This window comes from Arthrobacter sp. A2-55 (assembly GCF_025548615.1).
GTDB lineage: Bacteria > Actinomycetota > Actinomycetes > Actinomycetales > Micrococcaceae > Specibacter > Specibacter silviterrae.
Genome location: NZ_JAJLOZ010000021.1, coordinates 1 through 55,495 on the forward strand (window position 1 = coordinate 1; position 55,495 = coordinate 55,495).

Here is a 55,495-nt window from a genome sequence, read left to right on the forward strand (position 1 = left end):
TTACGCGGCTCGGATTCCACGTGCTGAGCCTTCCGGGCTACTTGCCGCTGAGCTTGCTGCGCAGGGACCCCACGGCCCCCCGGAGGACCGAGACTGTTTCCCGGGCCTTCTCCGCAGCCTTGTTGGGCGTGCTGGTGAAGTAGCCGGTCTGTTCCTCTACGACCCCGCCAAAGCCACGCTTGAAGCGGTACACGCCATGCTGTTCGGGGTTGTTGCTGAACTCGCCCTTGGTCCCGTAGAAGTTGTAGCGCCTGATGCCGCGTGCCATGGCTTCCTGGAGGGCATGCCAGTGGAGGGCGTAGCTGGCGTGGAAGTGTGAGTAGTGGTCGTAGGAGCCGCCGGCCAGGAACACCGTCTCCCCCGCGAACGTGATGAACACGGCGGCGGTCAGCACGGCATGGGGCCCGTCCTCACGCAGCTTGGGCAGGTCGGCAAGTTTCGCCTGGGAGCTGCCCCACGTTTGCTCGGCCGCGGCAAGCCGCTTGGCGTTCTTGGCATTGTCGGGCGCCGCTTCGAGGGCGGCCCGGGCCTTTTCCAGGGCAGCCGAGTCGGTTTTGACCTGTGCCGCCAGCTCGCCCTCATAGCGTTCGACGTCGAGCCGGGCCACCAGGAACTCGATGTGCTCGGGGCCGAAAACGTGGGCCAGGGAGCGGTAGTAGTCCTCGTCCCGGTAGTCAAAGCCGCGGCGCTCCCCCGTGTGGCGCATGACGGCGAAGAACTGGTCCAGTTCATCCTCTGCCAGCGCGCTGACCTCGATGGGGCTCTTGAGGACCTTCTTCACGGAGCGGGTGGCCTGCCCGTCAAAGCCGGCCAGCAGTTGCTCCGGCGTCGCAATTCCGGTCAGGTCCTTGGCGAAGTACCAGCGCAGGTAAAGCGGGTTGGCGTCCACCTCCGTGTTGTCCTGGTGCTCGAAGCCCAGTTCCGCCAGGGCCTGGACCACGTCGGCATCCGTGTAGCCGTCGTCAATGATATTGGCGTCCTGGTCGCGGTGGTTGGCCAACAGCTTCGGGTTGAAGGTGAAGCTGAGGACCTTGTGGGCCTTGAGGTCTTCCTCAAGCCGGGTGAAGAAAAAGGTGCGGAGGGGGGCGTCGCGGTAATCCAGGACAGGGCCCTGGAGGCATTCGACGTCGGCAAATCCGCCCAGGACGTTGCGCGAGCTCAGCAGCGCAGCCGCCACCACGGCGCCGTCGTGCTTGACACCCACCATGCGCATGGTCCAGCCATTGCCGTCGCGGCGGGCGCCCATCATCGAGGACTGCATGAAACTGCCCGTCGCCTGGGAGTCAACGAAGGTGTCAAATTCACCGGCGGTCAATTCTGAATATTCCATGTGGTTTTCCTCTTTGCTCCCTGGAAGTATCGCGTGTGCTGCCCGTAGCTGGCGGCCGTGCGGCCGGGCCCGGTAAATCTGTCTGGTGTGGAAGGCCTAGTAAAATCGCTGCCCGGTGCGCCGGACGTATGCCTGCCGTGCCAGCCGCTCACCGACGGTGGTCCAAATCCTGTATTTCACCGGAGAGAAGGCCAGGTCCCAGCACCCCACAAAGTCTGTCACGGTCTTCGTGAAGCTGGTCTTGAACAGTCCCAGCCCGTGGTGCGGGTGGGTGGGGTCCTTGAGCCGGTCCGACGGCGGCGTGCCGCAGAAGTCATACTGCACGGCGCCCAGGTCCTTCATGTCCAGGATGGCGGCCCACTGGATCAGGTGCGAATCGCCGTACTGAGAGCGCTTTTGCAGCGATCCGCCGTCCTTGTAGGTGGCCTTGGTCCCGTAGTTGATCACGAAGGCGCCAACCGAGGGGACGCCGTCCTCGTGTACAAAGTAAAACCTGCCCTGGCCGCGGCTGGCGAACTCGGTCCAGAACTGGCGAAAGTAGCCAAACTCACGTGCCTTGCCCGCATTTTTGGCCTCAAAGGTGCCCTCCATGAGGCCGTACATGCTGCGCATGGTCTCCTCCGAGGGCTCCATGGGCGTCACCTCCACGCCTTCTCGCTGGGCGCGCCGGACGGCGTTGCGGCCCCGCGAATGGAGCTTGCGCAGCAGTTCGTTCGGTTCGGGCGTGATGTCCAGCAGGGCCGTGTGGTCGTTGGGCTGCAGGTCCGGCGCCTTGGTAAATCCGGCATCCCTGAGCACGTCCAGGGCTTCTTCGGTCTTGACGATGTCCGGTTCAATTTTGACGGCGAACACGTTCAGCCGGGCCTGCCGCGAAAAAGTGCGCAGGGCCGCCATGACGGCCGGCAGCTCCGCAATGCCGGGAATGTCGGGGCCCTTGATCAGGTACCACAACCGGCCCAGGAGGGGGTAGGACTTTTCCAGGGCCAGGTTGTAGCTGGTGTACCCGGGCCCCTCAATTGCCAGGAACTGCGGAGTCCAGCCATGGTTTTTTTTGACGGCGGCAAACGCTTCGGACTGCAGGAGGTTGCCGCCATTGGGGTTTGCCGTGACCAGTGTGTCCCACTGGTCGATCTCGGCGGCGGTGGCAAATCGTGCGGTGAATTCGAGCAAGTGAGGCCTCAATTACGTCGTTGGTGTTCCCGCCGAACAGTCTACCGGCCCGGAATCTCACAGCCCACGCACAGCCCACCCCTATCGAACGCCCCGCCGGCCGCCAGAACATGGAAGCTGGACGGCCGCCGCTCGGGTGGCCATCAAAAGCAGGGAGCAGGACATGGGTGTGGTTTCCCGGAGCGTGGGCAACGCGTTCCGCAACAAGGTGCGCAGCGGCGCCGTCGTGGTCATTTTGGCGGTGGCAATAGGGCTGGCGCTGGCCATGCTGGTGGCCAACCAGGCGGTGGGCGCCAAGGTCGACTCACTCAAGGCGTCCGTGGGCAACAACCTCACGGTCAATCCGGCAGGCTCCCGCGGAGGGCTCGGCGGCGGCAACCCGCTGACCGCTGCTGACGCCACCAAGGCGGCCGCCGTCGCGCATGTAACAAGCGTCAACGGGACGTTGAGTGTGCGGCTGGCCAATTCGGCGGCAACGTCCACCACGACGGCGACGCCCGGGGCCGGGCAGGGCGCCGACCGCGGGGGCCCCGGCGGCGGTTTTGGCTCCAGCGGCACCACCAGCCTCAAGTCGGCTGTTGACCCCGGCGTCCTGGGCCAGCGCAACAACAGCAACAGCGGCGCCACCGGAGGCTCGACGGGCGGCAGCACCACCACGCGCCCCGCGTTCACCATCCCCATCCAGGCCACGGGCGTTTCAACCTCGACGACGGCCACGGGTGCGGCCATCAAGGTCACCAGCGGCGCGCAGCTGACGGACTTTGCGGCCAATTCAACCCAGGCCCTGGTCGGCACCACGCTGGCCACCAAGAATTCCCTGAAGGTTGGTTCCACCTTCACCGTCCAGAGCCGCACCATGACGGTGACGGGCATTTTCGACGCCGGGGACGCCTTCGACAACAACGGCATCTACCTGCCGCTGGCCGCCACGCAGACCCTGACCAGCCAGGCCGGCCAGCTCAGCAGCCTGAACGTGGTGGTGGACAACATTGAAAATGTCTCCGCCACACAGGCCGCCCTCACCGCCTCACTCGGGGCCACCAATGTGGACGTAACGGCCGGCTCCTCGGGCCTGCAATCAGCCATCAGCTCCCTCGGCAGCGTGCAAAGCATCTCCCTCATCGCCTTCATCGCCTCCCTCGTCACGGCCGGGCTCATAGTGCTGCTGATCATGATCATGGTGGTGCGTGAACGGCGTCGGGAAATTGGCGTGTTGAAGGCGATCGGAGCCGCCAACCGCACCATCGGCGTCCAGTTTGTCCTGGAGGCCATGGTCCTGGTGGTCATGGGCACCGTGGTGGGCGCCGTCGTGGCCGCATTTAGCAGCAACCCGATCGTCAGCGCCCTGGTGGCCGGAAACACCGGTTCCACGGCAGCGGCGGCCGGCCCCGTCCAGGGCGCCGGGTTCGGCGGCGGGTTCGGCGGCGGCGGGTTCACCCGGACCCGCGGCGCCTTCTCGGGTGCCAGCCAGCTCATCGGAACCATCAGCACATCCGTCGGCTGGCAGACCCTGGTGCTGGGCGCCGTCGGAATTCTGGTGATCGCCGCAATTGGCGCCCTGATCCCGTCCCTGCTGACAGCAAAAGTCCGCCCCATCGAAGTCCTGCGAGGAGAGTAAACCATGCTTAGTGTTACTGATGTTGTCAAGACGTTTAATTCCGGAGACCGGACCATCAAGCCCGTCAACGGTGTCAGCTTCACCCTGGAACAGGGCACTTTTGCCGCAATATTGGGCAAGAGCGGCAGCGGCAAGAGCACCCTGCTGTCGCTGCTGGGCGCGCTCGACAAGGCCAGCTCGGGGGATGTGGTGGTGGATGAGGTGAACATTTCCAAACTTCCGGACAGGAAGCTGACGGCCTACCGGCGCGACGACATCGGCTTCGTGTTCCAGCAGTACAACCTGATCCCGAACCTCTCGGCGCTGGAAAATGTCATGCTGCCCATGGAGTTCGCCGGGGTGCGGCACGGCGAGCGCAGCAAGCGTGCCGCGGAGCTGCTCAACCAGGTGGAATTGACCGAGGAGATGCACGGGCGGAAGGCGAACCGTCTCTCCGGCGGCATGCAGCAGCGCGTGGCCATTGCCCGCGCGCTGGCGAACAATCCGAAGCTGATCCTGGCAGACGAGCCCACCGGCAACCTGGACGACGAGACGGGCGAGCTCATCATTGCCCTGCTGCGCCAGCTGGCGCACGAAAAGAAGACCACCATCCTGGTAGTCACCCACGACCACGCCCTGGCCTCACAGACCGACAGGAAGTTCCGCCTGGCCCGCGGCAAGCTCACCGAAGACTAGCCGCCCCCCGCCCCCTCCGACCCTCGGTTGCAACCGGGGCACATCCAGCCAACCCTCGGTTGCAACCGGGGCACATCCAGCCAACCCTCGGTTGGCGGCTGAGGGAGCGATCCCCAAAACTCACCCGTTTGCAACCGAGCGTCGGGGAAATGACCCCCGATTGCAACCGAGCGTCAGAAGGGAGGGGAGGCTACTGGAGGGGGCGGAGCCAGGTGAACTGCGGCGTCTCCTTGGCAAGGAAGGCGGCCACGCCGATCCGCGGATCGGCGCTGGCCCCCATTTCGCGCTGCCAATGCGTGTTCCGTTCCGCCAGTTCGGCCTCCGGAACACCGGAGCTGAGGGCGTTGACCAGGTCCTTTTGCGACTGGATGGAAAACTGGGAGCGGCCGGCCAGCATCAGGGCGAACGCCTCGATGTCGTGCCAAAAGGTGCCGCCGGGCAGCACCTTCACCGCCAGGCCCAGGCGCAGTGCCTCGGCGGCGTCGACCATCTCGCCGCTGAACAACAGGTATTTCGCCACGGCGGGCCCCGCCAGCTCCACGAGCTTCCGGATTCCCGACAGCGGGTACACAATGCCGATCTTCGCCGGCGTGATGCCAAAGACTGCGTTTTCGGAGGCGAGCCGGATGTCGCACGCCCCGGCGATCTGCCAGCCGCCGCCCACGCAGTACCCGTCAATCGCGGCGATGGTGGGCTTGCGGAAGCGGGCCAGGGCGGTTTCGGCCACCGTGATGTCGCCGCCGTCGCGCTTTCCGGTGGCGGGGTCCCGCAGGATTTCCCGCACCGAGGCGATGTCCGCGCCGGCGGAAAAATGTTTACCTTCCCCGCGCACCACCACCACCTTGACAGTGTCGTCGGCCTCCAGCGCGTCCAGCTGCTCGGCAAATTGCGGCCACATGCCGGCGGTGATGGCGTTGCGCATGGCGGGATTGTCCATGATGAGCGTGGCGACGGGGCCGTTGTTCTCCACGCGCAGCCGGCCTACCCGCGGCGAGGATTCCCCGGGGGTCCCGGCCGGTGCGGCGCTCACGCCAACACGTCCGACGTCGGGCCGTCACCTTGGGCGGCCGGCCCGCCTGCCGCCGGGGTTGGGACGGGGGCCGGGTCCACAGCCGGGGCCGGCACAGCCAGCACTACGCCCGCCTCCACGAGCCCTGCAACCTGTTCAACAGTCAGCCCCAGCCGCGCCAAAACGGCAAGGGTGTCCTGGCCCAGTGCGGGAGGTGCATTGCGGATGGTCGGCGCCTGGCGGTTGACGGAGATGGGCCCGCGGACCAGCGGCAGGCCCGATCCGTCGGCGCGCCGGACTTCCTGCACCACGCCCAGCGCCTGGACCTGCGGATCGGCGAAGGCCTGGGCGTAGTTGTAGATGGGCCCGGCGGGGATCTTGGCGGCCCGCAGCTCGGCCAGCCAGTGCTCCGCCGTGCCGTTGGCGAGCAGTTTCTCCAGGACGTCCTTGAGCGCGTGGCGGTTGACGTTGCGCAGCTTGCCGGTGGCGTAGTCGGGGTGGCCCTCCAGTTCGGGGGCGCCCAGCAGCCGGCAGAGCACGCCCCACTGGGTCTGGTTGCCCACGGCGATGATGAGCGGAATGTCGCCCGTGCTGAACACGCCGTACGGGGACAGGACCGGGTGGTTGTTGCCCTGCGGCACCGGCACCTCCCCAGTGCTGAGGTACTTCTGGCCCTGGAACGCGGCCAGCGCCAGCCCGGTTTCCAGCAGCGAGGTGGAAACCTCCATGCCGGTGCCGGTGCGTTCACGTCCCACCAGGGCGGCGGCGATGCCCAGGGCCGTGTTGATGCCGGAGACCATGTCGATGATGGGCACGCCCACCCTCACCATGGTGTCGGCGTCGGCACCTGTGACGGACATCAGCCCCGTCATGCCCTGGGCCACCTGGTCCAGCCCGGGCGCCTGCGACAGTGGCCCAATGGCGCCGAAGCCGCTGACGGAGGCAATGATGATGCCTGGCTTGGCCGCCCGCAGGGCATCCGGGTCCAGGCCCATGGTGGACAGCACGCCCGGGCGGAAGTTTTCCACTACGACGTCGGCGCTGAGGGCAAGTGTCCACAGCAGCTCCCGGCCCTCCGGGCTGTAAAAGTCAATCGCAATGGATTCCTTGCCCCGGTTGGCGGAGTCGAAATACAGGCTGTGCTCGTGTTCAAAGGGCGGCCAGGAACGGCTGGAGTCCCCGCCCTTGATGCTTTCGGCCTTGATGATGTCCGCGCCCAGGTCGCCGAGCAGGGCCGTGCAGTACGGCCCTGCCAATGCACGGCTCAGGTCCAGGACGCGGATCCCCGCCAGCGGCAGCCCGCTGTCACCCATTGCTGCCCACTCCGCGCAGCTTTACGTTGATCTGCTTGGTCTGGGTGAAGCCGGCCAGCATGCCCTCCAGGGACACTTCCCGGCCGATCCCGCTCTGCTTGTAGCCGCCGTAGGACTGGCCCACCACCTGCCCGCCGCCCTGGTTGACCTGCACCCAGCCGGCGTCGATCCGGTGGGCCGTGTTCAGGGCGTTGTCCAAATTGTGGCTCCACACATAGGCCGCCAGTCCGTAGTTGGTGTCGTTGGCCATGCGGATCACGTCCTCGGTGTCCTTCCAGGGGATGGCCACCAGGACCGGGCCGAAGATCTCCTCGCGTGCCAGCCTGAACTCGTTGCGGACCCCGCTGAAGACGGTGGGCAGGTGGTAGTAGCCCTCCGTCAGCGGCCCGTCGCTGGGGGCACTGCCGCCCAGCACCGCCGTCATGCCCGGCGTGGCGCGCCCTTCGTCGAGGTAGCCGGTGATGGCCGAGTGCTGCTTGCGGTTGATGATGGCGCCCATGTCGGAGGCCTCGTCCAGCGGGTCACCGACCTTCAGCGCCCCAAGGCGGGCACTGAGGCGGCCCAGGACGTCGTCGTATATGTCCTCGTGGAGGAACAGGCGGGAGCCGGCCGTGCAGCTTTGGCCCTGACGGGTAAAGCGGGAGGCGAGGAGCAGGCCGTCCAGGAGTTCTTCGTCGTCCACGGCGTCGGGGAAAACGATGGAGGGGTTCTTCCCGCCCAGCTCCAGCGACATGTGGGCCAGCCGCGCGCCGGCCTCCCCGGCCACCTCGCGGCCCACTTCCGTGGAGCCGGTGAAGGAGACCTTGTCGACGCCGGGGTGGTTGGCCAGGGCGGTGCCGATCACGCCGCCGCGCCCGGTCAGGGCATTGACGACGCCGGCCGGCAGGTGCCGGTTGCACACTTCCGCCAGCTTGAGGATGGTGAGCGGGGCGTCGTCGGCCGCCTTCATGATGACGGTGTTCCCGGCGGCGAGCGCGGCGGGGATCTTGAACGCAGCGATCATCAGGGGCGAGTTCCAGGGCAGGATCGCGGCCACCACGCCAAGGGGTTCCAGGCGCGTGTACTGCAGCTGGTTCTCCCCGGCCGGCAGCGTGGTGCCCTTGACCTCCCCGGCGATGCCGGCGAAGTAGCGGAACATGGCCACCATGGTGGTGGACTCGGGGCGGGCCTGGGTGCGCAGCGCGTTGCCAGTGTCCAGCGCGGTGAGCCGGGCGAATTCCTCGCTGCGCTGCTCGAGTTCGTCGGCGATGGCCAGCAGAGCCTTGGCCCGGCCGGTAAAGTGCTGGGCACGCCAGGCCGGGTAGGCTGCGCGGGCGGCCGCCACGGCCCGGTCCACGTCCTCCACGGTGCCGGCGGGGACGCGGGCTATGACGGTTTCGCGGCGGGCGGGGTTGAAGACCTCGCGCCACTGCGCGCCGCTTGAGGGCTGCTCCTGGCCCCCGATCCACATGGGCCAGTCGCGGACGGCGGGTGCTGTCTGGGTGGTTGTTTCAGGCATGGCAATAACCTTCCTAGGAAAGGGCTGTGGCGGATGCGGGCACGGCCGGGGCTGCGAGGGAGCCGTCCACCAGGGACACAATCATGGTGCAGTCCTTGGCGCCCTGGCCGCCGTCGATCAGGCGCTGGAACAGCTGCTGGACGTGCTCGCCGATCTCAAGCGGCGTCTCGGTGCTCCGGGCGGCCGCAATGGCCAGGCCGATGTCCTTGTTGGCCAGTTCGGCGGTGAACGTGGGGGCAAAGCCGTTGTTGGAGGCGGCGGTGGGGACCACCCCTGCCAGCGGGTACCAGGTGCGCAGCGCCCAGCTGTCGCCGGAGGAGACGGAGGCAATGTCCCAAAAGACCTGCTTGTCCAGGCCCAGCCGGTCCGCCAGCACGGCGCCTTCGGACGTGGAGGCCAGGTTGATGAACAGCATCAGGTTGTTGCAGATCTTGGCGGCCTGGCCGGTGGTGGCGCCGCCCGTGGGGATGATGTTTGCGGACATGGGCTCGATGTACCCGGACGCCTCGGCCACGGCGCCTGACTCGCCGCCGATCATGAAGGTGAGGGTTCCGGCGGCCGCGCCGCTCATGCCTCCCGAGACCGGGGCGTCCACAAAGCGGAAGCCGGCGGCAGCAGCGGCGTCGTGCACGGCCTGGGCGGACTCAATGTCGATGGTGGAGGAGTCAATGAGGAGGGTTTCCTTGGCGGCATGGGCCAGGATGCCGGCCTCGCCAAAGTAGACGCTGCGGACGTGGTCACCCTTGGGAAGCATGGTAAATACGACGTCGGCGCCCTGGACTGCCTCCGCAATCGAGGCGGTGGCGGTGACCCCGTGGGCGACGGCGGCCTCGAGTGCGTGCGTGCTGAGGTCGAAGCCCCGAACGGCGTGGCCGGCCTTGACCATGTTGGCAGTCATGGGCCCGCCCATGTTGCCCAATCCAATCCACGCCACTGTTGCCATGATGAAGCCCCTTTGCTCACTGTTCCCATTATGCCCCGGCCCAATTTTTTACCGGATATGACAACCATCACACCCTGTTAGAGTGCAAACAAGACCAAAAATGGCAGACGCCATGTGCATGGATGCACTTTGCCGGCCGGCCGGGGATCCGGCCCGTACATATGGAGGGATGCTGGATGGACTTTAAGAGGTTTCCGAACCCGGATGACCTGTTGATCCTGCTGACAGTTGCCCGGCTGGGCCGCTTTACCGCCGTGGCGGATGCCCTGGAGATCACCCACACCACGGTGTCCCGGCGCATCCTGGCCCTGGACAAGCAGTTGGGCGGGCGCACGCTGGAGCGCACGCCGCAGGGGTGGGAGCTGACCGAGCTGGGCCGGGCCGCCGTCAGTGCCGCGGAAGGGATTGAGCAAAACCTCACCCTGCTCTCTTCAGGCCTGGGGCAGGGAAAGGACATTGTTTCCGGCGTGGTGCGGGTCAGCACGTCAGACGGCTTCGGCGCCCTGATTGCCACCCCGGCTCTGGTGCGGCTGCAGCTGGACCATCCGCTGCTGCGCGTGGAACTGCTCAGCGCCACGCGAAAATTGAGCCGGAACCGCTCGGGGGTTGACCTGGAGGTGGTGGCCGGCAGCGTCGATGCAGGCCGGGCGGAGGTCATCTTCCTGACCGATTACACGCTGCGGCTGTATGCGGGGAGGGGGTACGTGGAGGCGCACGGGCTGCCAGGCAGCGAGGCGGGGCTCAAGGACCACCGTTTCATCTCCTACGTCGAGTCCACGCTGCAGGTGGCCGAGCTGGCCCAGCGCCACCACCGCTCCACTTCCGCACCGGCCGAATTCCAGTCCACCAGCGTGTTTGCCCAGATTGAGGCCGTCCGGGCCAACGCCGGCATTGGCATGCTGCCGGCGTTCATGGCCGACGGGCAGGAGGGCTTTGTCCGGGTGCTGCCCGGGGAGGTGGAGCAGCGGGTGCAGTACTGGGCCGCCGCCCGCCCGGAATCGCTGCGGTCCCCGGCCGTGCAGGCCGTGGTGGCTGCCCTGCTCCGGGAGACCCGCCGCCAGCAGCACCGTCTCCTCCCCGCCTGACCATCCCTCGGTTGCAAACGGGGCCATTTTCCCCATCCCTCCCGCACCAACGGGGCCATTTTCCCCATCCCTCCCGCACCAACGGGGCCATTTTCCCCATCCCTCGGTTGCAAACGGGGCACGTTACGGAAACGCTCCCCCACCTGGTGAAGGAGCGTTTGCGAATATTGCCCCGATTGCAACCGAGCGTCGGAAAAAGAAGGCCCGATTGCAACCGAGCGTCGTTAGGCGGTCCAGCCGCCGTCCATCACGTAGGAGGCGCCGGTGACCATGGCGGCCTGGTCGGAGGCAAGCCAGGCCACCAGCCCGGCCACCTCGTCCGGTTCCACCAGGCGCTTGATGGCGCTGTTGGCCAGCATCACCTCGCCGAGCACCTGCGATTCGGGAATCCCGTGCGTCTTGGCCTGGTCGGCCACCTGCCCTTCAACGAGGGGCGTGCGGACGTAGCCGGGGTTGACGCAATTGCTCGTGACCCCGTGGGCGCCGCCCTCACGGGCCGTCACCTTGGACAGACCCTCCAGCCCGTGCTTGGCCGAAACGTACGCGGACTTGAATGATGACGCCCGCAGCCCGTGGATGGAGGACATGTTGATGATCCGTCCATGCCCCTGGGCGTACATATGCGGCAGGGCTGCCCGCACCAGCAGGAACGGCGCCTCCAACATGATGGTCAGGATGCGCCGGAACGCTGCCGGGTCGAAATCCTCGATGGGGCTGATGGTCTGGATGCCGGCGTTGTTGACCAGGATGTCCACGTCCAGGGTGAGCGATTCAAGGGCGGAGGTGTCCAGCAGGTCCAGCTCCCAGGACTCGCCGCCCACTTCGGCGGCGACGGCGGACGCCCCGGCCCCGTCCCGGTCCGCAACGATCACGTAGGCTCCGCGGGCCGCAAGCGCACGGGCGGTTGCGGACCCGAGCCCGCCGGCACCGCCGGTGACTAGCGCCCGCCTGCCGGACAGGCTGCCGGACAGGCTGCCGGACAGGCTGCCGGCCGGGACCCCGGCTGCCGGGAGAACGGCCCCCGTGACGCGCCCGACGACGGTTGCCCGCGCCTCGCCCGCCCCTGCCGGATCAACAGTTTCGTTCCTTGCCATGGCTAACCCACTTTCGTTGCTGACGTGCCTGCAGAGGTACGGGCGATCGCCAGCGTGCCGGCGGCATCGGCGTCGTCAATGTCCTGCAGGGAAACCCCCCTGGTTTCCTTCAGGAATAGCACAGCCACGGCCGTAACAACACAGGCACCCAGCAGGTAGATGGCCACGGGGACCGAGGAATGGTAGTGCTGCACCAGGGCGGTGGCGATGAAGGGGGCAATGGAACCGGCCACGATGGAGGTGACCTGGTAGCCCAGGGAAACGCCGGAGTAGCGCATGCGGGTGGGGAACATCTCGGCCATGATGGAGGGCTGGCCGGCGTACATGAGGGCGTGGAACACCAGCCCGATGGTGACGGAGGCCAGGATGAGGAAATCGTTCTTCGTGTCCATCATGGGGAAGGCGAAGAAGCCCCACGTGGCGCCGGTAATGGCCCCGAGCATGTAGGTGGGCTTGCGGCCGATCGCATCGGAGAGCCTGCCCACCGTGGGAACCACGAAGAAGTGGATGCCGTGCGCCACCAGGAGCAGCAACAGGATCCGCGAGGTGTCAATGTCAACGATGATCTTCAAGTATGTGATGGAGAAGGTGACCACCAGGTAGTACAGGATGTTCTCGGCGAAACGCAGGCCCATGGCGGTGAACACGCCCCGCGGGTAGCGGCGGAAGACCTCGAACACGCCGTAGCCGGCATTGGGGTTGTTTTCCATTTCTTCCTGCGCCTTGAGGAAGATGGGTGCGTCGTTGACCTTGGTGCGGATGTAGTAGCCGATGAGCACAATGACGGCGGAGAGCCAGAAGGCCACGCGCCAGCCCCAGCTCAGGAACGCCGACTCGCTCAGGGTGGAGGAAAGCACCAGCAGCACCGTGGTGGCCAGCAGGTTGCCCATGGGCACGGCGGACTGCGGCCAGGAGGACCAGAAGCCGCGGGACTTGTCCGGGCTGTGCTCGGCCACCAGCAGCACCGCGCCTCCCCATTCACCGCCGACGGCGAAGCCCTGGATGAAGCGCAGGGCCACCAGCAGTGCGGGGGCCCAGTAGCCCACCTGGTTGAAGCCCGGCAGGCAGCCCATGCCAAAGGTTGCCACGCCCACCATGATGATGCTCAGCTGCAGCAGCTTTTTTCGGCCGAACTTATCGCCAAAGTGGCCAAAGACGATCCCGCCGATGGGGCGGGCCACGAAGCCCACGGCGTAGGTCAGGAAACCGGCCATGATGCCGTCCAGGACGGAGCCGGCGTTGGGGAAGAACATCTTGCCGAACACCAGGCTGACGGCCGTGGCGTAGAGGAAGAACTCGTACCACTCCACCACTGTGCCGGCCATGGACGCCGCAACCACCTTGCGGAGCCCCGACTCCTTCACGGAGGGCCCGGCCCCAACATTTTGACTCATGATTTCTCCTTCGCACCGTGGCGCGCCGTCTTCGGTGCGCGCTGTCTTCGTTGACAATGGGCCCGCCCAAGCGCTGTGATACAAGGCACAATGGGCGGTTTTCCTGAGTATCGCAGTGCAAACCGGCCGGTAACAACAGCCATTAGCGCAGACGCCGTGCGCAGGAATGCACACTGCGCCGGGCCCGGTGCACGTTCAGGCTGAATGTTTCCTGTATTTTTCCTCCGGGGTACGATGGGGGCGCCGGCGTTGCACGACCCATTTGACGAACCGCAACAACAAACCCCGACCAAACTTCCAGAGCAAGGCTTCGCACATGCGCAAACTCCTCGGTTTCCTGACCAGCCTCCTGCTGGCGGCCGCCCTGCTCGGGACCGGCATTGCGCCGGCACTGGCCGCCACGACTCCTCCGCCGCCCGCCGATCCGTATCTGGCCAAGGTTTTGCAGCTGATGAACAGCTACCGGTGGCAGAACGGCGCGGGCCCCCTGGTGTGGAACGCCACCATTGCGAAGGGCTCCCAGGACTGGGCGGGGACCCTCAACAGCCGCATCAACGCCGGCACCTTCGACGTGGCCAAGGTGCACCGCACGGACGGCGGGCTCTCCATCCTGCCGGCGGGGGCGGACATGTACTCGGAGATCGTTGCCATCAACGTCTCGGCCCAGGCAACCGTGGACTGGTGGATGAACTCGCCTGCGCACCGGGCTGCCCTGCTGGACCCGCGCGCCACGGACGTCGGTGCCGGATACGTGGTCACCACCAAATCCGGCTGGAGCGGCATGACGGTGACAGTGGCCAACCTGGCGGGGTACGCCGCCTCGCGGCTCAACCAGCCGCAGCCGCCGCCGCAACCCGTGGCCAATCCGGGCGACATTGCCGCCGTGGACACCGCAGGCAACCTGTTCATCTACCCCTCAGCCAGGGGCGGGGACCTGTGGCAGCGCAAGTTTGTCTCCTCCGGCTGGACGGGCGTGCAGCAGCTGGCCATCACGGACCTGAACTCCGACGGCTTCCAGGACATCCTCACCGTGTGGAAATCGGGCGCGCTGACCATCAGCTACGGCCAGGCCAACGGGACCTTGAAGGCGCCGCAGGCCATTGGCAACGGCTGGGGCCCGTATGACATTGTTGCCGCCAAATGGCGCGCCTCGGACGCCTTTCCGGGCCTCGTCGCCAAGGACCGCGCCACCGGAAACCTCTTTTACTACCCGTTCAACGGCGCCGGCTTCACCCCGCGCCTGCAGATCGGCAACGGCTGGGGCCCGCTGACCATCATGGGCCTGGACTTCGACGGCGACGGCCGGATGGACCTGGCGGCCCGCAACGCCGCCGGCCAGCTGCTGCTCTACCGCGGCACCGGCACGGGCGGCTTCGTGGGCGAAACCCGGCGGGTCATCGGCACCGGCTGGGGCGGCATGACGCACCTGTCCGGCATCTACAACCATCTCGGCACCAACGCCTGGGGCATCCTGGCCCGCGACGGCGCCGGGAACCTGCTGCACTACCCCATCCTCACCGGCGGCTTCGGCGCCCGGTCCCAGATCGGCACCGGAGGCTGGGGCCCACTGACACTGGGGAGCTGATTCGCACGGACAAAGCCCCTACCGCGGCGCCACGAACTCCGCGAGCGCGGCCAGCTGGTCCTCCCGGCACTGCTCGTTGAGGTACATCATGTGCCCGGCCCGGTGGTAGTGGTGTGTGAAGCGGGCGCGGGCCTCGTCTGAAATGTTCAGGTGCGCCCACACGTATTCGGCCGCGAAGTGGGGCGTGGCGCCGTCGTGGTAGCCGTAGTCCACGTGCACGCGCAGGGCCGGGTTGTAGTTCAGCAGCCGTTCCAAATCCCCCGTCACATCCACCGGCGCGCCCTCAAAGGTCTTGTAGCTCCACGGCTGGACGCGGCCGGTCAGCACCTCGTAGGGGAGGTCGTTTTCGTAGCCCAGCTCGGCGCGCACATAGTGGTTGATGGCGGCGGCGTAGGGGCCGGTGATGGCGTTCATGGAGGGGTCGTCCCAGTTCACCGACGCCTGCCCGCGCAGGTGCCGCTGCGTGAACCGGCCGTCGATCCGCCCCACCGTGAGTCCCTCCGCGCGCAGCAGTTCGGCGGAAAACTCCGAATAGTCCCAGCGCAGATTTGACTGCCGGATGAAGTCCTCGCCCAGTGTTGTCAGCTCCGCCAATTTAAATACGACGCCGTCCAGCTCGCTTGCGCTGAGCCGCGTGCCTTGGGTGAGGGCCCAGCCATACTCGCGCCCGGCGAAGTCCTCCGCCTCGGCAACGACGTCCTCCAACTCGCGGCCAGGGTGGCGGCCGTGGAAGTGGGCGATGGCGGCGTAGGTGGGAAGGTGCAGTGCGTACGGGGTGTCGTTGCCGGGCTGGAAGTCCAGGGTGGAAAGGTTCAGCACGGTGGAGATCAGGCCCAGCCCGTTGACGGCCAGCCCGTAGGCGTCAAAGAGGCGCGCGGCAACGGCCACTGCCCGCAGCGTGCCGTAGGACTCCCCCACCAGGTACTTTGGGCTGAGCCAGCGGTTGTTGCGCGTGGTCCAGAGCCGGACCACCTCGGCCACAAGGTCGCGGTCCTCCACGAACGCGTGGAATTCGTCCGCCGTGCCGCCGTCCACCACGCGGGAAAAGCCGGTGTTGACGGGGTCGATCAGGACCAGGTCGGCGTGCTCCAGGATGGTGTTGGCGTTGTCCACCAGGCCAAACGGTGCCGGCGTCAGCGCGTCCACGTCGCCGCTGTCCACGCGGCGCGGGCCGAGCAGCCCCATGTGCAGCCACACACTGGAGGAGCCGGGGCCGCCGTTGAAGGCAAACACGACGGGACGCGAAGACGGCCCGGCCGCATCCGCCTCAGATTCCTGGTCCCTGACGTAGCTGACCATGAAAATCTCGGCCTTGGGCTTGAAGCCCTGCGCCTTGCCGTCTTCGGTGGCCTCCTGGCGCAGCACCAGCCGGCCGGCCGTGCTGGTGTAGCGCAGGCCGGATGCCAGTGCATGCTTCCGGGTGGTGAAGTCATCGGTGACGGCGGGAGTCGCGGGGGTGCCGGCGGACGGCGCCTGCACGCCGGTGGACCCGTCCGGAGCGGTGGTTGCTGCATTGTCGGTGTTTTCAGCCATGCAGCGAGCCTATCGCCCTGCGGCTAGGAGTAAATCCCGTTCAGCCAGGCACCCCATGCTGTTCCGGCGGCCTCGCCGTCGGCCCCGGGCGCGAAAAGGTGGACGGTCATGCCCACCACGGCGCCAAAGGCGTTGCGGCCGAAGAAGCGGTACATGGCGTCCTCGGTGCGCAGCCCCACGAAGTTCGGGTCCAGGTAGTCCACCACGGCGTCCACGGTGCCGACCCCCGCAATGGCGAGGCTGACATGTCCCCCGGCTCCGGCGACGTGAATCCCCAGGGCTGCCTTGACGGCTTCGAAGGCCTCGGGGGACGAGGAGGCGGCCGGCCCCTGGATGTCGGCAAACGCGGCCTGCTTCCCGGAAAAGTACTTCACGTACTGGCCCAGGGTGTGCTGGTAAAACGCCGTGTGCTTGGCGGCGCCGTCGTACTGGTTGTCCCAGTCCTCGAAGAAGACGCCGCTGTGGACGTAGCGCAGCCAGGACTTGCCGCCGGGGAGCTCGGAGATGTCGTATTCGAGGGTGTTGAAGAAGCCGCCCTCGCCCTCCAGGTGGTTGGCGAAGCGGTGCGGCGGCTCCCACACGGTGACGGTGCTGCCGTAGGGGCCCACGCCGCCCAGCTTGGGCTCCACCTCCATGGGCCACAGCCAGCCCGAGTTGCCCAGCGTTGCCGCGTCAAAAACCTGCTGCGGCGTGCCGTCAATCTCCGATTCGTGCACAATCTTGAATTCCTTGGCCATCATTGCTCCTTGGTGCGGCCGGGTGTTCCGGCAGTGATTGGGGGTGCTGCTTCCGGCGCCTTGACGCTGGGATGAAGTGCGACGACGATGCGGTGGTTCCGCCCGCCGCCCGCGTTTGCGCTGTGGTACTTTTCCACCAGCCCGGCCACGCTGGCCGAGAGTTCGGCTACAAAGGCTGCCCGGTCCGCCGCGCTGGCGAAGGTCAGTTCCCCGTCCAGGGCGAAGGTGGCCAGTCGCTTGTTGGCCCTGTCGGCCCCGGTGATCAGCGATCCAACATCGTTGACCAGGCGGGCGGCCACGGCCAGCATCCAGCGGGCGGAAACCCGGTTGGGTGCCAGCGCAGGATCAGGCGCGACGCCGGGCAGTGCGGCGGGTGAGATCACATAGGAGCGCGCCGTGGCGCCCATGATCCGTTCCGTCACATTGCCCTTGCGGCGCTCCTCGACCAATGCCACGAGCCCGTGGTGTTCAAGCATTTTCAGGTGGTAGTTCACTTTTTGGCGCGGCAGGCCGATCCGCGCGGCCACGGTGGCCGCGGAGGCCGGGGTTCGCAGTTCAGCCAGGAGCCGGGCCCGGATGGGGTCCAGCGAGGCCTCGGCCGCCTGCGCGTCCTCGATGACTGCCACTTCCAACATGACACCAGTGTCTCACCGAATAATTTATTTGTCCAGAATTATTTTGCGTTCCGCGGGCGACAGCCGTTACGGCCGGAGCAGGACCTTGATGGCACGCCGTTCATCCATGGCCCGATAGGCCTCGGGAGCCTGCTCCAGCGCCATGACGGAGTCAAAGACCAGGCCGGGATTGATGGTGCCGGCCAGCACGTCCTTGAGCAGTTCGGGGATGTAGGTCCTGGCCGAGGCCATGCCGCCGGCCACGTGGATGTTGGAGTCAAACAGGTAGCGCAGCGGGATTTCGGCCCCTCCCGTGGGGACGCCCACGAATCCCAGGCTGCCGCCGGGCCGGGTGCTGTGGAGGGCCTGTTCCATGGACTCCTTCGTGCCCACGCATTCCAGCACGGAGTCGGCCAGCACCCCGCCGAGCAGTTCGCGGACCTGGGCCACGCCAAGGTCCCCGCGTTCGGCCACCACGTCCGTGGCGCCTAACTGAACGGCGAGCGCAGCCCTGTCCTCATGGCGGGACATCGCGATGATCCGCGTGGCGCCCAGCCGCTTGGCTGCCAGCACGCCGCAGAGGCCCACGGCTCCGTCGCCCACCACCACCACGGACCGGCCTGGGCCCACGTTGGCGCTGACGGCGGCGTGGTGGCCGGTGGCCATGACGTCGGAGAGTGTCAGCAGGCTGGCCGTCAGGGCGTCGTCGGGTTCGGTGACGCCGGGCACCTTGACCAGGGTGGCCTCGGCCTGCGGCACGCGCACTGCCTGCCCCTGGGCGCCTTCGACGAAGAAGCCGTGCTCATCGGTGTCGCCCCAGCCGGCAATGTGCTCGCAGGCAACGGTCACGCCGTTTTGGCACGGGGGGCACTGGCCGCAGCTGTCCACGAACGGCGCAATGACAAAGTCGCCCACGGCCAGCCCGGTCACGTCCGCCCCTACACTTTCCACGACGCCAACGAATTCGTGGCCGATCGCCGAGGGTTCGCTGAGGGCCTTCACGCCGCGGTACGGCCACAGGTCCGAGCCGCACACGCAGGCGGCGGCCACCTTCACCACCGCATCGCCGGGCATCTTGATGGCGGGGTAGTCCCGGTCCTCGACCCTGATGTCGCCGGGTCCGTAAATCATTGTTGCGCGCATGGGATAGTCCTCAATCCTGATTTTGATCCACGTTGATTCTAGTGACCGCAGGCCGGCAGAACGCTGGCCGGCCCCATCCGAACCCCTCCCGCACGGCCTGCCGGGTCCCTCAAAAAAAAGTATTGCACGATCGCTACTTAACGCTACTATGTACTGGTAGCTAGTATCACCAAGTAGTGAAGGGAGGCGCCGAATGGGCAAGCAAATGACGGAGATGCTCAAGGGCACCTTGGAGGGCATCGTCCTGGCAATCCTGTCAGTGCGGCCTGCCTACGGGTATGAGATCACAGCGCGGCTGCGGGAACAGGGCTTCGCGGACATCGCCGAAGGAACCGTCTATGCACTGCTGGTGCGGATTGAGCGCAACGGCCTGGTCGGGGTGGAAAAGGTTCCCTCCGAGAAGGGGCCGCCACGCAAGGTGTATTCGCTCAACGTCCCGGGCCGCGAATATCTCGAGGAATTTTGGACCACATGGGGCTTCCTGGCGGACAGGCTGGGACAGCTCAAGGAGGAAGGAAAGTAGCCATGGCAACAAACTGGATTGAGCTGGTCGCCGGCTCGCTGGAGCAGAAGAAGCAGTACAGGCAGTACAAGGCGCGCATCAAGGCGCTGCCGCCAAACTACCGCACGGCCATTGAGGCCCTGGACCGCTACCTCATGTACTTCGGTGCCGTCACGAAGGGCGACACGCTGCTGTTGATGCTGGAGGACCTGCTGGTCCTTTTCGAGCAGAGCGCCGCGGACGGCACCACCGTCCGCGCCATTGTCGGGGCGGACCCCGTGGAGTTCGTGGACTCATTCCTGGCGAACTATTCGGAGGGGCAGTGGATCAACAAGGAGCGCAAGCGCCTGGTCGACTCCATCGACGCCATCGCGGACAGCGAACAGTAATTTCGCAGAAGGGAAGGACAGGCAGATGGAAACCACCAGCGGCCAGGCACCCGTGATTCATGTTGAGGGCCTGGAAAAGTCATTCAAGGATTTGCAAGTGCTGCGCGGCGTGGACTTTGACGTGGCGCAGGGAAGCGTTTTTGCCCTGCTCGGATCGAACGGGGCGGGCAAGACCACAGTGGTCAGGATCCTGGCCACGCTCCTGAAGGCCGACGCCGGTGCTGCCGCGGTCAACGGCTTCGACGTCGCCTCCCAGCCCGCCCAGGTGCGGGAGTCGTTCAGCCTCACCGGCCAGTTCGCGGCGGTGGATGAAATCCTCACCGGGCGGGAGAACCTGGTCCTGGTTGCCAAGCTGCGGCACGTCAAGGACCCCGGCGCCGTTGCGGATGCGCTGCTCGAGCGGTTCTCATTGGCCGATTCGGGCGCCCGGAAGGTCTCCGAGTACTCGGGCGGCATGCGCCGGCGGCTGGACATTTCGATGAGCCTTATCGGCAACCCGCCCGTGATCTTCCTCGACGAGCCGACCACCGGGCTTGACCCGCAGGCGCGCCTGGAGGTCTGGGCCGCCGTGCGCGAACTCGCGGCGCACGGCACCACGGTTTTGCTCACCACGCAAACCCTGGACGAGGCCGAACAGCTCGCGGACAGGATAGCCATCCTGCACGGGGGCCGGATCATCGTCAACGGCACCTTGGCCGAGCTCAAGGCGCTGCTCCCGCCGGCCAAAGTTGAATACGTTGAAAAGCAGCCGACCCTCGAGGATGTCTTCCTCGCCCTGGTCGGCGAGAAGGACTGAGGAGAATTCGATGAAAACCCACTTTTTCGGCGACACCGCCGTGCTGCTGGGACGCTCCCTGCGCCACATCAGCCGCAGCCTGGACACGATCATCACCACCACCATCATGCCGATCGCCTTCATGCTGCTCTTTGTCTACGTTTTTGGCGGGGCCATCAAGACCGGCTCCGGCAGCTACGTCAACTACCTGCTGCCGGGCATCCTTCTCATCACCATTGCCTCCGGCATCTCCTACACGGCGTTCCGGCTGTTCCTGGACATGAAGGGCGGCATCTTCGAGCGGTTCCAGTCCATGCCGATCGCCCGCTCCTCCGTGCTGTGGGCGCACGTGCTGACGTCCCTGGTTGCCAACCTGGTCTCTATCGTCGTCGTCGTGCTCGTGGCCCTGGTCATGGGATTCCGCAGCCCGGCAGGCCCGCTGGCATGGCTGGCAGTGGCCGGAATCCTGATGCTGTTCACGCTGGCGCTGACCTGGATAGCTGTGATCCCAGGGCTGTCGGCGACGTCGGCGGACGGCGCCAGCGCCTTCTCCTACCCGATCATCTTCCTGCCGTTCATCAGCTCGGCGTTCGTGCCCACCGCCACCATGCCGGGGCCGGTGCGCTGGTTTGCCGAAAACCAGCCGGTCACCTCCATCGTCAACTCCATCCGCGACCTTTTCGCGCAGCAGCCGGTGGGGAGCAACATCTGGGTGGCGCTGGTCTGGTGTGTCGGCATCCTGGTGGTGGCGTACTTCTTCGCCATGGCCGCCTACCGGAAGAAGATTGCCTGAGCCCCACACAAGGCAGGCGGCCCGTCCGGGGTTTCCGGCCGGGCCGCCAGGCCGCCCGTCCGGGCTACTGGCCGCCTTGCCGGCGCACCATTTCGGCAATCCACAGCGGCGCGAAAGGCGAGGTGCAGTTCGGCGGCGTCGGGTAGTCCCTGAGGACCCCCAGGCGTTCGCCGATGTCGACGGCACGGGCCCGCAGATCCGGGTTCCCTATGCCGATCTGGGCCAGGCAGGTGTTCATGGCCCACTGCAGCCGGTCCGGGGCATCCGCCATGTGCGCCTCGATGAGGTCCAGCAGCCCCGGGAGGTCCAGTCCGCCGGGTGTCTTGGCAATGCGGTCGCCGGTCAGCCCCCAGCCCGCACTCGCCACCACGGGGTCGGGGTCGGCGAACCAGGCCACGCGCAGTTCCTCGGTGTGCGGGCCCTTCTTCACCACGTAGTTGACAAACCAGTCGTTGACCTTGGGGACGCTGGATTGGCGCATCATGGTGTCCAGTTCCCCGGCTGTGAAGGCCTTGGGGCGGCTGATCAGCAGCGACAGGAGGCGGGCCACGGTGTCCCCCGTGTCCCAGAGTTCGCGTGCCAGCTCGGGCTGGGGCTTGAGCCGTTTTGCAATGGCCCGCAGCTTGCCCAGGTTCACCCCGTGGTCGTCCCCGTGTTTCTCATTCACGGCGCGTGCCCGCGGGTCCTCCAGTGCGGCCAGCTCGGCCATTACTTCGGCGGCCGTGGTTCCGGCCGCTGTCGTTGGGGGCATCATGCTCTCCTGTCCATCGGACCTGGCGCTGGCCTGTCCGGCCGGCGCGCTTTCAGCCTACCGGGAAGTTGCAGCCACACCCAGGGCCTGGTCCACGGGCGGCCGCCGGCTGACGCCGCCGTCGAGCTGTTCGGCGAATATCTCGCTGAAGCGGCCAGGCTCAGCCATGAGCTCTTCATAACGGCCCTGCTGGACCACCCGGCCGCCGTCGATCACGTAAATCCGGTCCATGCCCTTCAGCGTCCAGGCCCGGTGGGAGACCACGATGGTGATGCGGTTGTGGCGGGTCCTGGCGAGTTCCCGGAAGATGTCCTGTTCGGCCTCGGCGTCAATGGCCGACGTCGGCTCGTCCAGCACCCAGATGGCGGGGTCTCGCAGGTAGATGCGGGCCAGCGCCAGGCGCTGCCACTGCCCGCCGGAAACGCCCAGCCCGCCCCACTGTTCGCCCAGCTGGGTGTCCAGGCCGAGCGGGAACTTGCGGACCAGGTCCGCGGCGCGGGCGGATTCCAGCGCCGCCCACACCTCCTCGTCGGTGATCCCGGTGCGCGGGGTGCCCAGGCACACCACCTCCCGGATCGTCATCTCGTAGCGGCCAAACTCCTGGGTCAGCAGGCCGAAGTAGCCCAGCCAGACATCCTCGGACAGTTCCGCCTGCGTCTGCCCGTCAATCGAGACTGTCCCGCCGGAGAGTTCGGTCAGGCCCAGCAGCGCGTTCACGGTGGTGGTTTTTCCGGCGCCGTTCACGCCCACCAGCGCGATGATCTCGCCTCGGCGGGCCTCCACGCTGACATCCCGGAGCGTGTCAACGGCCGCCCCCGGGTAGCGGTGCTTCATGTTTGCCCCGGCCAGGCGTTCCGCCGTGGGGACAATGACCTGTTCGCCGCGCTTTTGCTTGCCGGAATCGGCGAAAAACACCCGGAGCCCCTCGCATTGCGGCGAGTTTTGCACGGAGGCGCCAATGGAGCCGGCGGCACCGCCCACTGACGCCATGGCAGCCATGACCCCGTACACGCCGGCCACGGCCGCGGGCCCATAGTGCATGTCCACCACCACGGCCCCCATGGCGCCGACCAGCAGCACGGTGGTGATGGCACCGATGGCCCAGTCCATGCCCAGCACGGCCTTGGACAGCTTGTCCCGCGCCGCGACCACGTCAGTCCACGTGCTCCGGACCATGTCCGCCACGCGTTCTCCCGTACCCAGCCCCGACAGTTCCGTGGCTGTCTTTTCCCGCACCAGCAGGTCGCGCAGGTAGCGTTCCCGGCCAAACAAGGTGCCCAGGCTCTCCCACATGCGGGTCTGGACGCCGCCCAGGATCTTGGCGGAAACCATGGTGGGGACCAACGCCAGCAAGACCAGGAGCCCGGCCAGCTTGCTGAATGCAAAGAGTGCGATGATGACGCCCACCACGGCCAGCGTCTGCTCCAAAACGCCTGCCACGAGGGATTCGAACTGGTAGCTGACCTGTTCGGAGATGGCCCGGTTGTGCTTCTCGATGGCCGTGGTGGTGGCCGGCTTCACCAGCTCCGAAGGGCGCATCCGGGCCACCCTGTGAGCGAGCCTGGTCTGCATGGCTGCGGCGGCCCGGGTCATGGCCATCAGGCGGATCGTGGCGCAGGCCACCCGCACGGGGCCGGTGAATCCGACAATGAGCACCACCCACAGCAGCGGGACAATGACGTCGCCCATCGCGTGGGCGCCCTTGAGGGAATTGACCAGCGCCGCAATCGCCAGCACCTGCATGGCGGGGATGGCTGACATGACCAGGGACAGGGCGATGGTGATCACGGTCCGGCGCGGCGAGGCCCGGAACGTCTGGCTGATGATGAATCCGGAACTGCGCAAATATGTCTTCATGATTCCTTAAGTTCCTGCCGGTTACAGCCCGGCGAAAAGTTCCAGCTGGTACACGGTTGCCGCGCCCGCCGCGGTCAGCCGGTAGTGGGTGGCCGGCCAGCCGGACACCTGGAACGGGCGGGTCTGGCGCTCCCAGAGGAACGATTCGCCGCTGCGGGTGTCCAGGACTGTCCAGTCATCGCCGTTCAGCGAGCCCTCCAGGACCCAGCCGGTGAGCTGCGGGCCGGCCGTCACGGTATACAGCGTCACGGCCGCGGGTGCCTGGAGCGCATAGGCCGCCCACCCGCCGTCGGGCATGGAAACGCCGTCCACGGAGGTGTTGTTGAACAGCAGTTCCGGCGCGTCCACGGACCCCGAAATGTCGCCGTCGGGCGCTGTGAGGTCCGACGCCGGGGCCCGGGTTGCGCCGGGGGCGTCCAGTGACGGCGGGGCTGCTTCGGCAGACGACCCCCAGGCGGCCGGTTCCGCGCCGAGCACGAAGTCCAGCGTGGCGCCGGCGGCAAGGGTTGCATGGTCGATGAAGGTGCTGTGCCACGGCTCGCCATTGATGGTGAGGGACTGGATGTACACGTTGTCGGGGCCGTGGTTGGCTGCCCGGACCGTGATGGTGTTGCCGGTGGCGAGCCGGACTGAGGCGTCGGCGTAGAGCGGCGCGGTGAGGATGAAACCGCCCGAGGCCAGGGACAGCGGGTAGAAGCCCAGCGCTGCAAAAACGTACCAGGCGGACATTTCGCCGTTGTCCTCGTCCCCGGGGTAGCCCTGGCCGATCTCGCTGCCGGTGAAGAGGCGGGCCACGCTTTCGCGGGTGATGGCCTGGGTCTTGTGCGGGGCGTCCGTGAACGCGTACATGAACGGGGCGTGGTGGGCCGGCTGGTTGGAGATGCCGAACATGCCCATGCGGATGTTGCGGGCCTCGGTCATCTCATGGATGACGTCCCAGTAGGAGCCCTTGAACTCGTGGCGGGCCGTTTCGGGCGTGGCGAAGTACTCGTCCAGCTTCGCCTCCAGGCCCTTCCGGCCGCCGTGGAGTGCGGCCAGGCCGGCACCGTCCTGCGGCACGCTGAAGGCCATGCCCCAGGCGTTGGTTTCCGTGTAGTCGTGCCCCCAGGTGCGGGGGTCGAAGGTGTCCGGGCCGTGGCTGAAGGCGCCCCCGCTGTTGCGGCCCTGGAAGAAGCCGGTGGCCGGGTCAAAGAGGTGCCGGTAGCCGCGGGCCCGGTTGCCAAAGTAGGCGGCGTTGGCTGCATACTCGGCGCGGCGGGGGTCCTCCGCGGAGGCGCGTTCCAGCAGCAGTTCGGAGAAGCGGGCCACGCCGTAGTCGCTGATGGCGTTTTCCAGCGACCAGGACATGGCCTCGTCCGTGGCGTCGCTGGGGATCCAGCCGGTGAAGATGCCCACGTCCAGCCCCTTGCGGCCCGTGGCGGAATCACCGGAGGGCACGGTGGCGTTGCGCAGCGCGGAATCGTAGGCGTCGGCCAGGTCAAAGCCGCCCACGCCGTTGAGCGCGGCATCGGCAAAGACCAGGTCGCTGCTGGTGCCCACCATGCAATCCGAGTAGCCGGGTGCCGACCAGCGGGGGGTCCAGCCGCCGTCGCGGTAGTGCTCCACGAAGCCGTCCAGCATGTTCCCTGCCCGGTCGGGGTCCAGCAGGCACAGTGCCGGCCATTCCGTGCGGTAGGTGTCCCAGAAGCCGTTGTTGACGAAGGTGGTGCCGGGGTTCAGCTGCGAGCCGGTCACCTCGGCGCCGTGGGCGTCCGCGGGCTTGAGGAAGCTGGCGTACTGCCATTTGGGCTCAGCCGTGGTGCCCGCGTTTTCGCTGGCCGAGTTCGGGTACAGGAACATCCGGTACAGGTTGGAGTACAGCGTGGTGAGCTGGTCCGCACTGGCGCCCTGCACGGTGACGGCGCCGAGCTTGGCGTCCCACAGTTCCCTGGCGCGGGCCGCAACCTGGTCCACGCCGTCGCCGTCGGGAATTTCCAGGGCCAGGCTGTGGCGGGCCTGGGCGATGCTGATGAAGGACGTGGCCGCCTTGACGTTCACGGTGCGGGATTCATCCAGTGCGAACCGCACCCACCCGGCGGGGCGTTCGGCGTCGAACATGCCGGATTCCAGGGCGGGGCGGTCTGCCACGGCGTAAAAGTACATGCGCAGGGCGGTGGAGTTTTCGCTGCCGTCCACGTAGCCGGACAGCACCGGCAGCCCGTTGGTTCCGGTGCTGATGGTCAGGGAGCCGTTGTTGTCGAGCTGGTCCAGCAGCAGGGTGGCGCCCGTTGCGCCGTCGTTGCCTGTGCCCTCCGGGTACTCGAAGCGGAGCGCCACGGAGTGGTCGGCGGGCGCAGCCGTGGCCACCAGGCCGTTGTCGAAGGTGACGCGGTAGCGGTGCGGCCCGGCCTCTTCGTTGCCGTGCCGGAAAGCCAGCGCGCGCGTGGCAGGGTCCAGCTCGGGGGTGCCCGTGCCGGGCATGAACTGCAGCACGGAGTAGTCGTTCATCCACGGGCTGGGCTGGTGGGAGATGCTCAGGGCCTGCAGGGCACTCACCCCGGGGGCCACGTCGTGCTGGTGGTAGGCGTAGACCCACTGGGTGGTGCGGGCGTCAGTGCAGGGGGTGATGAAGTTGAAGCCGAAGGGCACGGCCGCGGCCGGCAGCGTGTTGCCGCGCGACACCCCGCCGGAGGAATGCGTGCCGCGCGTGGTCAGCACGTGGTCACTGGGGCGCCCCTCCCCCGCCGGATCGGCAGCCACATAAAGCTCGACGCCGTCGATCCAGCCTTCCAGCGTGGCCTCCGGCACGCCACCGGGCAGGTGCACGGCTGCCTCGATGGCGGTGACCGTGCGGCCCGCCAGCGGGGTCAGGTCAATGGTGCGGATGTTCCACTGGTCGGGGATGAGCGTCTTGGCTTCGCCCTGGGCCTTCGCGCCCGCGCCGAAGCCGTATTGGTCCGCCAGCCCGGTCTCCGAGAGGCGGGTGCCGCCGTCCAGGACCAGGTCGACGGCGGCGGCACAGGCCCCGTAGCCGCCTGCCGGGTCGTCGTCGTTGCCGGCAAACGCCGGGTAGAGGAAGTACCTCAGGGTGCTGCCCGCCGCGATCCGGTGCGTTTCCTCCCGCAGCACGGCGCGAACCGTGCGCTCCGCACCCAAGGGGGCTCCGGCGTCGGCCGTGTCCTTGGGCTCGTTGGCGGAAACGGTGTAGCGCCACGGGGAGGCGGTGTTGAAGCCCTGCCCCGGGCGCGAGCTGGGCGTGTGGGAGGGTCCGCTGTGGGGCAGCAATTCCATGGCTGTTCCTTGGAGGTCAGGAAGGGGTGAGGTCTGTGGGGACGCGCGGCACCGGGAGCGGAATGCTGTGACGCACGGCATAACTATTCTATGCTTAAGCGCATAAGTTAAGTCCATCACCAGAGACGCCTTTTCGGGATTTTCCGGCAGGCACCACGTCGCAAAGGATTGCCATGACAGCTACGCCCCTCAACCCAGCCGCCCCCGGACGCGTGGTGGTCTACTACCAGACGAACCAGGTGGACGGGACCCTGGTGTCCCCCGTGGAACTGGCACGCCGCTGCCCGGAGCTGACGGCCATCATTGTGGGTGCCATCCATGTCAACGCCGAGCCCGGGGACATCACGCTCAATGACGACCCCGCCGACCACCCCGACAACCAGGCGATGTGGGCCGAGCTGGCCGCCGTGCAGGAGCAGGGCGTGGCCGTGATCGGGATGCTGGGCGGGGCCGCGATGGGCAGCTTCGAGCGGCTTGAACCCGCCACCTTCGGCACCTACTACCCGCCGCTGCGCGAACTCATCGGCAAGTACCGGCTGGACGGGATCGACCTGGACGTGGAAGAGGACATGTCGGTGGAGGGTGCACGCCACCTGGTCGACGCACTGCGGGCAGACTTCGGCCCGGATTTCATCATTACGCTGGCCCCCGTGGCCACGGCCCTGTCCGGTGGCGGAAACCTTTCCGGCTTCGACTACGAGGAACTCTGGGCCACCCACGGCGGCCAGATTGACTGGATGAACGCCCAGTTCTACTGCGGTTGGGGCGTGCTGGACAGCACGGCCGAATATGACGCCATCATCTCCCGCGGCGTTTTCCCGGCCGCCAAGGTGGTTGCGGGGACCAGCACCCACCCCATGCACGGCAAGGGGTTTGTGGAGCCTGCCGTGCTTAATAAGACGGTGGCATCGCTGGCAGACAAGTACCCGGATTTTGGCGGCATGTCGTCCTGGGAATACTTCAACTCGGAGCCCGGCGGCACCGCTGCACCGTGGGAGTGGGCGCAGGCCATGGGAGCCGCCATGGAGCAGGGCCGCACCCGCTGACTGGGCCGGACGGCTCGACTCTTGTCAGCTGCCGAAGGAGCCGCGCTGGGGGTTGCCCACGGATGGGGCCTGGCGCTCGATGCGGGGCTGGGCGGCCCACTTGACGCCGTTGGCGAGGACCTGGCGGATCTCGGCCTGGTTGTAGACGGGGTATTCCTGGTCGCCGGGGCTGAAGTAAAAGATCCGGCCCCTGCCGCGCGTGAAGGTGACACCGGAGCGGAACACCTCGCCGCCGTCGAACGAGCTGATGAACACCAAATCGTCCGGGGTGGGGATGTCAAAGAATTCCCCGTACATTTCCTGTTCCGGGATGACGATGGGCCCGGTGATGCCCTCGGCGATGGGGTGGGTCGGGTTGACGTTCCAGACCAGCTCCCGTTCCCCGTCATTGCGCCACTGCAGCGAGCAGGTGGTGCCCATCAGGCTGATGAAGATCTTGGAAAAATGCGCCGAGTGGAGCACCAGCAGCCCCATGCCGCCCAGGACATGGCGGCGCACGCGCTGCACCACCTCGTCGCTGACGTCGCCGTGCGCCAGGTGTCCCCACCACAGCAGCACGTCCGTGTCCGCGAGCACGTCCTCGCTGAGTCCGTGCTCCGGATCGGCAAGCACGGCTGTCCGGATGAGCGCGCCAGGGAAGTGCCCGGCCAGCCCTTCCGCGATGGCGCCGTGCATGCCGTTCGGGTAGTAGCCGGCAATGGCGGGCGGGTCCTGGCGGGCCTCGTGCACGCCTTCATTCCAGATGGTGATGCGCAGGCTTTGGGGGTTCATGGCTAAAGCTCCACTTCTCGTTGTTCGCGGGCGGAAAGGTAGCAGGCGTCGATGACCAGCGCCCGTGTCAGTGCCACGGAGCCGTCGTGCCGGCCCCAGTTTTCGGACCCCGAGCGGATGGCGGCCACGAAGTCCTCCACCACGGCCCTGTGGTTGCCGTCCTCGGGAACCTCCGCCACGTAGTCGGCGTTCATGCCATCCACGTCCGTGAAGACGTGCAGGCCGGCGTCGGAGATTGACTGCGACTGGGCAGCCCGCAATTCGGCGCCGCCGTCCGTCCCGTAGACCCGGAAGTCCATGAGGTCTGCCGGGTCCCGGTAGCTGGCCCAGCCCGCCTCCAGGACCAGCGTCACGCCGCCTTCGAGCCGGATGAAGGCGGAGGCAAAGTCCTCCACCTCAAACTTGTGCTCCGACGCTGCGGCCAGGTAGTTCACGTCGCCGCCGCGTCCCTGCGGGCCCAGTTCCGCGTAGGCCGATGCCGAAACGGAGATGACCTTGGGTTCACCCAGCAGGTGCAGTGCATAGTCCAGGACGTGGACGCCAATGTCCGCCAGCGGGCCGCCGCCGGAAAGTTCCGGGTTGGTGAACCAGCTGCCGAGCGTGGGGATGCCGCGCCGGCGCAACCAGGATGCCTTGGCGTAGTACGGCCGCCCCAGCCCGCCGCCGTCGATGATTTCCTTGAGCTTGCGCACGTCCCCGCGGCGCCTGTGGTTGAACACGACGTCAAGCACCCGCCCGGCCTGGCGCGCGGCCGCGACCATCGCGGCACCTTCGGCACCGTTGCGGGCCAGCGGCTTTTCGCTCAGGACATGAAGGCCACGCTCCAGCGCAGCCACGGCGATGGGCGCGTGAAGGAAGGTGGGGACGGCAATGCTGACGGCGTCGAGGCCCTCCAGTTCCAGCAGTTCCTGCCAGGTGGCAAAGGCGTGGGGCACCTGGAAGGTGTCGGCGAGTTCGGCCAGGACATCGGCCTCCATGCCGGCAAGCGCGACGACGTCCACCCCGTCCAGGGCGCTGAAGGCCGCCGGGTGCTGCTGGCCGGCCCAGCCAAGGCCGACGACGCCGACCTTCAGTGTCCGCTCCGCAAAGTCATCGGTTGTCATGAGGCGTTTCCGTTCTTGTTGTCATGGCCGTCGGGGCCCTCGCAATAGTCAAGCAGCAGTTCGCAGAACATGGAGTTGGCCCAGGAAAACCAGGGGCGGGTGAACTGTTCCGGGTTGTCGGGGTTGAAGCCTTCGTGCATGTTGCCGGTGCCGCCGGTGGTGTCCCGAAGGGTCTGCAGGATGTCCCACTTCTCCTCGCGCGTGGCGGCGGTCAACCCCTGGACGGCAAGCGCAATGGGCCAAATGTACCCCTCGGGGGTGTGCGGGCTGCCAATGCCCGCGGCATGGGACCCCGTGTAAAAGTAGGGATTGGCGTTGCTGAGGATGAACGCCCGGGTGGCCTGGTAGACGGGATCGGCCGTGTCCACCCCGCCCGTGAGCGGCAGGGACAGCAGGCTGGGCATGTTGGCGTCATCCATGAGCAGCGTGTTGCCCAGCCCGTCCACCTCATAGGCGTAAATGTCGCCAAACTCGGGGTGGTTGACCACGCCGTGCCGCGCAATGCCTGCCGCAATGTCCGCGCCAAGCGCCAGCGCCTCGGCTGCCAGTTCCGCGTCCTGATAGACGACGGCGGCAATCTCGCCGATGTGGCCAAGGGCCAGCTTCGCAAAATGGTTTCCGGGCACGTTGTAGCTGTACACACAGGCGTCGTCGCTGGGGCGGAACCCGGCCCATGTCATGCCAGTCACGGCCGTGGCCGGCCCCAGCCCGTCACGCGACAGGGTTTCGCTGGGCAGCTCCGTGTGGCGCACAAAGCGGTAGTCGGAGTTCTGCTCATGGTCCTGCTCCAGGCGCCACTGGCGCACGATGGACCGCATCGCCTCATGGACGGCATCCGTAAAGATGTCCGTCCGGCCCGTCCGCCGCCACAGCTGGTGGGCCAGCTGGACCGGAAATGCCAGCGAGTCAATCTCATACTTGCGTTCCCAGATCCAGGGGTTGTCGCAGGCGTCCGCCGGATCATAGGAGGCACCATTCGGTTCCTGGTTGAAGGCGTTGGCGTAGGGGTCCATGGCCACGCACTCAAATTGGCGCCTGACCAGGCCGGCGACGACGTCGGAAAGCTCGTCCCCGGAGTCGGGGCCGGCGCCCCCGCCAACGCCCGCACCCAACAACCTCAGAAACGGGAGCATCTGCGCCGAAGAATCCCGGAGCCACATGGCGGGAATGTCACCGGTGATCACAAAGGTGGTCCCGCCGGCTTCCCTCGTCAAGGTGGTGTCCAGGGTGTTGCGCATGGCGTGGACAAACATCCCGGCCAGGACGGGATCCCCCGTGACCTCGAGGATCCGGGCGGCACCGGCTGCGAAGGCGCCGTGCAGAAATTCAGCTTCCGGTCCGGCCGGCTGCTGTGTACTTGTGGACGGCAATCCGCCACCTCCGTGTAGTGTCATCCCCGGGAAGGGGTATCGAATAAAGATAGTGTAATACTGCAATACAGCCGAGCTTTGTTCGAACCGCGTACTTTTGCTTGATTCTGGCATGGATTAGTCCTAGACCAATGGCCCTACCAGGCGGTAGAGTGGTGTCCAATCATTGACTTCAAACAAAGTCGCCAGTCTTTCGCAGGAATCATTCAGGAGCAGCACCATGGTCGCCCACAACTCACCCGGCAAGGGGCACGCCCCGCAGCCCGCGGCCATGTCCGTCAGCGACTCGGCGATGGACATGCTGACCTTGGTCGCCAACGAAACCACCATCTCCCGCGCCCAGCTGGCCAGGTCCCTCAAGCTTGCCCCTTCCACGGTTTCCCTGCGTGTCAATGAGTTGATGGAAGCGGGCCTGGTGGTGGAAACCGGGGAGGGCTCCTCCACCGGCGGCCGGAAGCCGCGCAGCCTCCAACTCAACCACCGCGCCGGACACGTGCTGGTGGCCGACCTCGGCTCCCGCCACGTCCGGGTGGGCATGATGGACCTCGCCGGCACCTTGCTGGCCACCGAATCGGCCGCCGTCGACGTCGCCACCGGCCCGGAAGCCACCCTCACTGCCATCGCGGCCATGATGGACTCCCTGGCCGCCGGCAACTCCAGCGGGCTGCTGCGGGGTGTGGGCCTGGCCCTGCCCGGCCCCGTGGACTTCGCGGCGGGGTGGGTTGATTCCCCGGCGCGGATGCCCGGCTGGCACCGCTTCCCCATTCGCGACTGGATGTCCGCGCACTTCAACTCCCCGGTATTTTGTGACAACGACGCCAATGTGATGGCCCTGGCCGAACACGCCCTGCGGCAGAATTCCGAGGACCATCCCAAAAAGCCGGTCAACACCTTGTTCATCAAGGCCGGTGCGGCCATTGGCTGTGGATTGGTGGCCAATGGCGAGGTGTACCGCGGCTCCACCGGCACCGCCGGGGACATCACCCACGTGCGCGTCAAGGCGGCCGGTGAGAGGGCCTGCACCTGCGGCAATTTCGGCTGCCTGGAAACCATCGCCAGCGGCTCCGCTGTGGTGGCCGACTTGGTGGCCAAGGGAGTTGAGGTGTCGAACCTGACGGAGGTGGTGGCATTGGCCAATATGGCCGACGCCCTTGCCACCACCAGTGTCCGGACGGCGGGGCGCATGTTGGGGGAAATGCTTTGCAGCATTGTCAACTTCGCCAATCCCGACCATGTCATCCTCGGCGGCGCCCTGTCGCAGGTGGAACCGTATGTTGCAGCCATCCGCAGCCAGCTCTATGAAGGCTGCCACCCCCTGGCCACCAAAAACCTGACCATTGAAAAGTCCATTGCGGGCCCTCATGCCGGGATGATCGGCGTCGGGCTGCTCAGCCTGCGCGAACTGCTGCGCACGAACGTGCTGGTGCCCCAGCTCGATGAGCCGGGGCACCAGCCAGCTGCTACGCCTTCTCGAGGTTGATGGTGGTGATGGCCGCGTTGTTGTAGCCGCCAATGCTGGAGCGGTAGTTGACGGCTTCATCCTTCATGCTCGGGAAGCCCTTCCAGTTCTTGGTGGTCCACATTTCGCCGGAGCCGCCGCTCATGTAGGACAGGTACGGGGCACCCTCCGCGACAGCCTTTTGGATGATCTGCAGCTGCGTGGTGATCTCCGCGATGTTCTGCATCGGCAGGGCCTGCAGCGCTGCCAAGGCGTCATTGGCTTCCTTGGGCATCTTCCACAGGCCCTGGTTGCCGTAGCCCAGCTTTTGCGGTCCTGCCTCCAGGTTCTTCCAGCTGTAGCCCTGGAAGGCGTTGTACGGCGAACCATTCAGGTTGGCCGTCCACACCATCATTTCGTAGTCATGGATCTTGGCCTGGAACACGGTGTCCGGGGTGGGCATGTACTTCACGTCAATGCCCAGGTTCTTCTTCCACTGGTCAATGATCATGGGGGCTACCACAATGTCTGTTGCCTGGCCCAGGTTCACGAACAGGCGCACGGGATAGGACTTGCCATCCTTGGTCAGGTTGCCTCCCTCCACGGTCCAGCCGGCCGCCGCGAGGTCGGCCTTGGCCTTGTCCACGTTGGGCTCCAGCGGCTTGGCGTACTCGGGCAGCAGGTAGCTCTTGTACAGGTCCAGGTTCAGGCCCGTCACGGACGGCACGGTGTAGCCGATGCCCACGGCCTTCGTGGCCGCCGTCAGGTCCACCGAATCGCGGAACGCGCGGCGCACTGCGGCGTCCGTGAATGGCGGGAAGGTGCAGCCGAACAGCACGCCGCGGGAGGATCCGTCCGGGAAGTACTCGTAGTGGTTGTCCTTGCCCATGCCCAGGAACTGCGTCAGGACGCCCGCCCCGCCGCCGTCGGCCCAGTCCACCTTGCCGGAGGAAATGGAGGACTGGATGTTGCCCACGGTGCCGGTGGGAATGATGTGGACTTCCTTGACACCCTTCGCCTTGCCGCCCCAGTAGTCCTCGCGCAGGGTGATCTGGACCTGCTGCCCCGAGAAGCTCTTCAGGACGCCCGGGCCCGTGCCCACCGGCTTCTTGTCCACAAACTTGTCGTGGGCGCCCTGCTTTTCATAGATGTGCTTGGGGTACACGGGGTAGTACATGGACATATTGGTGTCCTGCTGGTAATTCGGGCTGTTGTAATTGACCTCCACCGTGTGCGCGTCCAGCGCCTTTACCGGCTCCTTGATGAAGCCGTCCGGGGCCGGGGCGCCAAACACAAAGTTGTAGGTGTAGGCAACGTCGTCGGCCGTGAACGGCTTGCCGTCGCTCCAGGTCACGCCCTTGCGCAGCGTGTACGTGGCCGTGGCACCGGCGTTGGAATACACCACTTTTTCCGCCAGCGCCGGTTCAAGCTTGCCGCCGTCGCGGGTGGAAACGCGGAACAGCGTCTCATAGAAGAAGCCGATGCCGGGTCCGCCGTCGCCGCCGCCGTTGGCGTTGAAGTTCTCCGGGAACTGATTCGACGCACCGGCGTCGGCGCCCAGCGTCAAAATCCCGTCACCGGCCTGCCCGCCGGCCACCGCGCCCTTGCAGCCGACCATGGTCAGCGCCGAGCCCGCAATGATCGCGCCCAGAAAATTCCTGCGTCCAAAATCCTTCATGTTCTTGCCTTTCAAGGGAATTTATTGAAGTTGGTAAAACGTGAAATGTCTTAGTGTGAAACCAGTTCGCCTGACGCGGCCGCCTGGGCCTCGTCCTCCACGAGCCAGCACGCGGACTGGCGCCCGCCGAGTTCCAGGAGCGCCGGCTCCTGGCTCAGGCACCGGTCCATGACGGCCGGGCAGCGGGCGGCGAACCGGCAGCCGCCATGCGTTTTGCTGTTGTCCATGCCGGTGCCGGCGGCAGCCTCGGAGGGGATGGCCACTCCGGAACCCTTGAACCGTGCGGGGTTGGGCGCAGCGGCCAGCAGCAGCTTGGTGTAGGGGTGCTTCGGGTTGGCGATGACATCTTCGGTGGGCCCGGACTCCACGATGACCCCGCCATACATGACCGAAATCCGGTCGGAGAGGTAGCGGGCGCTGGCGATGTCGTGGGTGATGTACATGACCGCCATGCCCTCCTCCTCACGCAGGTCCTTGAGCAGGTTCAGCACGTCAAGGCGGATGGAGGCGTCCAGCATGGAGGTGGGCTCGTCGGCCAGGATGACGCTGGGTGAGACGGCCAGCGAACGTGCAATGGCAATGCGCTGGCGCTGGCCGCCGGACAGGTCGGTGGGGTACCGGTCAATGTAGGCCTCGGCCGGTGACATGCTGACGCGTTCAAGGAGTTCCAGCGACTTTTGCCGCACGTCCTTGCGTCCCTTGGCCAGTCCGTGGATTTTCAGCACGCGGCCCAGGATGTAGCTGATCTTCTTCAGCGAATTCAGGGAGGCAAACGGGTCCTGAAAGATCAGCTGGACGTTGTTGAAGTATTCGCGCTCGTGGCGGGGGGAGACCTTGATCGGCTCGCCGCGGAAGAACACCTCGCCCCCGGTCTGCTTGTAGATCAGGGAGAAGACGCGGGCAATGGTGGTCTTGCCGGAGCCGGACTCCCCCACCAGCGCCATGATCTCGCCGGCGTAGAGCTTCAGGTCCACGCCGTCCAGGGCCTTGATGGTCTTGCGGTCCCCGCCCACGTGGACGTCGAAGTGCAAGGCGAGGTTGCGTGCTTCCAGGACTGGGACTTGTTCGGTGGTCTCAGGCATTGAGTGCCTCCTTTGCTGGTTCCGGAATTTCCTGCGTGAGCAGGTGGCAGGCTGCCCGGCCGCCGGAGATGTCCAGCAGGGCGGGGATTTCGCTTTCACAGCGGGCAATCTTTTGGGAGCAACGCGGCGCGAAGGCGCATCCCTGCGGCAGGTTCAGCAGGTTCGGCGGCGAGCCGGGAATGCCGGTGAGCTTGCGGACAGGTTCGGTCAGCGGGGGGAAGGCGTTGCGCAGCCCCTGCGTGTATGGATGCCGCGGCGCCTCATACATTTGCGCCGCCGTGCCCACCTCAACGATCTTGCCGCCATACATGATGGCAATCCGGTCGGAAATTTCCAGCAGCAGGGACAGGTCGTGCGTGACAAAGGCGATGGCGAAGCCCAGCTTTTCCTGCAGTTCCAGCACCTTGGCGAGGATCTGGCGCTGCATGACGACGTCGACGGCGGTGGTCGGTTCATCCATCAGCACCAGTTCCGGGTCGCAGGCCAGCGACAGGGCAATGAGGGCCCGCTGCTGCATCCCGCCGGAGAGCTCGTGCGGGAACGCGTTGATGCGGTGTGAGGGGATGCCCACCATCTGCAGGAGTTCCTCGGCACGGGCAGTCGCCGTCGCCTTCGTCAGGGAACTGTCATGGGCCAGGAGCACATCCAGGAACTGGGCCTTCAACCGGCTCACCGGGTTCAGGCACGCCATGGCACTCTGCATGACGATGGAGATGCCGCTCCAGCGGTAGTCCACCAGCTGCTCTTCGGAAAGCTGTGTCAGGTCAACCGGTTCCTTGCCCTTGGCGTGGAAAACCACCTGGCCGGCGCTGGTCACCGCTGGCGCCCGCTGCAGCCGGCCCAGGGCGGCCAGCAAGGTGGACTTGCCCGACGCCGACTCCCCCGCAATGCCGAGGATCTCACCGCGGTGCAGGGTGATGTTGATGTCATCGCAGGCCCGGATGTTCCCGGCTTCGGTGACATAGTCCACGCACAGGCCCCTGGCCTCCAGCAGGGGCGGGGAGGTGGCAATGCGGTGGGCAATTTCAGCCACTGTTTCCAGTTTCATGCCATCGCTCCGATCTTGGGCTGCCCGGCGGCATCCTGGCGCTTCTTCTGCTTGAGGAACTTGCGCATCAGGGTCATGCGCTTGGAGCTCAGCGTGGGGTTGGTGACTTCGTCAAGGCCGAAGTTGATCATCGTCGTGGCAAAGCCGATCAGGGCCAGGCATATCCCCGGAGGGCCAAACCACCACCACTGGCCGTTGAACAGGGCATTCTGGGTGGTGGCGTAGTTGATCATCAAGCCCCAGCTGGGCTCGGCGGCACTGCCAATGCCCAGGAAGGCCAGGGAGGCCTGCATGCCCACACCTGCCGCGATCAGTCGCAGGAACATGGGGGAAATGATGCCCGAAAGGTGCGGCAGGACTTCCACCAGGATCACGCGCAGGGGATGCTCGCCGATGGTGCGCAGGGCGGCTGTGAAGTCACGGCCGCGCAGGGACATGGCCTGGGCGCGGATGGCGCGGGCACCGCCGGTCCATTCCAGCCCGCCGATGATGATGGAGACCAGCAGGACGTTTGCGTTCTGCAGGAGCCCGGCGATCATGAAAAGGATCGCGAAGGACGGGATGTTCTGGACCACCAGGATGACGCCGTTGAGGAACCTGTCCACGGCCCCGCCGGAGAAGCCGGCGATGGTGCCGATGACCACGGACAGCGCCGTACCGATGACGGCGGAAATCAATCCAACCAGCATGGAGCTGCGGGCTCCGTACAGCAGCCAGGAGAGGGCATCCTGTCCGGAGCTGGTGGTGCCCATCCAGTGGCTGGCCGAGGGCGCCTGGCCCATGGCGTTGCCGTCAAACGTGTAGGGGGTCCAGCCCAGCACGTGCTCGCTGAACGGCTGCCCCACGGCGGCGGCAAACAGGAAGACTCCCATGATGACGAGGCCTATCTGGACCTTGCGCAGGGACATGAATCTGGCGAACATGGCTTATTTCTCCTTCGTCCGCGGATCGAGCAGCACGTATACGGAGTCAGCGATGAAGTTGAAGACCAGGCTGACCAGGATGATGAGCAGCATGACGCCCTGCATGACGGGGTAGTCGCGCGTGCCCTGGGCGGCGAAGAGCAGGCTGCCCACGCCGGGGTAGATGAAGACGCTTTCGGCCAGGATCACGGCCGTCAGCGACGCCCCGATGGACTGGGCCAGGCCGGTGAAGTTGGGCAGGAGTGCGTTGCGCGCGGCATAGTTGCGCAGCACCTTGTTGGGCTTGAGGCCCTTGGCCCGCGCCAGCTGGACGTAGTCCTCGTTGACCGTGGTGATCATCATGTTGCGCATGGTGAACATCCAGTTGGCGAAGCCCACCAACACCAGCGTGGCCATGGGCAGGATGGAATAGATGGCCACACTGGTCAGGAACGTGGGATCAAGCAGGTTGATGGCCAGGCTTTCGTTGTAGGCGCCTTGGGGCGGCAGCCAACCGTTCTTGTAGCTGATGAACCAGACCAGCAGCAGGCCCAGCCAGAAGGCCGGGATGGAACTGAAGAACATGGCGATCGGGGTGACGATCGAGTCGAGCCTGCGCCCGGGCTTCCAGCCCAGCTTCGCGCCGGCCCAGGTACCAATGATCCAGCCAATGATGGTGGAGAAGATCGCAAGGTACAGCGTCCACGGGAGGGCCCGGCCAATGAGGTCGGCCACCGGGACCGGGTAGTACTGGATGGACAGGCCCAAGTCCCCCTGGAGGGTCTGGACCAGGTAGTGCCAGAACGCCACCAACACGTTTTGGTTTGGATCGCCGTAGCGGGCGTAGATCTGTGCCAGCGCATAGGGGCTGGGCATGTTGCCCGTCTTGGCAACGATGCTTTGGATCATCTGGTCCGCGGGGTTGCCCGGCATGAAGCGGGGCAGCATGAAGTTGGCCACCAGGGAGATAAAAGCCACGATCAGGTACGTGACGAGCCGCTTGCCCAGGTACTTGAATCCTTGGACCCGAGCCTTGTAGGAGAACCTGGGCTGCTTCTTCACTTCCAGGTCCGGCTCAGGCCCCTTATCCAAGGGCGGATGATCTTGTACATCAATGGACATATTTACCTCCCAAGTTTTCGTGGATTGTGAGCTACGATACATCAAATTTCAAATAAACAACACATACTTCATTCGATTACTTGAAGTAATAGTGCATCCTTTTTTCGAATATCAAATAAAGCTTGCCTCCAACGCTGGCATCTGGAGCGAAAAAGTGGTTGCATTGATGATGCTAGCTTAAGCGCCTAAGTGATGTCTGCCACTAGCACATATGCTTCTTGTAGGAAGATCCCCCGGCAGTAGATCCCACGCCCCCGAAAGGTGAGCCCCCATGCATGACAACCACAGCCTGATCGAGAACCGGTTACAGCGAGTCCTGAAGGAACGGATTGTTCCGTCCATCTACACCCCGGTGGCCGGCCTTGAGATGACTGCATGGCATGTGGACGGCGGCATGGGCGAGCCCGTGGACCCCGCCGTCGCCCTGCCCGGCGGCGACACCGCCCCGAAGGCTGTGGCGGGAGTGGAATACGTGCCGTTTGCCCTGGGCGAGGAATGGGGCCCCGCCTGGGGCACCAGCTGGATCCACATCACAGGCACCGTGCCGGCGGAGGCTGCCGGCGCCAAGGTTGAAATGGTCATCGACCTGGGCTGGGACGGGCATTCCCCCGGCTTCCAGGCCGAGGGGCTGGCCTACAACCCCGACGGCAGCGTCATCAAGGCACTAAACCCGTTCAACTCCTGGCTGCCCGTCACGGACAAGGCCGCCGGCGGCGAGAAGATCGACTTTTACCTTGAGGCGGCCGCCAACCCGCTGATCCTTGACCACAACCCGTTTGTCCCCACCGAGCTCGGCGAGAAGTCCACGGCCGGCAACCAGCCGCGCTACAAGGTGGCCAGGGCCGACATCAACATTTTCAACAGCGAGGTGTGGGAGCTGGTCCAGGACCTGGAAGTCCTGCACCAGCTCCAAAACGAGCTGGACTTGGGGAACCCGCGCCGCTGGGACATCCTGTACGCCCTGGAGCACGCGCTCGACGCCGTTTCCCTCACCGACATTCCCGGCACGGCCGCCGCGGCCCGCCAAAAACTGGAAAAGGTGCTGGCCCAGCCCGCCAACGCCAGCGCCCACCAGCTGACCGCGATTGGCCACGCCCACATTGACTCGGCCTGGCTCTGGCCGGTGCGCGAGACTGTCCGCAAGGTGGCCCGGACCAGCTCCAACATGGTGAACCTGCTCGCCGAATACCCAGACATGCAATTCGCCATGTCCTCCGCCCAGCAGTATGAATGGATCAAGGAACAGCGCCCCGAGGTCTTTGCCAAGGTCAAGGCCGCCGTGGAAGAAGGCCGCTTCATCCCGGTGGGCGGCATGTGGGTGGAGTCGGACACCAACATGGTCGGCTCCGAGGCCATGGCCCGCCAGTTCACCTATGGCCAGCGCTTCTTCCGCGAGAATTTTGGCATCCAATGCGAGGAGGTCTGGCTGCCGGACTCCTTCGGCTACTCCGCCGCCCTCCCCCAGATCGTCAAGCAGGCCGGAGCCAAGTGGTTCCTGACGCAGAAGATCTCCTGGAACACCGTCAACAAGTTCCCCCACCACACTTTTAACTGGGAGGGCATCGACGGCACCCGCGTTTTCACCCACTTCCCGCCCGTTGACACCTACAACTCGGACCTTTCCGGAGGACAGCTGGCCCACGCCGTGCGCAACTTCCGGGACAAGGGCGCCTCCAACCATTCCCTGGCGCCCTTTGGCTGGGGCGACGGCGGCGGCGGACCCACCCGCGAAATGATCGCCCGCGCCCGCCGCACCAAGGACCTGGAAGGCTCCCCGCAGGTCACCATCCAGACCCCCAAGGAATTCTTCACGGCCGCCGAGGCGGAGTACTCCAACGCTCCGGTCTGGAAGGGTGAGCTCTACCTGGAACTGCACCGCGGCACCTACACCTCGCAGACGCTGACCAAGCAGGGAAACCGCCGCAACGAGCACCTGCTGCGCGAAGCGGAACTGTGGAGCGCCACGGCCGCCGCCCGGGGCCTGGTCGACTACCCCTACGAGGAACTGGACCGCATCTGGAAGCTGGTGCTCCTCCACCAGTTCCACGACATCCTGCCCGGCTCCTCCATCGCCTGGGTCCACCGCGAAGCCGCCGAGCGCCACGCCGAAATGACGGCGGACCTGAATGCGATCATCAGCCGCGCCCAGGAGGCACTGTCCGCGGTTGCGGCAGGCACGGAAAACCTCGTGTTCAACGGCTCGCCGTTCGCCCGCCACGGCATCGCCGCCTTCTCGGCCGGCGTCCCGGCAGCAGCCCAGGCCCCTGTGACGGTCACGCGCGACGGCGGCACAACCGTCGTCGACAATGGCCTGGTCACGGTGACCTTCGGCGCGGACGGCGTCATCACCTCCATGGTGGACGTGGCGGCGGGACGCGAAGTGGTCCCTGCCGGCCAGGGCGCCAACCTGCTCCAGCTGCATGCCGACTTCCCGAACATGTGGGACGCCTGGGACATCGACGAGTTCTACAAGAACACCGTCACCGACGTGCGCGAACTGGATTCTCTGGAGACGGCAACCGAGAACGACGGCACGGTGGTGGTCACCATCGCGCGCTCCTTCCGCAACTCCAAGGCGGTCCAGGAGGTACGGATCGCCCCGGACTCAAAGACCATCACGGTCCGCAACACCATCGACTGGCACGAACAGGAAACCCTGCTCAAGGCGGCGTTCCCCATCGACGTGCACGCCGATTCGGCCCGCTACGAAACCCAATACGGCCACATCACCCGCCCGACCCACGAGAACACCTCCTGGGACAGCGCCCGCTTCGAGGTCTGCGCACACCGCTGGGTCCACGTCAGCGAGCCGGGCTTCGGCGCGGCCGTGGTCAACGACTCCACGTACGGCCACGATGTTTCCCGCCACCTGGGCGATGACGGTTCCAGCTACACCACGGTGCGCCTGTCCCTGCTGCGCGGGCCGAAGTTCCCCGACCCGGAAACGGACCAGGGCAGGCACCAGCTCACGTACGCGTTCGTGGTCGGGGCTGACGTGTCCGACGCCGTTGCCGCCGGTTACGCGCTCAACCTTCCCGAGCGCGCCCTTACGGGGGCCCCGGTTGCACCGCTGGTCACCACCAGCTCCCCGGCAGCCCTGGTGGAGGCCGTGAAGATGGCTGACGACCGCAGCGGCGACGTGATCGTGCGCCTGTACGAGCCCCTCGGCGCCCGCGCCAAGGTCACGCTGAACACCTCCTTCCAGGTGCTCTCCGCCGAGGAAAACAACCTCCTCGAACAGCCGTACGGCGCGGGCACCCTCACCGTGACCGACGGCGCCGACGGCGGCAAGACCCTTTCCGTGGCGCTGCGCCCGTTCCAGATCACCACCCTCCGCCTGAAGAAAGGCACCCAGTGACCGGCTCCCCGCACACCTTCGACGCCGCCTTTAACCAGGTCCGGCAGCAGCCGCTGCGCTGGGGCGTCAACTACACCCCCAGCGACAGCTGGTTCCACTCCTGGCAGGACTTGAACATTGACTCGGTCAAGGCGGACCTGGAATCCATCGCCTCCATCGGCCTGGACCATGTGCGGATTTTCCCGCTGTGGCCGCTGCTGCAGCCCAACCGGTCCCTGATCCGCCCCGAGGGCATCGCCGACGTCGGCAAGGTGGTGGACGCGGCCGCGGAATTCGGCCTGGATGTTTCCGTTGACGGGCTGCAGGGGCACCTCTCCAGCTACGACTACCTGCCGTCCTGGGTCACCAGCTGGCACCGCCGCAACATCTTCACCGACCCCGACGTCATTGCCGCCGAAGCCGAACTGGTCACGGCCCTGGCCACCGAGGTCACCTCCCGGCCCAACGTGCTCGGAATGACGCTGGGCAACGAGACGAACCAGTTCGCGGTGGCCCGCCACCCGGAAAAGCATGTGACCACGCCTGCGCAGATGGGCGAATGGATCAACACGCTCATCTCCTCCGTGAAGAAGGTGTGGCCGGCCGGCATGCACCAGCACAGCTTTGACGACAACGTCTGGTTCATCGATTCGTCCCCCGTGACGCCGCGCCACGCGGCCTCCCTGGGCGACTCCACCACGGTGCACTCGTGGGTGTTCACGTCCGTGGCGCAGCTGTTCCCGGCCGGCCACCCCGCCCGGACGCTCTTTGCCGACTACCTGGTGCAGCTGGCCGACGCCTGGGCCGACAACCCCGGACGGCCCATCTGGCTGCAGGAAATCGGCGCACCGTACCCGGCCGTGCCCAAGGCTGAGGCAGCCGATTTCCTGGAGGCCAGCCTGCGCCCGTCCCTGGACACCCCGAACCTGTGGGGCGTCACCTGGTGGTGCTCGCATGACGTCAGCCGCAAGTTGGCCGACTTCCCGGAGCTGGAATACACCCTGGGCCTGCTCGACTCGGACCGCAAGGTCAAGCCCGCGGGGCGCCGCCTGGCCGAGCTGATAGCCGAGGAAAAGCTCAACCCGACACCGCTGCGCCAGCGCGGCACGGCCCTGTCCTTCGACCCGGGGGACGAGTCAACGGGAATCGGCCGGTCCGTGACGGACCCGTCCGGGGAGGTGTTTGCCGCCTGGCTGGAACTGGCGGCCCGCGGCGAAAAGCCCGCCCTGGTGCGTGAATCGAAACTGGCGGACACGGCCCACCTGGCCGGACGCGGCATCACCAACGTTGTCACTCCCGGGCAGCTGGGTGCCGAGGCGGCCGGCACAGGCGCTGCCCCGGTGGTCAGCGAAGCAAACATATGGAACGAAACGGTGGAAGCATGAGCAAACTGAACCTTATCCCCCTCCCGACGTCGGTAGTTGAGCACCACGGCTTCACGGCCGTCCCCGAGGCATTCAGCGTGTCCTCCTTTACGCCGCTGGGCACCTGGCTGAACCGGGCGCTGGAGGACTGGCTGGATGCCCGCATCCAGGCGGTCCCGGCCAATCAGTCCGGCGGTGAAGAGGGCTGGCTGCGCATCACCGAGGACGCTGCCCTGCAGGAGGGCGCATACACGCTGGCCGTCAACCCGACGGGAATCGCCATCGAGGCTGCAAGTTCCGCCGGCATCATCAATGCGGCCCAGACACTGCGCCAACTGGTGGGCACTCGGGGCTTCAGCACGGCACCCCGGCGGGGCACCGGCGTCGAACTTCCCAACGTCACCATCACCGATGAGCCGAATTTCTCCTTCCGCGGGGTGCATCTGGACGTGTCGCGGCACTTCATGCCGCTGGATGAACTGCTGCGATTCATCGACCTGGCCGCCGCGCACAAACTCAACGCGCTGCATCTGCACCTCACGGACGACCAGGGCTGGCGCATGGACATTCCGGCGTTCCCGCGGCTTCGGGACGTCTCCTCATGGCGCAGCGACACCATGGCCGTCTACACGGAGGACGGCCGGTTCATGACCGGGCGCCCGCACGGCGGCTGCTACTCCATCCAGGAACTGCGCGACGCCGTCGCCTATGCCCGCGAGCGCGGGGTGACCATCATTCCTGAAATTGACCTGCCCGGGCACTCGGTGGCTGCCATTGCCGCCTACCCGCAGCTGGGCGTCGACGCGCCGGACGTCCAGGTGTGGACCGGGTGGGGCGTGAACGACTGCATCCTGGACCCTTCGGACTACACGCTGGACTTCTTCCGCACCGTGCTGGACACCGTGATGGACGTCTTTGACGCCCCCATCATCCACATTGGCGGCGACGAGGTTCCCTACGAACGCTGGCACGCCTCCGACACAGTGCGGCAGCGCGCGGCGGAGCTGGGCCTGGAGTCCGTGGAACTGCTGCACGGCTGGTTCCTGGGCCAGCTCGCCGCGCATGTGGAGGCCCGGGGGCGCCGCGCCGGCGTGTGGCACGAGGCCGTCAGCCCCACCATGCCGCAGACGGCCGTGGTCAACGCCTGGGGCGGGCTGGACACCGTGGTGCACAGCCTGTCGGCAGGCTACGACACCACCATTTCCTGCTGCTCGCACCTGTACCTGGACTACCGCGAAAATGACGATCCCCGCGAGCCCAGCGGCTGCAGCCCCCTGCTGTCCACGGAAAAGCTGTACAACTTTGAGCCACTGGAACCGCGCGTGCTGGCGGCTGCCCAGGCCGGAGGTGCCGCGATCACAGGCATCCAGGCGCAGATCTGGACGGAGTACCTGGACACCCGCGAGATCCGCGACTACAACACCTACCCGCGCCTGAGCGCCTTCGCCGAGCTGGCCTGGAGCCGGGACCGCGACTATGCGGACTTTGCGGAGCGGCTCGAGGACGGGCACCTGGACCGGCTGGCGGCTGCAGGGGTGGACTTCCGGCCGCTGGCCGGCCCGCACGCCTGGCAGGAACGCCCGGACATCGCGGCCAAGGCCGGGCGCTGAGGGCGGGGCGCAGCCAGTTATGAGGATGCAGACCGTACCCGCCGTGCAGCAGTGGAAGGACCGCGACGGCCGGGGGCCGGGCGTGCCGGGACCCTGGGTTCCCGCGTCCCGGCCGCGTGTGGTGGTGGCGGCACGGGATGCGCCCTTGTTGGGGGAACTGGCTGCGCTGCTGTCCGGGGAACTTGCCGGGGAACGTGCCCGGGAACGTGCAGGGGAAGTTGCCCGGGAACGTGCAGGGGAAGCCGGCCCGGCCGCCCCTGCACGCTTCCAGGCCCCCGCCGGCCCCGCCCAGCCCGGCGACATCGAGCTGCGCCTCGAGCCGCTGGTCGATGCGGGCCTCACCGCCGGGCAGCTGGCCGAGGCCTACCGGCTGACGGCCGGCCCGGTCCTGACTATCACGGCCCCCGCCGTGGCGGGCCTGTACTACGGCACCCGGACGCTGCTGCAGCTGTTGCGCAGCGGGACTGCGCCCACCGGCACCATCACCGACTGGCCCGCGTTCGAACAGCGCGGCGTCATGGTTGATGTCGGCCGCAAATACTTCTCCCCGGAATGGCTCAAGCGTCTCATTGAAAACATGGGCTGGCTGAAGCTGAACCACCTCCACCTGCACCTGAACGACAACGTCGGGGTTGGCCTGGAATGCGCCAGCCACCCGGAAATTGTCAGCGAAAAGCACCTCTCCTACGCGGACCTGGACGGCATCCTGGCCGTCGCGGCCACCCACCACGTCACGGTGGTGCCCGAGTTCGACACCCCGTCCCATGCGGCCGCCATCCTGGCCCGGCGCCCCGAACTGGCCATCACGGACCGCCACGGGACCGTTGAAAAAGACAAGCTCAATGTCGCCAACGCGGCGGCCCGGACGCTGGCGGCCGACGTCGTGCTGGAATGGGCGGACCGCTTCCCCGGACCGTACTTCCACCTGGGCGGCGACGAATTCTTTGCCGCCCCCTGGGAGCCGGCCGGGCACCAGGACCCGCTGCGCTACCCCGGCCTGGCCGCGTGGGCACGGGCGGAAACCGGCAACCCGGGCAGCACGGCAGTGGACGGGTACACGCTCTACCTCAACCAGCTCAGCGCCCTGCTCCGGTCCACGGGGAAACGGGCCCGGGTCTGGAACGACCACGTGCACCCCGGCGCCCGCGGTGTCCCGTTGGACCCGGATGTGGACCTGGAATGCTGGATCCGCTGGAATGCCGGGTTCCCTGGCGCCAGGGACTTCCACCGCGCCGGCCACCGCCTTGTGAACCGCAACGGCGACCACTTGTACTTTGTGCTGTCCTCCGACTCCGTCCCGCCCACCACGGGCAGGAAGTCCGCCGAGGGCGTGTACGAGTTGTGGCGCCCCCGCTTATTCATGGGGGCGGCCGGCGGCCTGCTCGACGACGAGCTGGACGCGTCGGTGCCCGTTGCCGGGGCGGTCATGTCGATCTGGTGCGACTACCCTGACGCCCTGACGGAGGCGGAAGTGGCGGATCAAACCCTTGACTGGTTCCGGTCCCTGTCCCAGCAGCTCTGGGGATCGCCGAAGCCCTGTGGCACATTTGCCGAATTCAGCACGCTGTTCCCAGCCGTCGGAACCGCCCCGCGCTAGCCCGCTGGTCGAGCAGCGAGCCCGGTGGTCGAGCAGCGAGCCCGGCGAGCGCGTCGAGACCTGGATTGGCGCCCGCCGCTGGTCGAGCAGCGAGCTCCGGTAGTCGAGCAGCGAGCCCTGCGAGCGCGTCGAGACCCGGGGTCCGCACCCGGTGGTCGAGCAGCGAGCCCTGCGAGCGCGTCGAGACCCGGGGTCCGCACCCGGTGGTCGAGCAGCGAGCCCTGCGAGCGCGTCGAGACCCGGGGTCCGCACCCGGTAGTCGAGCAGCGAGCTCTGCGAGCGCGTCAGACCAAAGAATTCGACAAGCTCAATCACCGCCCGCCCCCGCATTCTCCTCAGAAAAAACCGCAGACCTGATGACAGGGTGGAAATCCGGGAACGCCACATTGCCCGCAAAAAGTGATAGAGCGTCAGGCGAAAAGCGGTAAAAGGTGGTGGAGCGTTGCCGGAAAAACCGTAAAAGGTGATGGAGCGTCAGAGGGGGCGTTGGGGGCCGATCAACGGCCGGCCCCTTCCACGGTGGAGTCGCGCACCACCAGTTGCGGCGTTGGCATTTGCACATCCTCCGGCGTGGTCCCGGCCATGAGTTCCAGCAGGCTCCGGGCGGCCTCCGCCCCCATCACCGTGGGGTCCCGGCGCAGCGCGGTCAGCTGCGGGCGGATGGCGGTCCAGATGATGTTGTCCTCCCACGCCACCACGGCCATGTCCTGTGGCACGTCCAGGCGGTGCGCATTGAAGGTGGCCAGCCCTGCCAGCGCCAGGACCTCGTTGTCGTAGATGATGGCCGTGGGCCGCTCGGGCAGGGCCAGGATCTCCTCCGTGGCCTCCAGGCCGGAATGCTCGGAGTAGTCCGTGAGGTAGCTGCCGTGGGCCCTGATGCCAAGCTTTTTTGCGGCCGCTGCGAAGGCTTCCACGCGGCGGCGGGTGTGCAGGAGGTCATTGATGCCCGCCACGTGGGCGATGTCGGTGTGGCCCTGTCCGGCCAGGTGCTGCACCAGCACGGTCATGGCGGCTGCATCGTCCACGCCCACAAAGGGCAGTCCAAAGCCCGGCGTGCCGCCAATGGCCACAGCGGGCAGCCCCAACCCTTTCAGCTGTTGGGGACGGGTGTCGGTGGTGCGCGGGTCAACCACAAAGACCCCGTCCACGCGGCGTTCGGACCACCAGCGCTGGTAGGTTTCCTGCTCCTGCTCCAGCGTTTCCACGATCTGCAGCACCAGCGCCTGGGATTCGGCATTGATGACGGATTCTATTCCGGCGATGAGCCGGAGGAAGAAGGAATCGTTGCCCAGGCCGTCCCTGCCGCGGGCCAAGACGAGCCCCACGGCCCCGGCCCGCGCGCCGGACAGGGCGGCGGCGGCCACATTGCGGCGCCAGCCCAGCTTCTCCGCAGCCTCATGGACGCGTGTGACGGTGGCCGGTGAGACGCCGCCCTTGCCATTGAGGGCAAAGGAAACAGCCGCCTCGGACAGCCCGGTAACCTGGGCGATCTGGCGCATGGTGGGCCGGGACATGGATTCCTTTGTGAGCTGGATGGCCGGACGCCGAAAATGACGACGATTAGCTACCCATTTTATCCGATGCCGCCCTCCGGCTCGGCGCCCGGCTCCGCGGTGCCCTCCGGCTCGGCGCCGCCCTCCGGGGCCGCCGTGGGTGCCGTGTAGCCTTCCGGGAGCCGGGGCACGGCGGCCCCGGGGTCGCCCATGTACACGCAAGCGGACGCCAGACGTGCACCAGCGCCGCTGAAGTCAACCCGCAGCCGGCCCCCGGAGGTGGGCTCCACCTGGTGGATGCGGCGGATGCCCACGGTCCGGCCCGCCGCCACCTCCCGTCCGTCCACGGACACGGCATGTCGGGTGATGTGCTGCCCGCCGGCCAGCTCCTCCACCAATTCAACGTGCGTGAATTCCACCCGCTCGGGCAGCGTCAACGTGGCCCCGCCGCCGTCGTGCTCCACCACTGCCTCGACGCGCCCCGAGAGCCTCCGGTCCAGCTCGGCCCGCCAGGCGTCCACGGTGCGCCGGTCTGCCTCAGGGATCAGCCCGCGCCGGTCCGGAGCCAGGTTCAGCAGCAGGTTCGCCCCCATCCCCACCGAGCGGTAGAAGATGGCGAGCAGGTGCTCCACGGACTTCGCCTCGTCCCCGGCATTCCAGAACCAGCCGCGGCGGATCGAAACATCGCACTCCGGCGGCAGGTAGGCGGGCGAACCCAGCCCGGTGGCCGCGTCCGTGTACTGGTCATTGTCCGTGTGTGCCACAACATACTGGACCGGGTCGCCGGCCAGCCCGTCCTCATTGCCCACCCAGCGGATGGTCGGGTGCCCCATGTTGAAGATCATGGCCTCCGGCTGGTGCTGGCGGACGACGGCGGCAATCCGGTCCCAGTCGTAGCTGCGGCCATCGGAGCCCGCCCCGTCAAACCAAAGTTCCATGAGCGGGCCATAGCCGGTGCACAATTCCGTCAGCTGGCGGAGGTAAAAGTCGTCGTATTCCTCCGGGTCGCCGTAGCACGCCGCGTTGCGGTCCCACGGGGAAAGGTAGAGGCCAAAGCCCATCCCGGCACGGGCACACGCGCGCGAAACCTCAAGGACCATGTCACCCCGCCCGTCCCGCCACGGGGAAGCAGCCACGGAATACCCCGTGGTTTCCGTGGGCCAGAGGCAAAAACCGTCATGGTGCTTCGCCGTCAGAACCAGGTACCGGGCTCCCGCAGCCTGTGCGGCTGCCACCCAGTTGTCGGCGTCGAAGCCGGACGGGTCAAAGCTGGCCCCCGGCAGCGTCCCGTCACTCCACTCCAACCCCGAAAAGGTGTTGACACCAAAATGAACGAACACCCCCAGCCCCAACTCCTGCCAGCGAAGCTGCGCCGCGGTCGGCACCATCGAAGCCATGGTCGGGCCCTTTCAGTTGGTCCCAGGGCGGCGGCCTGCCCGCCGCCCTGACAGTCATCGAGCGTGAATTGCCCGCCGCGCCTGCTCCACCAGGTCAAGGCTGGTGGCGTCAAGTTCCTGGGCGCCGCCGCCGGGTCCGGCCGGGTGCTGGTCCACGAACGGTTCACGGGCCGAAAGGTGCACGGCGTCCACGCCCGCCGCCACCAGTGCGCCAATGTCCTGGATGCGAACGCCGCCGCCGGCCATGATCTGCACGCCGTCCGGCCCGTTGGAGGCCATGGCGGCCAGCACGGCGAGCCCGTCAATGCTGCGCACCGCACCGCCGGAGGTCAGCACGCGGCCCACCCCGCGGCCGGCCAGCCTGTCGAGCTGCCCCAGCGGGTCGGCGCAGGCGTCCAGCGCCCGGTGAAACGTCACGGGCAGCCCGTCCGCGGCCTCAACCCACCGTTCCAGCGCGGCCAGGTCGATGGTCCGCCCGGGCGTCAACGCCCCCACCACCACGCCGTGGACGCCGGCGGCCTTCAGCAGCCGGATTTCCCGGCACATGGTGTCCACCTCCTCGGCGCTGTACACGTAGCCTCCCCCGCGCGATCGCACCAGGGCATGCACAAATCCCGCCCGGCCGGCCGATTCCAGCACGGCCTCCATGGTCCCCTGCGAGGGCGTCAACCCGCCCATGCGCAGCGCCGTGCACAGTTCCACCCGCGCGGCTCCCCCGGCTGCCGCGGCCCGTGCCCCGGCAGCGTCCTGCACGGCAATCTCCAGCTCGGCTGTGGCCTGCACCGCAGGGCCATGCACCGCAGGGCCATGCACGACGGCGGCGCCCGGGCCTGGTGCGCCCGTCACCGGCGGTGCACCACGGCGGCCAGGGCAGGGGTGGCGCCGTCGTCGGTGAACGGGAAAACGCCCCCGGCCAGGTGGGAGTGGCCCAGGCGCAGCAGGTCCTGGTCCACGCCGCCAGGCGTCAGGGCCAGCTTCCAGCCGGCAGCCGCTGCGAAGAGTTCCGGCTCCAGGTAGCCAATCTTCACCACGATCACCTCGAATTCTGCCGGGTCCAGGCCCAGCTGGCTGAAGTCGCTGATGTGGTGGAACGGTTTGCGCCGCTCGGTCAGGATGGCGAACACATTGCCCACCTGGATCACCGCCTGCGTGCCCGCCGTGGGGTCGCCTTCCGTTATAGAGTAAACAGTGCCGCGCAGCCTGACGGGTCCGTGCGCGTTGTTGTCAACCCGGGCTCCGGCCTCAAGATCCACGGCTCCCCCGACTCCCGCCGCCACGGCCTGCGCCACGGCTCCGGCGTCGAAAATGGAGGCATGCACCAGGCGGACATCGGCCGCGGCCAGGGCCTTGCTGTCCAGCAGCCGGGCCAGCGTCCAGGTGACGTCGCCGGCTCCGCCCGCCGTCGGGTTGTCACCGGTGTCGGAGAGGAAGTACGGGCGCGGCGCCCCGGGGGCGATGGCGGCTTCGATGCCCTCGTCGAGGGTCGCTGTCTCAGCCACAAACGAGAAGTCGCGGCGGGCGTCCCAGAACAGCCGGGCCAGCCGTTCCGACTCGCGCCGGACCACGTTCCCGTCGTCGCCCGTGACCACCACGTAGGCCTGGCAGCGGGGCTCGTCGGCCCAGGCGTAGCCGATCCAGATCGACGCGTCGAGGACGCCGTCGAGCCCGGCAACGGCCGGGATTTCCTCATACAGGCCCTTGGCCGGCTCAATCCGGGTGCTGGTCTTTTCCCCGGGCAGCAGCACGGGCACCGGCACCCACGCCTTCAAGGGGCGGCGCAGCTGCACGTCCGCGCCGGTGGCGGCCCGCAGCCGGGCCAGCAGGTTGAAGACGGCGCGCTCCTTCGTGTTCATGGCGTCCTCGTGGGGTGCCATGCGGTAGCAGGTGATCAGGTCAACGTTTTCCAGCAGCTCGAAGGAGACGTTGCCGTGCAGGTCCATGGAGGCGGATACCAGGGCTGCATCGCCCAGGGCCTCCCGGGCGTGACGTGCCAGGTCCCCCTCGGCGTCCTGCATGCCCACCACGCTCATGGCGCCGTGGATGTCGAAGAACAGGGCGTCCAGGGGACCGGCGTTGCGGATTTGTGCCACGATCTCGTCGCGGAATGCCCCATACAGTGCCGGGTCCACGGCGCCCCCGGGAAGGGACCGGGCATGCATGAGCGGCACCCACTCCGCGGCGTTGCGCAGTTCCTGCCCCTCGTCGAGGAAGGGGTAGTAGGCCAGCAGCTCCGCGCCGCGCCGCACAGTGAATGCCTCCGCGCCGCTAATGTGCGGGGAAAACGTGCTGGACTCTATGGAAATGCCCGCGATGCCGATGCGCGGCCGGGCCAGGCCGCCGGCAACCAAGGGCGGCAGTGGCGGGCACCAGACTTCCGACTGGTCCGGGCGGTGGATGGTGGGGTGCTCAGTCATGATGCTCCTCGCAGGGATCCGGTGGTGCGTTCAAGGGTGTCAAAATTCTCCAGCGGGCGGTGCCCGGCGTGGTCCGCGGCATACGCTGCCGCCCCGATGATGCCGGCGTCAGGACCCAGCTGGGCCGGCGCCACGCAAGGCGTGGAATCACGTCCGTGTTCGGCCAGCAGCTGTGCCAGTCGCGCCCGGACGGGTTCCGTCAGGGCTGCACCCGCTGCACTGACTCCCCCGCCAACCAGGATGAGGCCCGGGTCCAGGAGCATCGCCACCTGGCTCAGGCCGAAGCCGAGCCAGTGGGCGATTTCGGCAAAGTCTTCCTCCGTGCGGGCCTCGTCTTCCAGGACGCTGCCGCTGGCGTACCTGTCCAGGCAGCCGCGGGAGCCGCAGCCGCAGGGACGCCCGCCCGGGTCCACCACCATGTGGCCGATTTCCCCGGCCCAGCCGTGGGCGCCCGAAACCAGCTTGCCGTTGACAAGCAGGCCCCCGCCAATCCCCGTCCCCACAGTCACCATGGCCACGTCCTGCACCGCGCGGGCCGCACCGAAGCGGTGCTCGGCCCACAATGCGGCGTTGGCGTCGTTGATGACCAGGGCGCTGACGGGCAGGCGCGCCTCGATCAGCTCGGCCAGGCGGGTGTTTTCCAGCTCCAGGTTGGCCGCGTAGGACACTGTCCGGTGGTCCAGGGAGACATAGCCGGGGACGGCGATTCCCACCACAGCCCTGTCGTCGCCGGGCCAGGCCCCGGCACTGACGGGCGAAAAATGGCGGGCATCGCGTGACAGCCGGCCGACCAGCCCGGCCGCAGTGTCTGCAATGGCCACTTCGCCGGTGGGCGTGGGCAGCTGGACGCGGTCCAGGACCGTGCCGTCCGCAGCTATCAGCCCGGCCGCGATCTTGGTGCCGCCAATGTCCACGCCAATCCAGGGCGCCATCATGCGCGTGCCTGCCCGTCGGCCGGATGCGGAATGCACAGCACGGCAACGGGCGAAGCGGCCAGGGCACCAGGCACCACGACGGCGCGGTCACTGCCGCCGTGGCCGCCGTCGTTCTTGGAAAGGCCCAGCCACACGCCGCCGGTGACAACCAGTGGCGCCGGGGGAAGCTCGGCTCCCGGGGTGGTGACCGAAAGGTAGGTGGCGTCCGGGCCCACCGTCACGGCGAAATGGTCGCGCTGTTCGGGGGTCAGGGTGCCGGTCCAGGGCCGGGTGCCGTAGATGGCTGCGCCGTTGGTGGCGAGCCAATCGCCGAGGCCCAGCAGCCGTTGGCGGTAGGCATCCGGGACGGTGCCGTCCGCGGACAGGCCGATGTTGAGGAGGAAGTTGCCGTTGCGCGAGACCACCGAGACCAGGTGGCGCACCAGCTCGGCCACGCTGAGCAGCTCGGAATCGCTTTCGTTTTGGTTGACGCCAAAGGACCGTCCCAGGCCGCGGCAGCTTTCCCAGTGCCGGCCGTCCAGCCCGCCAATGTCGCTGTATTCGCGGGTCAGGTAGCCGTGGGAGGGCACGCCCCAGCGGTCGTTGACGATGCCGTCAGGCACGGCCGCCCGGTAGGCTTCGAAGAGGGCCGCGACGCCGAAGTCGGCACCGGACTTGCCGGCGTCGGGCCATTCAATGTCATTCCACAGCAGGTCCGGGGCAAAGCGGTCCACCAGCTCCCTGGCCTGCTGGTGGGAGTAGCGGGCAAAGTCTTCGTCATTGCGGCGCAGGCGGAAAATGTCGGGATCGGAAGCGATGGCCGGGAAATCGCTGACATGCCAGTCCAGGGCGCCGGAGAAGTAGGTGCCAAACTTCAGCCCAGCGTTGCGGGAGGCGGTGGCAAATTCCTGGATCAAGTCGCGCCCGGGGCCCCGCACGGCACTGTTGAAGGGCGTGGTGTCGGTGTCCCACAGGCAGAAGCCGTCGTGGTGCTTGGCGGTGGGGACCACGTATTTGGCACCGGCCTGGCGGAACAGCTCGATGCATGCGGCGGCGTCGAAGTGCTCCGCCTGCCAGGCGTCGGCGAGGTCCTCGTAGCTGGTGCCCGGGCCGAAGGTGGCACGCTGGTAGGCCTGGGCGCTGCTGCCCTCAAGGCGGACGGTGTTGGCGTACCACTCGGCGTACTGGTGGTCGCGGTAGGCGTCCTCCACCGCCGTCGGGCCGCTGCCCACCTCCGCCCAGGCCGGCACGGAGTACAGGCCCCAGTGCACAAAGATGCCGAATTTAGCCTCCGCCAGCCACTGCGGAAATTCCCATTCCGGGTAGCTGGGGGCGTCGGCGCCCAAGTCGGGACCGGTGCGGTCCTCAAAGTTAATCACTGCTGCCAACCCTTCATGGCTGCACAAGCAGCCGGCGACTTGCCGAACTAATTAATTCGGTAGCGAATTAATGGCATAATGTTATGCTAATCACGTACTTCGACCTGAGTCAACAGGGGACCACAATTACAACTTCGCGGATTCGCCCACACCAGGGGGCCACGGGCGACGCCGTCAGCAGGGCTGAAATCCTTGGGCTGCTTGGCCAGGCCGGTCCGCTCAGCCGGGGGGAAATCGCCAGGCGGCTTGGCCTGGGGCCGGCCACCGTCACCGCCCAGGTTCGCAGGCTCATGAATGACGGTTACGTGCGCGAGCTGCCAGCCGGCGCCCGGACCGGCGCCGGCCGCCCCCGCGTGCCGGTGGAACTGATTGCCGACTCCGCGACGGTGATCGGCATGAGCGTCACCCCCACCAGCGTCATGCTGGTTTCAATGCGCATTGACGGCACCGTTGCGGACTCCCGTGCTGCAGCCTTCAATCCTTCCGCCGATCCGCTGGGCCAACTCACGGCCATGGTGGTGGCGGAACAGGCCGCCATGGAACATCCGGAGCGCGTGGTGGCGGTGGGCATTTCCGTTTCGGGCGCAGTGGACCAGGCGCTGTCCACGGTGCGGATCTCGGCCACGCTGAACTGGCGCGACTTCAGCCTGGGCGCGCAGCTGCAGCAAGCCGTTGGACTGCCGGTTTTTGTCGCCAATGACTTGTTTGCCCTAACCACCCGCGAGGTCAGTTTTGGGCTGGGCCGCAACAAGGACGACTTCCTGCTCTTGGGGCTGGACTACGGCGTTGGGCTGGGAATCGTCAACCGGCGCAGGGTGTTCAGCGGATCGGACGGCTCGTCAACGGAGTTCGGGCACATGTCAGTCGATCCCGGCGGACCGCTGTGCGTGTGCGGCAACCATGGCTGCCTGCAGGTTTACGCCGGCCTGAATGAGGTCCTGGACGCGGCTCCCGCAGCCGCGGGGCGGCTTAGCTTGGCGCCGCTTGGCGCGGGGCGGCTTAGCTTGGCGGGGCTGTTGCGTGCCGCGGACGACGGCGACCCCGCCGTGGTGGACTTCGTGGCCGGGGTTGGCCAGCGTCTGGGCCGCTCCGTGGGCGGGGCGGTAAACCTCCTGGGCACCGCCACCATCATTGTGACCGGGCAAACCACGGCGCTGTGGGAGCACCTGGACGGCGGTTTCCGCCGTGGCCTGGATGAAACGGTGCTCAAGTTCCTGCATCCTGTCGATGTCACCGTGAAGGCCTGGACCGAATCCGAGGACGCCGTTGGCGCGGCAGGGCTGGCGCTGCATAACGCCATCAGCCTCAATGTGCCGCCGCGGGCCGGGGGCTGAGCGGGGCACCGGGCTCCA

At 66.9% G+C, this 55,495-nt stretch carries 44 protein-coding genes; 15 read left to right on the forward strand and 29 right to left on the reverse strand.

Annotated elements, in window-relative coordinates:
• Positions 1-37: 37 nt before the first annotated feature.
• Complete coding sequence (locus LPN03_RS07715; protein WP_262453801.1) at positions 38-1,330, reverse strand: aminoacyltransferase; 1,293 nt, start codon at positions 1,328-1,330, stop codon at positions 38-40.
• Positions 1,331-1,426: 96 nt separating this feature from the next.
• Positions 1,427-2,500 (reverse strand): lipid II:glycine glycyltransferase FemX, encoded by a 1,074-nt coding sequence (locus LPN03_RS07720; RefSeq protein ID WP_165182270.1) that lies wholly within the window; start codon positions 2,498-2,500, stop codon positions 1,427-1,429.
• Between the two features lie 163 nt (positions 2,501-2,663).
• Here LPN03_RS07720 and LPN03_RS07725 point away from each other — a divergent pair, with 163 nt between their 5' ends.
• Positions 2,664-4,118, forward strand: a complete 1,455-nt coding sequence (locus LPN03_RS07725; RefSeq protein ID WP_262453802.1) for an ABC transporter permease — start codon at positions 2,664-2,666, stop codon at positions 4,116-4,118.
• A 3-nt stretch (positions 4,119-4,121) separates the two neighbouring features.
• Complete coding sequence (locus tag LPN03_RS07730; RefSeq protein ID WP_165182268.1) at positions 4,122-4,793, forward strand: ABC transporter ATP-binding protein; 672 nt, start codon at positions 4,122-4,124, stop codon at positions 4,791-4,793.
• 190 nt (positions 4,794-4,983) lie between these two features.
• Here LPN03_RS07730 and LPN03_RS07735 read toward each other — a convergent pair whose 3' ends face one another.
• The 4 genes from LPN03_RS07735 to mmsB are packed head-to-tail and all read right to left on the reverse strand — an operon-like array spanning position 4,984 to position 9,556.
• Positions 4,984-5,823, reverse strand: coding sequence for an enoyl-CoA hydratase/isomerase family protein (locus tag LPN03_RS07735; RefSeq protein ID WP_262453803.1), 840 nt, complete (start codon positions 5,821-5,823; stop codon positions 4,984-4,986).
• On the reverse strand, positions 5,820-7,115 hold the full coding sequence (locus LPN03_RS07740; RefSeq protein ID WP_262453804.1) for a CaiB/BaiF CoA transferase family protein: 1,296 nt from the start codon (positions 7,113-7,115) through the stop codon (positions 5,820-5,822). Before LPN03_RS07740 ends, LPN03_RS07735 begins: the two co-directional genes overlap by 4 nt.
• Positions 7,108-8,613, reverse strand: a complete 1,506-nt coding sequence (locus tag LPN03_RS07745) for an aldehyde dehydrogenase family protein (protein ID WP_262453805.1) — start codon at positions 8,611-8,613, stop codon at positions 7,108-7,110. Before LPN03_RS07745 ends, LPN03_RS07740 begins: the two co-directional genes overlap by 8 nt.
• A gap of 13 nt (positions 8,614-8,626) precedes the next feature.
• Positions 8,627-9,556 (reverse strand): 3-hydroxyisobutyrate dehydrogenase, encoded by a 930-nt coding sequence (gene mmsB, locus LPN03_RS07750; RefSeq protein WP_165182265.1) that lies wholly within the window; start codon positions 9,554-9,556, stop codon positions 8,627-8,629.
• Positions 9,557-9,732: 176 nt separating this feature from the next.
• On the opposite strand from mmsB, the gene LPN03_RS07755 reads away from it, so the two are divergent.
• Positions 9,733-10,641, forward strand: a complete 909-nt coding sequence (locus LPN03_RS07755) for a LysR family transcriptional regulator (protein WP_165182264.1) — start codon at positions 9,733-9,735, stop codon at positions 10,639-10,641.
• A 224-nt stretch (positions 10,642-10,865) separates the two neighbouring features.
• On the opposite strand, the gene LPN03_RS07760 is transcribed toward LPN03_RS07755, so the two are convergent.
• Together LPN03_RS07760 and LPN03_RS07765 are read right to left on the reverse strand one after the other, a co-directional pair.
• Positions 10,866-11,612 carry a 3-hydroxybutyrate dehydrogenase gene (locus LPN03_RS07760; protein ID WP_262453830.1) on the reverse strand — a complete coding sequence of 249 codons (747 nt, stop codon included), beginning with the start codon at positions 11,610-11,612 and terminating at the stop codon, positions 10,866-10,868.
• A gap of 125 nt (positions 11,613-11,737) precedes the next feature.
• On the reverse strand, positions 11,738-13,129 hold the full coding sequence (locus LPN03_RS07765; RefSeq protein WP_262453806.1) for an MFS transporter: 1,392 nt from the start codon (positions 13,127-13,129) through the stop codon (positions 11,738-11,740).
• A gap of 316 nt (positions 13,130-13,445) precedes the next feature.
• On the opposite strand from LPN03_RS07765, the gene LPN03_RS07770 reads away from it, so the two are divergent.
• Positions 13,446-14,714, forward strand: coding sequence for a CAP domain-containing protein (locus tag LPN03_RS07770; protein ID WP_262453807.1), 1,269 nt, complete (start codon positions 13,446-13,448; stop codon positions 14,712-14,714).
• An 18-nt stretch (positions 14,715-14,732) separates the two neighbouring features.
• Here LPN03_RS07770 and LPN03_RS07775 read toward each other — a convergent pair whose 3' ends face one another.
• From LPN03_RS07775 to LPN03_RS07790, 4 genes are all read right to left on the reverse strand, one after another.
• Positions 14,733-16,247 (reverse strand): S10 family peptidase, encoded by a 1,515-nt coding sequence (locus LPN03_RS07775; RefSeq protein WP_262453808.1) that lies wholly within the window; start codon positions 16,245-16,247, stop codon positions 14,733-14,735.
• A 23-nt stretch (positions 16,248-16,270) separates the two neighbouring features.
• Positions 16,271-16,987, reverse strand: coding sequence for an SRPBCC domain-containing protein (locus LPN03_RS07780; RefSeq protein WP_262453809.1), 717 nt, complete (start codon positions 16,985-16,987; stop codon positions 16,271-16,273).
• A complete protein-coding gene (locus LPN03_RS07785) occupies positions 16,984-17,619 on the reverse strand; it encodes a winged helix-turn-helix domain-containing protein (RefSeq protein ID WP_205678222.1) in 636 nt (211 codons plus the stop codon). The genes LPN03_RS07780 and LPN03_RS07785 overlap by 4 nt, the downstream gene beginning before the upstream one ends.
• 66 nt (positions 17,620-17,685) lie before the next feature.
• Positions 17,686-18,741, reverse strand: coding sequence for a zinc-dependent alcohol dehydrogenase family protein (locus LPN03_RS07790; protein ID WP_262453810.1), 1,056 nt, complete (start codon positions 18,739-18,741; stop codon positions 17,686-17,688).
• A 193-nt stretch (positions 18,742-18,934) separates the two neighbouring features.
• Here LPN03_RS07790 and LPN03_RS07795 point away from each other — a divergent pair, with 193 nt between their 5' ends.
• Genes LPN03_RS07795 through LPN03_RS07810 form a run of 4 tightly spaced genes read left to right on the forward strand, consistent with a single transcriptional unit; the run spans position 18,935 to position 21,200 of the window.
• On the forward strand, positions 18,935-19,264 hold the full coding sequence (locus LPN03_RS07795; protein ID WP_165182259.1) for a PadR family transcriptional regulator: 330 nt from the start codon (positions 18,935-18,937) through the stop codon (positions 19,262-19,264).
• A gap of 2 nt (positions 19,265-19,266) precedes the next feature.
• The gene (locus LPN03_RS07800) at positions 19,267-19,632 is read left to right on the forward strand and encodes a DUF1048 domain-containing protein (RefSeq protein WP_165182258.1); all 366 of its coding nucleotides are present in this window, start codon (positions 19,267-19,269) and stop codon (positions 19,630-19,632) included.
• A gap of 25 nt (positions 19,633-19,657) precedes the next feature.
• Positions 19,658-20,428 (forward strand): ABC transporter ATP-binding protein, encoded by a 771-nt coding sequence (locus LPN03_RS07805; protein ID WP_165182257.1) that lies wholly within the window; start codon positions 19,658-19,660, stop codon positions 20,426-20,428.
• Between the two features lie 10 nt (positions 20,429-20,438).
• Complete coding sequence (locus LPN03_RS07810; RefSeq protein WP_165182256.1) at positions 20,439-21,200, forward strand: ABC transporter permease; 762 nt, start codon at positions 20,439-20,441, stop codon at positions 21,198-21,200.
• A 64-nt stretch (positions 21,201-21,264) separates the two neighbouring features.
• Here LPN03_RS07810 and LPN03_RS07815 read toward each other — a convergent pair whose 3' ends face one another.
• From LPN03_RS07815 to LPN03_RS07825, 3 genes are read right to left on the reverse strand one after another with little or no spacing between them, the layout of a single operon-like run.
• On the reverse strand, positions 21,265-21,951 hold the full coding sequence (locus LPN03_RS07815; protein ID WP_262453831.1) for a DNA alkylation repair protein: 687 nt from the start codon (positions 21,949-21,951) through the stop codon (positions 21,265-21,267).
• A gap of 57 nt (positions 21,952-22,008) precedes the next feature.
• Entirely contained in the window at positions 22,009-23,808 is a 1,800-nt protein-coding gene (locus tag LPN03_RS07820) for an ATP-binding cassette domain-containing protein (RefSeq protein WP_262453811.1), read from the reverse strand.
• A 21-nt stretch (positions 23,809-23,829) separates the two neighbouring features.
• A complete protein-coding gene (locus tag LPN03_RS07825) occupies positions 23,830-27,078 on the reverse strand; it encodes a GH92 family glycosyl hydrolase (protein WP_262453812.1) in 3,249 nt (1,082 codons plus the stop codon).
• Positions 27,079-27,251: 173 nt separating this feature from the next.
• Between LPN03_RS07825 and LPN03_RS07830 the strand changes: the two genes are divergently transcribed.
• Complete coding sequence (locus LPN03_RS07830) at positions 27,252-28,124, forward strand: glycosyl hydrolase family 18 protein (protein WP_262453813.1); 873 nt, start codon at positions 27,252-27,254, stop codon at positions 28,122-28,124.
• 24 nt (positions 28,125-28,148) lie between these two features.
• On the opposite strand, the gene LPN03_RS07835 is transcribed toward LPN03_RS07830, so the two are convergent.
• The 3 genes from LPN03_RS07835 to LPN03_RS07845 are packed head-to-tail and all read right to left on the reverse strand — an operon-like array spanning position 28,149 to position 31,368.
• The gene (locus LPN03_RS07835; protein ID WP_262453814.1) at positions 28,149-28,895 is read right to left on the reverse strand and encodes a ThuA domain-containing protein; all 747 of its coding nucleotides are present in this window, start codon (positions 28,893-28,895) and stop codon (positions 28,149-28,151) included.
• Positions 28,896-28,897: 2 nt separating this feature from the next.
• The gene (locus tag LPN03_RS07840) at positions 28,898-29,998 is read right to left on the reverse strand and encodes a Gfo/Idh/MocA family protein (RefSeq protein WP_262453815.1); all 1,101 of its coding nucleotides are present in this window, start codon (positions 29,996-29,998) and stop codon (positions 28,898-28,900) included.
• The gene (locus LPN03_RS07845) at positions 29,995-31,368 is read right to left on the reverse strand and encodes a glycoside hydrolase family 125 protein (protein ID WP_262453816.1); all 1,374 of its coding nucleotides are present in this window, start codon (positions 31,366-31,368) and stop codon (positions 29,995-29,997) included. Before LPN03_RS07845 ends, LPN03_RS07840 begins: the two co-directional genes overlap by 4 nt.
• A gap of 220 nt (positions 31,369-31,588) precedes the next feature.
• On the opposite strand from LPN03_RS07845, the gene LPN03_RS07850 reads away from it, so the two are divergent.
• Positions 31,589-32,848: an ROK family transcriptional regulator gene (locus LPN03_RS07850; protein ID WP_262453817.1), complete on the forward strand. Its 1,260-nt coding sequence runs from the start codon at positions 31,589-31,591 to the stop codon at positions 32,846-32,848.
• Here the strand turns inward: LPN03_RS07850 and LPN03_RS07855 are convergent.
• Genes LPN03_RS07855 through LPN03_RS07875 form a run of 5 tightly spaced genes read right to left on the reverse strand, consistent with a single transcriptional unit; the run spans position 32,829 to position 38,608 of the window.
• The gene (locus LPN03_RS07855) at positions 32,829-34,484 is read right to left on the reverse strand and encodes an ABC transporter substrate-binding protein (RefSeq protein WP_262453818.1); all 1,656 of its coding nucleotides are present in this window, start codon (positions 34,482-34,484) and stop codon (positions 32,829-32,831) included. The two genes, LPN03_RS07850 and LPN03_RS07855, sit on opposite strands and share 20 nt — an antisense overlap.
• A 50-nt stretch (positions 34,485-34,534) precedes the next feature.
• Complete coding sequence (locus LPN03_RS07860) at positions 34,535-35,566, reverse strand: ABC transporter ATP-binding protein (RefSeq protein WP_262453819.1); 1,032 nt, start codon at positions 35,564-35,566, stop codon at positions 34,535-34,537.
• Positions 35,559-36,614 (reverse strand): ABC transporter ATP-binding protein, encoded by a 1,056-nt coding sequence (locus LPN03_RS07865; RefSeq protein ID WP_262453820.1) that lies wholly within the window; start codon positions 36,612-36,614, stop codon positions 35,559-35,561. The genes LPN03_RS07860 and LPN03_RS07865 overlap by 8 nt, the downstream gene beginning before the upstream one ends.
• A complete protein-coding gene (locus LPN03_RS07870) occupies positions 36,611-37,537 on the reverse strand; it encodes an ABC transporter permease (protein ID WP_262453821.1) in 927 nt (308 codons plus the stop codon). The genes LPN03_RS07865 and LPN03_RS07870 overlap by 4 nt, the downstream gene beginning before the upstream one ends.
• 3 nt (positions 37,538-37,540) lie before the next feature.
• Positions 37,541-38,608: an ABC transporter permease gene (locus LPN03_RS07875; RefSeq protein WP_240901982.1), complete on the reverse strand. Its 1,068-nt coding sequence runs from the start codon at positions 38,606-38,608 to the stop codon at positions 37,541-37,543.
• A 301-nt stretch (positions 38,609-38,909) separates the two neighbouring features.
• On the opposite strand from LPN03_RS07875, the gene LPN03_RS07880 reads away from it, so the two are divergent.
• From LPN03_RS07880 to LPN03_RS07895, 4 genes are read left to right on the forward strand one after another with little or no spacing between them, the layout of a single operon-like run.
• The gene (locus tag LPN03_RS07880) at positions 38,910-41,996 is read left to right on the forward strand and encodes an alpha-mannosidase (protein WP_262453822.1); all 3,087 of its coding nucleotides are present in this window, start codon (positions 38,910-38,912) and stop codon (positions 41,994-41,996) included.
• The gene (locus LPN03_RS07885; RefSeq protein WP_205678221.1) at positions 41,993-43,360 is read left to right on the forward strand and encodes a glycoside hydrolase 5 family protein; all 1,368 of its coding nucleotides are present in this window, start codon (positions 41,993-41,995) and stop codon (positions 43,358-43,360) included. The genes LPN03_RS07880 and LPN03_RS07885 overlap by 4 nt, the downstream gene beginning before the upstream one ends.
• The gene (locus LPN03_RS07890) at positions 43,357-44,949 is read left to right on the forward strand and encodes a beta-N-acetylhexosaminidase (RefSeq protein ID WP_262453823.1); all 1,593 of its coding nucleotides are present in this window, start codon (positions 43,357-43,359) and stop codon (positions 44,947-44,949) included. Before LPN03_RS07885 ends, LPN03_RS07890 begins: the two co-directional genes overlap by 4 nt.
• Before the next feature lie 25 nt (positions 44,950-44,974).
• Positions 44,975-46,546, forward strand: a complete 1,572-nt coding sequence (locus LPN03_RS07895) for a beta-N-acetylhexosaminidase (RefSeq protein WP_262453824.1) — start codon at positions 44,975-44,977, stop codon at positions 46,544-46,546.
• A gap of 497 nt (positions 46,547-47,043) precedes the next feature.
• Here LPN03_RS07895 and LPN03_RS07900 read toward each other — a convergent pair whose 3' ends face one another.
• Genes LPN03_RS07900 through LPN03_RS07925 form a run of 6 tightly spaced genes read right to left on the reverse strand, consistent with a single transcriptional unit; the run spans position 47,044 to position 54,143 of the window.
• A complete protein-coding gene (locus tag LPN03_RS07900) occupies positions 47,044-48,060 on the reverse strand; it encodes a LacI family DNA-binding transcriptional regulator (protein ID WP_165183768.1) in 1,017 nt (338 codons plus the stop codon).
• Between the two features lie 59 nt (positions 48,061-48,119).
• Positions 48,120-49,436, reverse strand: a complete 1,317-nt coding sequence (locus LPN03_RS07905) for an alpha-L-fucosidase (protein WP_262453825.1) — start codon at positions 49,434-49,436, stop codon at positions 48,120-48,122.
• Between the two features lie 54 nt (positions 49,437-49,490).
• On the reverse strand, positions 49,491-50,219 hold the full coding sequence (locus LPN03_RS07910; RefSeq protein ID WP_165183769.1) for a copper homeostasis protein CutC: 729 nt from the start codon (positions 50,217-50,219) through the stop codon (positions 49,491-49,493).
• Between the two features lie 59 nt (positions 50,220-50,278).
• Positions 50,279-51,850 carry a M81 family metallopeptidase gene (locus tag LPN03_RS07915; RefSeq protein WP_262453827.1) on the reverse strand — a complete coding sequence of 524 codons (1,572 nt, stop codon included), beginning with the start codon at positions 51,848-51,850 and terminating at the stop codon, positions 50,279-50,281.
• Positions 51,847-52,785 (reverse strand): ROK family protein, encoded by a 939-nt coding sequence (locus tag LPN03_RS07920; protein ID WP_262453828.1) that lies wholly within the window; start codon positions 52,783-52,785, stop codon positions 51,847-51,849. The genes LPN03_RS07915 and LPN03_RS07920 overlap by 4 nt, the downstream gene beginning before the upstream one ends.
• Complete coding sequence (locus tag LPN03_RS07925) at positions 52,782-54,143, reverse strand: alpha-L-fucosidase (RefSeq protein WP_165183764.1); 1,362 nt, start codon at positions 54,141-54,143, stop codon at positions 52,782-52,784. The genes LPN03_RS07920 and LPN03_RS07925 overlap by 4 nt, the downstream gene beginning before the upstream one ends.
• Positions 54,144-54,226: 83 nt before the next feature.
• Here LPN03_RS07925 and LPN03_RS07930 point away from each other — a divergent pair, with 83 nt between their 5' ends.
• Positions 54,227-55,477, forward strand: coding sequence for an ROK family transcriptional regulator (locus LPN03_RS07930; protein ID WP_165183763.1), 1,251 nt, complete (start codon positions 54,227-54,229; stop codon positions 55,475-55,477).
• Positions 55,478-55,495: the final 18 nt, after the last annotated feature.

Excerpts from the sequence above, each read along its gene's own strand:
- LPN03_RS07715 (WP_262453801.1), bottom strand. The coding sequence starts at position 1,330 with ATGGAATATTCAGAATTGACCGCCGGTGAATTTGACACCTTCGTTGAC.
- LPN03_RS07725 (WP_262453802.1), top strand. The coding sequence starts at position 2,664 with ATGGGTGTGGTTTCCCGGAGCGTGGGCAACGCGTTCCGCAACAAGGTG.
- LPN03_RS07730 (WP_165182268.1), top strand. The coding sequence starts at position 4,122 with ATGCTTAGTGTTACTGATGTTGTCAAGACGTTTAATTCCGGAGACCGG.
- LPN03_RS07740 (WP_262453804.1), bottom strand. The coding sequence starts at position 7,115 with ATGGGTGACAGCGGGCTGCCGCTGGCGGGGATCCGCGTCCTGGACCTG.
- LPN03_RS07745 (WP_262453805.1), bottom strand. The coding sequence starts at position 8,613 with ATGCCTGAAACAACCACCCAGACAGCACCCGCCGTCCGCGACTGGCCC.
- mmsB (WP_165182265.1), bottom strand. The coding sequence starts at position 9,556 with ATGGCAACAGTGGCGTGGATTGGATTGGGCAACATGGGCGGGCCCATG.
- LPN03_RS07755 (WP_165182264.1), top strand. The coding sequence starts at position 9,733 with ATGGACTTTAAGAGGTTTCCGAACCCGGATGACCTGTTGATCCTGCTG.
- LPN03_RS07765 (WP_262453806.1), bottom strand. The coding sequence starts at position 13,129 with ATGAGTCAAAATGTTGGGGCCGGGCCCTCCGTGAAGGAGTCGGGGCTC.
- LPN03_RS07770 (WP_262453807.1), top strand. The coding sequence starts at position 13,446 with ATGCGCAAACTCCTCGGTTTCCTGACCAGCCTCCTGCTGGCGGCCGCC.
- LPN03_RS07775 (WP_262453808.1), bottom strand. The coding sequence starts at position 16,247 with ATGGCTGAAAACACCGACAATGCAGCAACCACCGCTCCGGACGGGTCC.
- LPN03_RS07780 (WP_262453809.1), bottom strand. The coding sequence starts at position 16,987 with ATGATGGCCAAGGAATTCAAGATTGTGCACGAATCGGAGATTGACGGC.
- LPN03_RS07785 (WP_205678222.1), bottom strand. The coding sequence starts at position 17,619 with ATGTTGGAAGTGGCAGTCATCGAGGACGCGCAGGCGGCCGAGGCCTCG.
- LPN03_RS07790 (WP_262453810.1), bottom strand. The coding sequence starts at position 18,741 with ATGCGCGCAACAATGATTTACGGACCCGGCGACATCAGGGTCGAGGAC.
- LPN03_RS07795 (WP_165182259.1), top strand. The coding sequence starts at position 18,935 with ATGGGCAAGCAAATGACGGAGATGCTCAAGGGCACCTTGGAGGGCATC.
- LPN03_RS07800 (WP_165182258.1), top strand. The coding sequence starts at position 19,267 with ATGGCAACAAACTGGATTGAGCTGGTCGCCGGCTCGCTGGAGCAGAAG.
- LPN03_RS07805 (WP_165182257.1), top strand. The coding sequence starts at position 19,658 with ATGGAAACCACCAGCGGCCAGGCACCCGTGATTCATGTTGAGGGCCTG.
- LPN03_RS07810 (WP_165182256.1), top strand. The coding sequence starts at position 20,439 with ATGAAAACCCACTTTTTCGGCGACACCGCCGTGCTGCTGGGACGCTCC.
- LPN03_RS07815 (WP_262453831.1), bottom strand. The coding sequence starts at position 21,951 with ATGCCCCCAACGACAGCGGCCGGAACCACGGCCGCCGAAGTAATGGCC.
- LPN03_RS07820 (WP_262453811.1), bottom strand. The coding sequence starts at position 23,808 with ATGAAGACATATTTGCGCAGTTCCGGATTCATCATCAGCCAGACGTTC.
- LPN03_RS07825 (WP_262453812.1), bottom strand. The coding sequence starts at position 27,078 with ATGGAATTGCTGCCCCACAGCGGACCCTCCCACACGCCCAGCTCGCGC.
- LPN03_RS07830 (WP_262453813.1), top strand. The coding sequence starts at position 27,252 with ATGACAGCTACGCCCCTCAACCCAGCCGCCCCCGGACGCGTGGTGGTC.
- LPN03_RS07835 (WP_262453814.1), bottom strand. The coding sequence starts at position 28,895 with ATGAACCCCCAAAGCCTGCGCATCACCATCTGGAATGAAGGCGTGCAC.
- LPN03_RS07840 (WP_262453815.1), bottom strand. The coding sequence starts at position 29,998 with ATGACAACCGATGACTTTGCGGAGCGGACACTGAAGGTCGGCGTCGTC.
- LPN03_RS07850 (WP_262453817.1), top strand. The coding sequence starts at position 31,589 with ATGGTCGCCCACAACTCACCCGGCAAGGGGCACGCCCCGCAGCCCGCG.
- LPN03_RS07855 (WP_262453818.1), bottom strand. The coding sequence starts at position 34,484 with ATGAAGGATTTTGGACGCAGGAATTTTCTGGGCGCGATCATTGCGGGC.
- LPN03_RS07860 (WP_262453819.1), bottom strand. The coding sequence starts at position 35,566 with ATGCCTGAGACCACCGAACAAGTCCCAGTCCTGGAAGCACGCAACCTC.
- LPN03_RS07865 (WP_262453820.1), bottom strand. The coding sequence starts at position 36,614 with ATGAAACTGGAAACAGTGGCTGAAATTGCCCACCGCATTGCCACCTCC.
- LPN03_RS07870 (WP_262453821.1), bottom strand. The coding sequence starts at position 37,537 with ATGTTCGCCAGATTCATGTCCCTGCGCAAGGTCCAGATAGGCCTCGTC.
- LPN03_RS07880 (WP_262453822.1), top strand. The coding sequence starts at position 38,910 with ATGCATGACAACCACAGCCTGATCGAGAACCGGTTACAGCGAGTCCTG.
- LPN03_RS07890 (WP_262453823.1), top strand. The coding sequence starts at position 43,357 with ATGAGCAAACTGAACCTTATCCCCCTCCCGACGTCGGTAGTTGAGCAC.
- LPN03_RS07895 (WP_262453824.1), top strand. The coding sequence starts at position 44,975 with ATGCAGACCGTACCCGCCGTGCAGCAGTGGAAGGACCGCGACGGCCGG.
- LPN03_RS07900 (WP_165183768.1), bottom strand. The coding sequence starts at position 48,060 with ATGTCCCGGCCCACCATGCGCCAGATCGCCCAGGTTACCGGGCTGTCC.
- LPN03_RS07905 (WP_262453825.1), bottom strand. The coding sequence starts at position 49,436 with ATGGCTTCGATGGTGCCGACCGCGGCGCAGCTTCGCTGGCAGGAGTTG.
- LPN03_RS07915 (WP_262453827.1), bottom strand. The coding sequence starts at position 51,850 with ATGACTGAGCACCCCACCATCCACCGCCCGGACCAGTCGGAAGTCTGG.
- LPN03_RS07920 (WP_262453828.1), bottom strand. The coding sequence starts at position 52,785 with ATGATGGCGCCCTGGATTGGCGTGGACATTGGCGGCACCAAGATCGCG.
- LPN03_RS07930 (WP_165183763.1), top strand. The coding sequence starts at position 54,227 with ATGCTAATCACGTACTTCGACCTGAGTCAACAGGGGACCACAATTACA.